General features: G+C 65.0%; 58 protein-coding genes (2 of these 58 running past the window's edge). 18 read left to right on the top strand and 40 right to left on the bottom strand.

What is annotated here, in order from left to right:
* Positions 1-163, bottom strand: partial view of a class I SAM-dependent methyltransferase gene (locus tag ACW2Q0_RS13750; RefSeq protein WP_457189912.1) — the beginning only. 473 nt of this gene lie to the left of the window's left edge; only the first 163 of its 636 coding nucleotides appear in the window; its start codon is at positions 161-163; its stop codon lies off the left edge, out of view.
* A 255-nt stretch (positions 164-418) separates the two neighbouring features.
* Between ACW2Q0_RS13750 and ACW2Q0_RS13745 the strand changes: the two genes are divergently transcribed.
* Positions 419-1102, top strand: coding sequence for a cytochrome P450 (locus ACW2Q0_RS13745; RefSeq protein ID WP_457189910.1), 684 nt, complete (start codon positions 419-421; stop codon positions 1100-1102).
* Here ACW2Q0_RS13745 and ACW2Q0_RS13740 read toward each other — a convergent pair.
* Both ACW2Q0_RS13740 and ACW2Q0_RS13735 read right to left on the bottom strand, forming a co-directional pair.
* Positions 1068-1580 (bottom strand): helix-turn-helix transcriptional regulator, encoded by a 513-nt coding sequence (locus ACW2Q0_RS13740; protein ID WP_457189908.1) that lies wholly within the window; start codon positions 1578-1580, stop codon positions 1068-1070. The two genes, ACW2Q0_RS13745 and ACW2Q0_RS13740, sit on opposite strands and share 35 nt — an antisense overlap.
* A gap of 123 nt (positions 1581-1703) precedes the next feature.
* A complete protein-coding gene (locus ACW2Q0_RS13735) occupies positions 1704-2216 on the bottom strand; it encodes a hypothetical protein (protein ID WP_457189906.1) in 513 nt (170 codons plus the stop codon).
* A 521-nt stretch (positions 2217-2737) separates the two neighbouring features.
* On the opposite strand from ACW2Q0_RS13735, the gene ACW2Q0_RS13730 reads away from it, so the two are divergent.
* Positions 2738-2932 carry a hypothetical protein gene (locus ACW2Q0_RS13730; RefSeq protein WP_457189904.1) on the top strand — a complete coding sequence of 65 codons (195 nt, stop codon included), beginning with the start codon at positions 2738-2740 and terminating at the stop codon, positions 2930-2932.
* Positions 2933-3199: 267 nt separating this feature from the next.
* Here the strand turns inward: ACW2Q0_RS13730 and ACW2Q0_RS13725 are convergent, their stop codons facing one another.
* The gene (locus ACW2Q0_RS13725) at positions 3200-3643 is read right to left on the bottom strand and encodes a DUF4254 domain-containing protein (RefSeq protein ID WP_457189902.1); all 444 of its coding nucleotides are present in this window, start codon (positions 3641-3643) and stop codon (positions 3200-3202) included.
* Between the two features lie 560 nt (positions 3644-4203).
* Here ACW2Q0_RS13725 and ACW2Q0_RS13720 point away from each other — a divergent pair.
* Entirely contained in the window at positions 4204-5067 is an 864-nt protein-coding gene (locus ACW2Q0_RS13720) for a helix-turn-helix domain-containing protein (RefSeq protein WP_457189900.1), read from the top strand.
* A gap of 153 nt (positions 5068-5220) precedes the next feature.
* On the opposite strand, the gene ACW2Q0_RS13715 is transcribed toward ACW2Q0_RS13720, so the two are convergent.
* Positions 5221-6045, bottom strand: a complete 825-nt coding sequence (locus ACW2Q0_RS13715; protein WP_457189898.1) for an ABC transporter permease — start codon at positions 6043-6045, stop codon at positions 5221-5223.
* Positions 6042-6941, bottom strand: coding sequence for an ABC transporter permease (locus tag ACW2Q0_RS13710; protein WP_457190073.1), 900 nt, complete (start codon positions 6939-6941; stop codon positions 6042-6044). Before ACW2Q0_RS13710 ends, ACW2Q0_RS13715 begins: the two co-directional genes overlap by 4 nt.
* Positions 6942-7324: 383 nt before the next feature.
* Here ACW2Q0_RS13710 and ACW2Q0_RS13705 point away from each other — a divergent pair, with 383 nt between their 5' ends.
* The gene (locus ACW2Q0_RS13705) at positions 7325-7783 is read left to right on the top strand and encodes a hypothetical protein (protein ID WP_457189896.1); all 459 of its coding nucleotides are present in this window, start codon (positions 7325-7327) and stop codon (positions 7781-7783) included.
* 216 nt (positions 7784-7999) lie between these two features.
* On the opposite strand, the gene ACW2Q0_RS13700 is transcribed toward ACW2Q0_RS13705, so the two are convergent.
* Positions 8000-8773 (bottom strand): SDR family oxidoreductase, encoded by a 774-nt coding sequence (locus tag ACW2Q0_RS13700; protein WP_457189894.1) that lies wholly within the window; start codon positions 8771-8773, stop codon positions 8000-8002.
* Between the two features lie 61 nt (positions 8774-8834).
* Between ACW2Q0_RS13700 and ACW2Q0_RS13695 the strand changes: the two genes are divergently transcribed.
* Positions 8835-9179 carry a winged helix-turn-helix transcriptional regulator gene (locus ACW2Q0_RS13695; protein WP_457189892.1) on the top strand — a complete coding sequence of 115 codons (345 nt, stop codon included), beginning with the start codon at positions 8835-8837 and terminating at the stop codon, positions 9177-9179.
* Positions 9180-9244: 65 nt separating this feature from the next.
* Here ACW2Q0_RS13695 and ACW2Q0_RS13690 read toward each other — a convergent pair whose 3' ends face one another.
* A complete protein-coding gene (locus ACW2Q0_RS13690; protein ID WP_457190071.1) occupies positions 9245-10567 on the bottom strand; it encodes a TIGR03118 family protein in 1323 nt (440 codons plus the stop codon).
* Positions 10568-10725: 158 nt separating this feature from the next.
* Between ACW2Q0_RS13690 and ACW2Q0_RS13685 the strand changes: the two genes are divergently transcribed.
* Complete coding sequence (locus tag ACW2Q0_RS13685; RefSeq protein WP_457190069.1) at positions 10726-11232, top strand: peroxynitrite isomerase; 507 nt, start codon at positions 10726-10728, stop codon at positions 11230-11232.
* A gap of 351 nt (positions 11233-11583) precedes the next feature.
* Here the strand turns inward: ACW2Q0_RS13685 and ACW2Q0_RS13680 are convergent, their stop codons facing one another.
* The 5 genes from ACW2Q0_RS13680 to dxr all read right to left on the bottom strand — a co-directional run bounded on the left by ACW2Q0_RS13680 (position 11584) and on the right by dxr (position 18391).
* Positions 11584-13371 carry a penicillin-binding transpeptidase domain-containing protein gene (locus ACW2Q0_RS13680; RefSeq protein WP_457189889.1) on the bottom strand — a complete coding sequence of 596 codons (1788 nt, stop codon included), beginning with the start codon at positions 13369-13371 and terminating at the stop codon, positions 11584-11586.
* A 64-nt stretch (positions 13372-13435) separates the two neighbouring features.
* Positions 13436-14299, bottom strand: coding sequence for a GNAT family N-acetyltransferase (locus ACW2Q0_RS13675; protein ID WP_457189887.1), 864 nt, complete (start codon positions 14297-14299; stop codon positions 13436-13438).
* Between the two features lie 55 nt (positions 14300-14354).
* A complete protein-coding gene (gene ispG / locus ACW2Q0_RS13670) occupies positions 14355-15512 on the bottom strand; it encodes a flavodoxin-dependent (E)-4-hydroxy-3-methylbut-2-enyl-diphosphate synthase (RefSeq protein WP_457189885.1) in 1158 nt (385 codons plus the stop codon).
* A 349-nt stretch (positions 15513-15861) separates the two neighbouring features.
* Complete coding sequence (locus tag ACW2Q0_RS13665) at positions 15862-17061, bottom strand: M50 family metallopeptidase (RefSeq protein WP_457189883.1); 1200 nt, start codon at positions 17059-17061, stop codon at positions 15862-15864.
* Positions 17062-17251: 190 nt separating this feature from the next.
* Positions 17252-18391, bottom strand: a complete 1140-nt coding sequence (gene dxr / locus ACW2Q0_RS13660; RefSeq protein WP_457189881.1) for a 1-deoxy-D-xylulose-5-phosphate reductoisomerase — start codon at positions 18389-18391, stop codon at positions 17252-17254.
* 164 nt (positions 18392-18555) lie between these two features.
* On the opposite strand from dxr, the gene ACW2Q0_RS13655 reads away from it, so the two are divergent.
* Positions 18556-18822, top strand: a complete 267-nt coding sequence (locus tag ACW2Q0_RS13655) for a DUF2631 domain-containing protein (protein WP_457189879.1) — start codon at positions 18556-18558, stop codon at positions 18820-18822.
* 41 nt (positions 18823-18863) lie between these two features.
* On the opposite strand, the gene ACW2Q0_RS13650 is transcribed toward ACW2Q0_RS13655, so the two are convergent.
* Positions 18864-19799 (bottom strand): LysR family transcriptional regulator, encoded by a 936-nt coding sequence (locus ACW2Q0_RS13650; RefSeq protein WP_457189877.1) that lies wholly within the window; start codon positions 19797-19799, stop codon positions 18864-18866.
* An 83-nt stretch (positions 19800-19882) separates the two neighbouring features.
* Between ACW2Q0_RS13650 and ACW2Q0_RS13645 the strand changes: the two genes are divergently transcribed.
* Both ACW2Q0_RS13645 and ACW2Q0_RS13640 read left to right on the top strand, forming a co-directional pair.
* Positions 19883-20296, top strand: a complete 414-nt coding sequence (locus ACW2Q0_RS13645) for a DUF5997 family protein (RefSeq protein WP_457189875.1) — start codon at positions 19883-19885, stop codon at positions 20294-20296.
* Between the two features lie 219 nt (positions 20297-20515).
* Positions 20516-21307, top strand: a complete 792-nt coding sequence (locus ACW2Q0_RS13640) for an SAM-dependent methyltransferase (RefSeq protein WP_457189873.1) — start codon at positions 20516-20518, stop codon at positions 21305-21307.
* On the opposite strand, the gene ACW2Q0_RS13635 is transcribed toward ACW2Q0_RS13640, so the two are convergent.
* On the bottom strand, positions 21304-22341 hold the full coding sequence (locus ACW2Q0_RS13635) for a hypothetical protein (RefSeq protein WP_457189871.1): 1038 nt from the start codon (positions 22339-22341) through the stop codon (positions 21304-21306). The two genes, ACW2Q0_RS13640 and ACW2Q0_RS13635, sit on opposite strands and share 4 nt — an antisense overlap.
* Before the next feature lie 120 nt (positions 22342-22461).
* Between ACW2Q0_RS13635 and ACW2Q0_RS13630 the strand changes: the two genes are divergently transcribed.
* From ACW2Q0_RS13630 to ACW2Q0_RS13620, 3 genes are all read left to right on the top strand, one after another.
* Entirely contained in the window at positions 22462-23490 is a 1029-nt protein-coding gene (locus tag ACW2Q0_RS13630) for an alpha/beta hydrolase (RefSeq protein ID WP_457189869.1), read from the top strand.
* A 220-nt stretch (positions 23491-23710) separates the two neighbouring features.
* Positions 23711-23911 (top strand): hypothetical protein, encoded by a 201-nt coding sequence (locus ACW2Q0_RS13625; protein ID WP_457189867.1) that lies wholly within the window; start codon positions 23711-23713, stop codon positions 23909-23911.
* Positions 23912-23996: 85 nt separating this feature from the next.
* A complete protein-coding gene (locus ACW2Q0_RS13620) occupies positions 23997-24950 on the top strand; it encodes a TIGR03557 family F420-dependent LLM class oxidoreductase (RefSeq protein WP_457189865.1) in 954 nt (317 codons plus the stop codon).
* 247 nt (positions 24951-25197) lie between these two features.
* On the opposite strand, the gene ACW2Q0_RS13615 is transcribed toward ACW2Q0_RS13620, so the two are convergent.
* The gene (locus ACW2Q0_RS13615; RefSeq protein WP_457189863.1) at positions 25198-26793 is read right to left on the bottom strand and encodes a plasmid pRiA4b ORF-3 family protein; all 1596 of its coding nucleotides are present in this window, start codon (positions 26791-26793) and stop codon (positions 25198-25200) included.
* Positions 26794-26905: 112 nt separating this feature from the next.
* The gene (locus ACW2Q0_RS13610; RefSeq protein WP_457190067.1) at positions 26906-27217 is read right to left on the bottom strand and encodes a type I restriction-modification enzyme R subunit C-terminal domain-containing protein; all 312 of its coding nucleotides are present in this window, start codon (positions 27215-27217) and stop codon (positions 26906-26908) included.
* Between the two features lie 344 nt (positions 27218-27561).
* On the opposite strand from ACW2Q0_RS13610, the gene ACW2Q0_RS13605 reads away from it, so the two are divergent.
* Positions 27562-28998: an ATP-binding protein gene (locus ACW2Q0_RS13605; RefSeq protein WP_457189861.1), complete on the top strand. Its 1437-nt coding sequence runs from the start codon at positions 27562-27564 to the stop codon at positions 28996-28998.
* 338 nt (positions 28999-29336) lie between these two features.
* On the opposite strand, the gene rlmN is transcribed toward ACW2Q0_RS13605, so the two are convergent.
* Complete coding sequence (gene rlmN / locus ACW2Q0_RS13600) at positions 29337-30446, bottom strand: 23S rRNA (adenine(2503)-C(2))-methyltransferase RlmN (RefSeq protein ID WP_457189859.1); 1110 nt, start codon at positions 30444-30446, stop codon at positions 29337-29339.
* A gap of 191 nt (positions 30447-30637) precedes the next feature.
* Here rlmN and ACW2Q0_RS13595 point away from each other — a divergent pair, with 191 nt between their 5' ends.
* Positions 30638-30979, top strand: coding sequence for a LapA family protein (locus ACW2Q0_RS13595; protein ID WP_457189857.1), 342 nt, complete (start codon positions 30638-30640; stop codon positions 30977-30979).
* A gap of 8 nt (positions 30980-30987) precedes the next feature.
* Here the strand turns inward: ACW2Q0_RS13595 and ACW2Q0_RS13590 are convergent, their stop codons facing one another.
* The 5 genes from ACW2Q0_RS13590 to rpsB all read right to left on the bottom strand — a co-directional run bounded on the left by ACW2Q0_RS13590 (position 30988) and on the right by rpsB (position 35669).
* On the bottom strand, positions 30988-31854 hold the full coding sequence (locus ACW2Q0_RS13590; RefSeq protein WP_457190065.1) for a phosphatidate cytidylyltransferase: 867 nt from the start codon (positions 31852-31854) through the stop codon (positions 30988-30990).
* Between the two features lie 401 nt (positions 31855-32255).
* Complete coding sequence (gene frr / locus ACW2Q0_RS13585) at positions 32256-32813, bottom strand: ribosome recycling factor (protein WP_040693344.1); 558 nt, start codon at positions 32811-32813, stop codon at positions 32256-32258.
* Between the two features lie 49 nt (positions 32814-32862).
* Positions 32863-33591, bottom strand: coding sequence for a UMP kinase (pyrH, locus tag ACW2Q0_RS13580; protein ID WP_364388970.1), 729 nt, complete (start codon positions 33589-33591; stop codon positions 32863-32865).
* A 250-nt stretch (positions 33592-33841) separates the two neighbouring features.
* Entirely contained in the window at positions 33842-34666 is an 825-nt protein-coding gene (gene tsf, locus ACW2Q0_RS13575) for a translation elongation factor Ts (RefSeq protein WP_457189854.1), read from the bottom strand.
* 169 nt (positions 34667-34835) lie between these two features.
* A complete protein-coding gene (gene rpsB, locus ACW2Q0_RS13570; protein WP_457189852.1) occupies positions 34836-35669 on the bottom strand; it encodes a 30S ribosomal protein S2 in 834 nt (277 codons plus the stop codon).
* A 365-nt stretch (positions 35670-36034) separates the two neighbouring features.
* On the opposite strand from rpsB, the gene ACW2Q0_RS13565 reads away from it, so the two are divergent.
* The 3 genes from ACW2Q0_RS13565 to ACW2Q0_RS13555 all read left to right on the top strand — a co-directional run bounded on the left by ACW2Q0_RS13565 (position 36035) and on the right by ACW2Q0_RS13555 (position 37786).
* Positions 36035-36649, top strand: coding sequence for a hypothetical protein (locus ACW2Q0_RS13565; RefSeq protein ID WP_457189850.1), 615 nt, complete (start codon positions 36035-36037; stop codon positions 36647-36649).
* A gap of 33 nt (positions 36650-36682) precedes the next feature.
* Positions 36683-37198: a M23 family metallopeptidase gene (locus tag ACW2Q0_RS13560; RefSeq protein WP_457189848.1), complete on the top strand. Its 516-nt coding sequence runs from the start codon at positions 36683-36685 to the stop codon at positions 37196-37198.
* A gap of 69 nt (positions 37199-37267) precedes the next feature.
* Positions 37268-37786: a DUF1990 family protein gene (locus ACW2Q0_RS13555; RefSeq protein WP_457189846.1), complete on the top strand. Its 519-nt coding sequence runs from the start codon at positions 37268-37270 to the stop codon at positions 37784-37786.
* Between the two features lie 373 nt (positions 37787-38159).
* On the opposite strand, the gene ACW2Q0_RS13550 is transcribed toward ACW2Q0_RS13555, so the two are convergent.
* The 17 genes from ACW2Q0_RS13550 to ACW2Q0_RS13470 form a co-directional block, all read right to left on the bottom strand.
* The gene (locus tag ACW2Q0_RS13550; RefSeq protein WP_457189844.1) at positions 38160-38525 is read right to left on the bottom strand and encodes a hypothetical protein; all 366 of its coding nucleotides are present in this window, start codon (positions 38523-38525) and stop codon (positions 38160-38162) included.
* 76 nt (positions 38526-38601) lie between these two features.
* Complete coding sequence (locus ACW2Q0_RS13545) at positions 38602-40500, bottom strand: alkyl/aryl-sulfatase (RefSeq protein ID WP_457189842.1); 1899 nt, start codon at positions 40498-40500, stop codon at positions 38602-38604.
* Positions 40501-40548: 48 nt separating this feature from the next.
* Complete coding sequence (locus ACW2Q0_RS13540) at positions 40549-40857, bottom strand: DUF202 domain-containing protein (protein ID WP_457189840.1); 309 nt, start codon at positions 40855-40857, stop codon at positions 40549-40551.
* Positions 40854-41219, bottom strand: coding sequence for a YidH family protein (locus tag ACW2Q0_RS13535; protein ID WP_457189838.1), 366 nt, complete (start codon positions 41217-41219; stop codon positions 40854-40856). The genes ACW2Q0_RS13540 and ACW2Q0_RS13535 overlap by 4 nt, the downstream gene beginning before the upstream one ends.
* A 158-nt stretch (positions 41220-41377) precedes the next feature.
* Entirely contained in the window at positions 41378-42106 is a 729-nt protein-coding gene (locus ACW2Q0_RS13530) for an acetoacetate decarboxylase family protein (protein ID WP_457189836.1), read from the bottom strand.
* 267 nt (positions 42107-42373) lie between these two features.
* Positions 42374-43294, bottom strand: coding sequence for a tyrosine recombinase XerC (locus ACW2Q0_RS13525; RefSeq protein ID WP_457189834.1), 921 nt, complete (start codon positions 43292-43294; stop codon positions 42374-42376).
* A 608-nt stretch (positions 43295-43902) separates the two neighbouring features.
* Positions 43903-45015, bottom strand: coding sequence for a DNA-processing protein DprA (gene dprA, locus ACW2Q0_RS13520; protein WP_457190063.1), 1113 nt, complete (start codon positions 45013-45015; stop codon positions 43903-43905).
* A gap of 272 nt (positions 45016-45287) precedes the next feature.
* Positions 45288-46796, bottom strand: a complete 1509-nt coding sequence (locus tag ACW2Q0_RS13515) for a YifB family Mg chelatase-like AAA ATPase (protein ID WP_457189832.1) — start codon at positions 46794-46796, stop codon at positions 45288-45290.
* Positions 46796-47152, bottom strand: coding sequence for a YraN family protein (locus tag ACW2Q0_RS13510; RefSeq protein ID WP_457189830.1), 357 nt, complete (start codon positions 47150-47152; stop codon positions 46796-46798). Before ACW2Q0_RS13510 ends, ACW2Q0_RS13515 begins: the two co-directional genes overlap by 1 nt.
* Before the next feature lie 184 nt (positions 47153-47336).
* On the bottom strand, positions 47337-47642 hold the full coding sequence (locus ACW2Q0_RS13505) for a DUF2469 domain-containing protein (protein WP_011210678.1): 306 nt from the start codon (positions 47640-47642) through the stop codon (positions 47337-47339).
* A 46-nt stretch (positions 47643-47688) separates the two neighbouring features.
* Positions 47689-48495 carry a ribonuclease HII gene (locus ACW2Q0_RS13500; RefSeq protein ID WP_457189828.1) on the bottom strand — a complete coding sequence of 269 codons (807 nt, stop codon included), beginning with the start codon at positions 48493-48495 and terminating at the stop codon, positions 47689-47691.
* A 25-nt stretch (positions 48496-48520) separates the two neighbouring features.
* Entirely contained in the window at positions 48521-49264 is a 744-nt protein-coding gene (gene lepB / locus ACW2Q0_RS13495) for a signal peptidase I (RefSeq protein WP_457189826.1), read from the bottom strand.
* Positions 49265-49372: 108 nt separating this feature from the next.
* Positions 49373-49714, bottom strand: a complete 342-nt coding sequence (rplS, locus tag ACW2Q0_RS13490) for a 50S ribosomal protein L19 (RefSeq protein WP_011210681.1) — start codon at positions 49712-49714, stop codon at positions 49373-49375.
* A gap of 325 nt (positions 49715-50039) precedes the next feature.
* Positions 50040-50936, bottom strand: a complete 897-nt coding sequence (locus ACW2Q0_RS13485) for a hypothetical protein (RefSeq protein WP_457189824.1) — start codon at positions 50934-50936, stop codon at positions 50040-50042.
* Between the two features lie 30 nt (positions 50937-50966).
* Complete coding sequence (locus ACW2Q0_RS13480; protein WP_457190061.1) at positions 50967-53378, bottom strand: Tex family protein; 2412 nt, start codon at positions 53376-53378, stop codon at positions 50967-50969.
* A 266-nt stretch (positions 53379-53644) separates the two neighbouring features.
* Positions 53645-55279 carry an AMP-binding protein gene (locus tag ACW2Q0_RS13475; protein WP_457189822.1) on the bottom strand — a complete coding sequence of 545 codons (1635 nt, stop codon included), beginning with the start codon at positions 55277-55279 and terminating at the stop codon, positions 53645-53647.
* Positions 55279-57051, bottom strand: coding sequence for an AMP-binding protein (locus ACW2Q0_RS13470; RefSeq protein ID WP_457189820.1), 1773 nt, complete (start codon positions 57049-57051; stop codon positions 55279-55281). Before ACW2Q0_RS13470 ends, ACW2Q0_RS13475 begins: the two co-directional genes overlap by 1 nt.
* 116 nt (positions 57052-57167) lie before the next feature.
* Between ACW2Q0_RS13470 and ACW2Q0_RS13465 the strand changes: the two genes are divergently transcribed.
* Positions 57168-57671: the 5' portion of a response regulator transcription factor gene (locus ACW2Q0_RS13465; protein WP_457189818.1), read on the top strand. The gene runs 351 nt beyond the window's last position; 504 of the gene's 855 nt are visible here — the first part of the coding sequence; the start codon lies at positions 57168-57170; its stop codon lies off the right edge, out of view.

Raw genomic sequence — 57671 nt, 5'->3', positions numbered from 1 at the left:
CGGACCGATCGATCGCATCGACCTGCTCGACGCGCCGTGCAATTTCCTCCGCGAAACCGCCCGCCCCACAGCCGACGTCCAACACCCGGGCACACGGAGTGGGCAGCTGCCGCATGAGAAACCGTTGGTAGTACGCGTTATGACTCCAATTGAGTTTGCTCATCCAGCACACCCTGCCACGCCTGCGCCGAAAGTGCTTCCGCACCAGAAATTATGTTCCGATCGCGGTGAAATTCCGTTGCGGAGCAGAGGATATCGATCCGGCACTCCACGGCGCCGCGGGTGATCGACAATGACCTGGCACAGACTCGGATGGTCCGGGGATGCCATCCGTCGATCACACCATTCGAGACAGTATGACCGAGTCGGTCATCCAGCTGCCGACCGCTGGAGAGACGGTTATTGGGCCACCACCCTCATGTCGCAGACCAGCACGGGTGAGCAGATGCAGGCCGCCATGACGGAGATGCTGGCGTTCCTCGCGGAATTCCTCGAGGCCAAACGGCGCGAACCGGGCGATGATCTCACCTCCGCCATACTGGCGGCCAACACCGACAACCTGACCACCGACGATATGGTCAACATGTTGTGGCTGGTGATCATGGCCGGCCATGAGACCACGGTGCACCTGCTGGCCAATGCGGTCATCGCACTGTGCGAGAACCCGGCGCAGCTGGACAAGGCCCGCGCCGAGGACCGCTGGGCGGACGTTATCGAGGAGGCACTGCGTTTCCGATCACCGGTGTACAGCGCCAACCTCCGTTATGCCCAGCAGAATGTCACGATCGCGGGCGTCGACCTGCCGGCGGGCGCGATCGTCATCTGGAACGGCAATGTCGGGCGAGACCCGGAGCGATACCCGAATGCCGATGTGTTCGACATCGACCACGATCACCGGGGTCAGTTGGCCTTCGGCAGAGGAGCGCACGTCTGCCTGGGCGCACCACTGGCCCGCCTGGAGGCGCGTCTCGCGCTGTCCACGCTGTTCAACCGCTTCCCGCGGCTGCGCCTGGCCCGGGATTCGGCGCTGCTTCCGGTCAGCCCGCAGTTCATGACCGCGGGTCCGCTTACTCTGCCGGTGCGGTTGCACCCGGTGGACTGACCACCGATGCCGGCTGGCCGGTCTCGGCCAGCCGGCGTTTGCGGAATTCCCTCGGGCTTTCGCCGTATCGGGCCTTGAATGCGGCGGAGTACCAGGTAACGGTAAATCCGCTGCGCGCGGCGATTTCGGCGATGGTCAGTGTCGTGTCCGGATTTTCGAGCATGGCGCGCGCCATCCGCAGTGATTCGTCCTGGCGCACTTCACGATACGTGGTTCCGGATTGCTCCAGCGCGGTGCGCAACTGCCGTGGCGACCAGCTCAATGCCCGAGCCACCGCGGCCAGACGGAGGTCGGCGACCCCGATATTGTCGCGCACATACCGGCGCACGGACTCGGCCGTCTCGGCGAGCTGGTTCCGCTGCGGGGTGCTGTCGCCGACGGCCATCATGCACAGCAGTTCGGTGGTCCGTTCGCAGACCGCGTTGAATTGACGGCCCGAGGTGTACGTCCGAATACGGCACGATGCGGCAAATATCATGCCCGACAATCGAACTCGTGCAATCTTGGCTGCTCGAAAACACAACTTGTCTGCCGCGGAACATAATTGACGAGGTTTCTGCGTGTGGGATAAGTTCGTCGATGAAATGCATCGGACGGCGGCTCACCGCGGCTGCGGCCGTGCGCAAGCCGCTGGGTACCGCCGTCCGGCAGGCCGCTGTCCGATAGGTTCCAGGCCGTGATCGCGTGCCGATGAATGCCGGATGGCGTAATCCTCGGCGAGCACGGCGAGCAATCCAGCGCCGGTCAACTCGTCTCCCGATGCCGCCGCGCCGATGCCTCGCGCGGCCAGTGCCGCGCACATGCTGCGGGGAGCCAACTGCACGGCGGCGACGGGAAACATCCGCTGTACCGCGGCACAATGCCGAATCCCCCCACGCCATTCCTGGATTTCAGCGGGTGCGATCACCCCCGCGCGCATGTGCATTCGCCCGACGGCGGCGATGCCCACCGCAGTGATCTCGTCGTCCCCCGCGACATCCAGGAGCAGATCCCGACAGCTCTGCCATACCCCGCGCGCCGGGATCTGGCGCCACGCGAGGGTGCGGCCGTCGATGCCGACGACCCGATCGGGAATGAATTCGGCGGGGCGCAACACCAATGCGAGCGCGGTCACGGCACCTCCCGGTTTCGAATACAGGGTTACCTGCGATGTCCGGTCGAGTGTCGGTGCCGTGGAGCCAGCTTCGGCTCGTCTCCGGGCACGCACTGCCGCCTAGCGTAAATTCTCCGCCCCGCAACGGAATTGTTGCTCACGTGTCCGGGTCACAGTGGCCGACACACATGACCACGAGCCAACGGTCGCACGCCGGTCAGGCGATCGCCGAGAACGTGAGTACCAAACCGACGATGCCGAGGGGCACCGCCCCACAGCGAGCCATGGCCCCTGCCGCCGATCAGTCGTTGGTGGGCGGCCTTGTCATCGGGGGTCGTGCGAATACCCAGGGTTGTTGCTGCTGAGGAGGATTCGGTACGTAGCCAGCGACAGACGGAGACCAAGGCGCGGCGGACATCGCGGTGCCGATCCCGCTGCGCCCATGGCGTTTGGGTGACATCCGGGGCGTGCAGTTCGCCCTTGCGCGAGGTGATCCTCGGGGCTGTCGACCGGGTTGTTTTGGCGCCGAGCGGCCGTAGATAGTGCTCACCATCACGGGTGCCTCATCCCGTAGCGGCGAGTTGGCCGGTCCGCTCGCCACAGTGATGCTGATCCAGCAGTGCGGAAATCGCTTCGGCTGGTCGGCGCCGTGGGTCGATCTGCTCGTCACGATGCGAACGGACGCGACGACCGATGTTCGCGTCGGGGCGGCAGCCGTCTGGATGGCAGCCGAATAGGTTCGGGCGCTGGCGAATTCGGAGTACCGGCGAATTCGGAGTACCGGCGAATTCGTAGCGGGCGTGCCGCGCCAGTCGACCACGCGGCACGCCGGGCGGGGCGCCCCGTTGCGCCCGCCGTCACAGTGCCGACGACGTCAGCGTCCGGATCGGGTCATTGGTCGGATGGCGCGGACCCGGGACGTCGCCAATTGAGCAGTAACGCCAATTGAGCGGGTGACGCTGTGCGGCAGTGTCACTATTGCGGACGAAGGTCGCTGCCGGTCTTCACTGTTCAGGCAAACGGCGGCGGCCACCGGCCACGTCGGTTACCAGATCAGTGTAGCCGTCCACCAGTTCGGCCAAGTGGTACCAGCGCTTATGGGTATTGTCGCTGCGCGCGCCATCGACACCGATGGCGGTGTTGGCATCCACCCAGCTGCGCGCCATTCGATCCACCACCGCACCTAGGCTCTCGGTATGTAGCGAGGCACCATTGCGATGCTGCGGGATCTCCTGCGCAATCCATTCATTGATGTCGTCGATGAGTTCGCCACGACGGCAATCGATTTCGGCAACGAGGTTCATGTCTTGAACCTCGGCACGGCGTGCGTGGAGTTCGGCGAGCGCATGTGCGGAACGCAGTAATTCACGATCTTGAAAACGTCGCCCCTGAAATGCGCACAATATCTGCGGAGCGGTCGGCAGCACCCCCACCGTCGGCGCGCTCATCGCCGTACTCCGAATTCACCCGACACCAACGCGCTTTGTACCAACATGATTGGCTCTCGATTCGGTTATCCCGGTCATCGGATCGGTTCTTCACAACTAGCGTAGCTGGATCATGCTCTTACAAATGCCGGAACGCAAGAGTGCGTTCTCATTGCTGCGGTAACGACCGGATCGCCGCGTCGCGACTCCACAGACAGCTAGTGACAACGACTTTCACGCTCGATACTCGACGGGAACTAGACCGGTGGCCAAAAGTTTGCCACATCCCCGCTCGGCCCGTGGGCGATATGCGATCGGCCGCCCATCGGGCTCGGCGTGCCGTGCCCCGCCGATCCCTGTCCCCGGGCGGCGCCACGGCAACAGCGACGGACATCCAACTCCGGCCATCGCCTCGCGGATCTGCGGTGACGAGGGCGTCGCACCGATAACTCCGAACTTCGTTGCCGCGAAAGGCGGTAGTCTCTGACCACACTGCGATTGCATATTTGCGGTGTGTGGCGGGCACTCACCAGAGCATGTACGCAAGAGTGCTTACCGGTGCGCAGGGCGAAAGGGTTGTCATGGCAGGCAAGCGCACAGTTCTCACCGCGGGTTTACGGCGACTCTCGGTGCTGCTCACCGAGATGCGCGAACACGCGGGGTTGAGCAAAGAAGATGTCAGCGGGAAGACAGGCATCAATATCACGACGCTGTATCGCATCGAGACGGCGCAGGCGCGGCCACAGCGGCGCACGCTGATGGCGATGCTGGATCTCTACGGCGTCACCGAACAGCAGCGCGCCGATGCGCTCGAGCTCCTGTCGGACGCACTCAAGCCCGGCATGTCCCGCCCGTACGAGGCGACGCTGACCGAGGTACACGCGGCCTACATCAACTTCGAATCCGAGGCGCTCTCGGCCCGGCACTACCAGACCTCCTACATCCCAGGACTATTGCAGACCTCGGAATACGCCGAGGCGGTCATCGACACCAATATGCCGAAGCTGGACGGCGCTACCGTGCAGCACAATGTGCGGGCGCGGATGGACCGGGCCATGCATCTCACCAAGACGGATCCGCTCGAGCTGTGGGTGGTCCTCGACGAGGCGGCGATCCGGCGCATGGTCGGCGGCCCCGATGTGATGAAGGCACAGCTCGAGCGACTGCTCGACGATTCGCAGATGAAAAACGTCATCCTGCAGATACTTCCGTTCAGCGCGGGAGTGCATCCCGGCATGGCCGGATCCTTCACGCTGCTGGACTTCAAGGATCCGGCCGATCCGGAACTGGTCTATGTCGAGGGCATCGCGGGCGATCAACTGATCGAGGGTCATCCCCAGATCCGCCGTTTCGGCATCATTTTCGACCAACTGCGCGCCATGGCGCTCAGCCCGCGCGACTCCATGGCGCTGATCGACGACGCCGCCGAGGAGATGAGCGTTTGACATCGTCGCGCGGCCGAAGCCGAGCCCGCTGATGGTACACCGGTAAACCACGCCAGCTATCGCGATGATGTTCGAACCGGGCTGGCTGGGTTGCGAGGCGACGCGCCGACCCCACGACCGAAACCGGGGGTCTGCGCGCCGAGGTTTCTCGGATCAGCTGCGGCTGGCCCGCCGATAGCCGACCGCCGCGGGAATCGCGAAGACGACGAATGCCCCGACACACCAGGCGGTGGTGGCCAACAGCGGATCACGCACCGAACCACCGAGGGATAGTCCCCTCATGGCATTGATGGCATAGGACATCGGCTGATGCTGCACGATCGGCTGAGCCCACCTCGGGTAGGCCGCCAGCGGTACGAACCCGGTACTGAAGAACATCAGCAGCGAAGAACCGAGCGAAACCGCCTCCACCAGTGCGGCTTTCGCGCTGAACACAGCAACCGCGGTGACCACGGTCGCGAAGGCGAGGCCGAATATCAACGGCACCCCGAACAGCGCGATACCGGCGAGCAGCCCTTGCTGGAATCGGAAGCCCATCGCCACACCCACCGCGAACATCACCACCGTGCACAGCAGAATCCGCATCCCCTCGGCGACGGTGCGCGCGGCCAGTCCGGACGCGCGGTGCACCGGTAGCACCCAAAAGCGGGCCAGCAAACCTTCGTCGCGCTCGCGCCCAAGAGTGATGGCACCGGCCACCGAACCGGACATCACACCGACCAGCGATGCCATCGGAACGAAACCATACAGCGCACTAGCCCGGGTGAACTCCGAAATCTGTTTCCCGAGAACTGTATTCAGCACGAACAACAGGAGCGCGGGAAAGACGAGCGACTGTACGACGGTCAGCGGGTCACGCCACCAGCGCATCAGCAGCCGCTTGGTTTGGATGAGCGTCTGCGGGATCAGCAGTCGCCAGGTTTCGGTCCTACCGAAGACCTTGGGTAGTTGCTCCGCGGGAGTCAGGACCTCGGTCATGCCGACCTCCGTATCGAAACATATACCGCACCCGCACCGAAGAGGATGGTCTGACCGAGCGTCCAGGCCAACGCGGGCCCGAAGATCGACCAGCCGATGACGCCGGCGTGGCCTGTCGAATCACCGGCCAGTGATCGCAGGCCGTATACGTAATGTGATATCGGTTGGTTGCGCGCGAAGCCCTGGATCCAGTGTGGGAATTGGTTGACAGGGGCGAATCCGGTGGAGACCATCCCGAGGATCAACTGCGGCAGGATGAGCGCCTGGGTGGTCGCCTCCGGACTCTTGGTCACGCTGCCGAGCAGATCTGCACCCAGGCACAGCGTCAGTGCGATCAGCAGCGCGAATCCGATGAAACCGATTGTGTCCCACCAGCTTCCATAGAACCGGAAGCCGATCACATAGCCGCACACCAGGGCCGCGGCCAAGGCGACTCCGGCCCGGTACATCCCGGCCGTGACCCGCGCCGCGAGCGGCACCGCCGAAAACATCGGCATCGATCCGAACCGGATATTGAGCCCGTCTCTGGCGTCGGTGGCGGCTCGGAATGCCGCGGTGATCGCGCAGAAGGCGATCGCCTGCATGACGATCATGGGCATGAGGAATTGCGCATAGCTGCTCAACCCGCCCCGCCGGGCGGGCTGCAGCGACATCACGAAGTTCAACGGCACGTAGAAACCGACGGTGAAGACCGTAGGCGCCAGCAGCGCGGTGATCAGCTCACCATTGCGCCAGGACGGCCGAACCAGGCGGCTGGTCAGCGCCCACCATTGCGCCACCGTCGCGGTGCGCGGCGGCGGTGCGTCCACCAGCCGTTCGCTGCTCAGTCGGCGCAGCTCACCGTCGTCCCGTTCCGACTGGACGGTGCTCGAACCCGCGTGGCTACCGCTGTTCATCTGCACGCTCCCATCCTGCGCGTCACCAATCCCGTTTGATGGCGAACTCGCTGGTCTCCGCATGTCGATATCGCATTGTCATTCTCGCTCGTTTTCGTCCCCTGCCGACCGAAATCGCCGGACGCCGCCGTCGGGCGGGCGATCGGGTCGTCGTCCAATCTCGCCGCTGCGACGATGTTTCGATACCGCCCCCGAGTGTCGGAACCGCGACTCCGAGGGGGTGATGAATCTCCACCAAGGTGTCCACCCGTGCTTGATCTATGCAGTGTCGCTATCAGTTTCGCCGGAATGTCCGATTCACGAGGTGACTACCGCGCACGGCTCGAGTAATGTGTGCCCCGATGACCAGCATGGAAGCTCGTTTCCGTGAAGCAGCACGGACCGTGTCCCTCCCCAGTCCTTGGAATCTATCCGCCTACCTCGCAAGTGTCGCCGCGCACCGTGGTCGTTCCATCTCACTACAGGCGATCCCCGGGGCCGCGCTCGCGGATATCGGGTGTCGCGGCAGCGGACTCTGGGTGACCCGCGGTCATGACGACATCATCGTCTACGACGCGTCCGCCACCGAGCGCAATGCGGATCACATCATCCTGCACGAAATCGGTCACATGCTGTTCGGACACGGCAAGGCGGGCGCGGAGGCGGGCGAGCCGATCACACCGTCGCTGGCCGCACTGCTGCCATCCATCTCGCCGTCCTCGATCAGGCACGTACTCGGCCGCGAACATTTCGGCACCGACCGCGAACGGAAAGCGGAGGTATTCGCCGATATGACCATGGTCTACGCGACCCTGCCGCGCCGCCCGGCGCGTTCATTCCGCCTGTTCGGGCGCGGGCGCTAGCCATCCGGTAGTCACGGGCGCCCTCGCGTACGTCGTCGACGAGATTCCGATAGCCATCCGCCAGCTCGTCGAGCTGCAACCACGCCTCGTTAAGACAGCCTCCGGCGCCTCGGACAGCGGCACGAAGGCCAGCGCGTCCATTGTTCGCGGCAAATCTTCAGTAACCAGAACTATGGTCCGACCGTCGACCGAGGGACACACGGCCGAACTGTTCGACTAGTAGGCGGGGATCCCCTCGGCCGCGGCGTCCGCGAGATAGTCCTGACCGCCGACATAGAACGTGTGGCCGGATTCGCTTGCGGCACTTGCGGCTTCACCGACAACTGCGGCGAACTCCGCGATGGTCGGTAGTGCGCCGTGATCACGCCGCTCCGAAACGGCCTCGGGATTACGGCGCTCCAGCAAGCGGACGATGATCGTGCCATCGATCATGTCACCGGACACCACATTCAACCCGATGCCACCCTCGGTCAGCTCCGGAACCATTGCGCGCAAGGCGTCTTCGCCCGCGCGCTTGCTCGCGGCAATCGGCTCATAGTCCGCCGGAACGGGTTTGCGGCCGTGGAAGTGGGCCTGATGGCTGGTTACGAAGACGATCCGGCCACCGAATGGCAGATGCGGCAACACCGCTCGCACCAAACGAACCTGCGCGTCACGATTCAATGCCATCGCATAGTCGGGCGCGGCACCGCGCTCGAGTCCACCGGATGCGTTGAGCACCAGCACATCCAGCCGACCGAACTCCGCCACCACATCGGCGATCAGGGCGGCGGTGGCGTCCGCATCCGCGATATCCGCACCCGCGATCGACGCACTGCCACCGGCCGCAACGATCTCATCGGCGATCGCCTCGGCGCGCCTGCGCTTGTCCCGGTAGTTGATGATCACGTGATCACCACCGGCCGCCAGTACTTTCGCCGTCTCGGCCCCGATCCCCCGCGACGCGCCAGTGATCAGCACAATCCGTCGTTCCGTCGAATCGCCCACCATCTGCCTCCCGCTCACAGCCCACAGCAATGCTTCTAATTTAGAATCACTATGGTAGTTCGAAATGAGAAGTGCAAATGGAGCCGAGCCGTCGCGCGGGCGAAACGACCCGGCCCACGCACCCATGCTGGCCACCATGGAGCTCATCGGCCAACGCTGGATCCTGCGCGTCCTCTGGGAACTGGAACCCGGCCGCCTCGGCTTCCTCGAACTGCGCCGCCGCATGGGCAACTGTTCGTCGAGCATGCTCTCGACCCGCCTGCAATACCTGCAGACCGCGGGCGTAATCGCCAAGAACGCGGACAAAACCTACGAACTGACACCTGCGGGCAACGATCTCACCGCGGCCCTACAACCACTATGGAGCTGGTCCGAACGCTGGACCCCGCAATCTCCCGCTGCCGAGTAGTAGTACCTACGACAAAAGGCGGTCCCCGGTGTACGACCGGGAACCGCCTTCGCCCGCCGCAGGGGCTACTTCACACGGAGCTTTCCGAAAAGGCCTTCCTTCTCGTCGTCCGGGCCCGCGGTGAAGTACAGCGAGTCGGCGTCGCCGAGGCTCTCGCCATTACCGAACATCAGTGCCCACAGACCCTCGATCTCGACCGGTTGGCCCTTCTCATCGCGCAGGTAGTCGACGAACTTGCCGGTGGCGTCGTCATAGGCGAGTACATGGCCGAGACCGCCGAAATTGCCGACCAGCAGCTTGCCGCTGAGCGGGCCGAAGTTGGCGGGCGCCACCGTGATACCCCACGGCGCATTGAGGCGAGCGCCGTCGTCGAGGATGCGCACCAGCTTGCCGTTGCCGTCGAACTCCGCGACCTTGCCCTTGCCGGGCTTGCCCTTGGCGTCCTTCTCCTGGTTCTTGTCCAGCGAATCCTCTTCGGCCTTGTCGAACTTGGACGCGTCCCGCTCATCCGGCTTGGTATCGGCGTAGGAGACGAATACGCGGTTTCCGATGGTGGTCACATTGAACGGCGCGGGATCGCCGGGCTTGGCCTTCTTGCCCTTATCCGGTGCCGCCGCGTCGATCTGGTCGCCGGTGGCGAAGGGGTTGGCGAAGCCGACGGTCGGGATCAGCTGCCAATCCTTGTCGAATGTGCGGATCTGCGGGTTCTCGCCGAAGTCGGCGGCGAGCAGCTTATCGCCGGACGGGGCGAGCGCGATGCCGAAGAACGCCATGCCCTGGGACTCACCGTCGAAGACCAGATTCGCGGGACCGTCATGCCGGATGATCGCGCCCTCGGGCCCCTGCTCGGTCCAAGCCGAAATCTTGCCGGAGTCGGTGGCGAAGATGAACCGCGACGAACCGGTCAGCAGCAGCGGCGCACCGTCGATATCCACCGGCTGGTCGCGCACGACGAACAGATCGGAGGTGATGGGAGCGCCGTTGAAGACGACACCGGTGGTCTTGCCGACGCTCTTGTCCGAGGTGTCGGCATCCGCGCCCGGAATCGTGACGATCTTCAGCGGATCCTGGAATAGTTTCTGCACCTCGGGATTCGCGGACGCGCTGACATCGCCGACGAATTGGAAGGACTTACCGCCCGCGCCGACCCAGAAATGCCCGCCCGCACCCTTGGGGCGATCGGCCAGCCCCCACGCGTTCACCATATCCGGAAAGGTGTACTGCGCTTTGTGTTCGGCATTGTTGGCGGCGAGGTTGGTCTGCGCATAGTGATTGCCGTCCAGGGCAGGCACTTCATCGTTCGACGACTTCGAATCCGAGCATGCCGCGGCCACAACCAGGGCAGCGCCGAGCACCGAGGCGCGTAGCAGACCATTGCGGGTTCGCATCCGCCGGGCACCGTTGCGGCGCGATTCACTAAGGCGTGCGTTCAACTTCTTTGTCCTTTCCAGCCACTCGCAACCCTCATTTGGCGATTAGGCGACGCTAACCTTAACTTGGAGGAATTTCGACGGTACGGGAACACCTCGCATCCGACAGGTTTAAGCTGTCGCGCGTGGTCGCCCCTCAACCCGCTGTCACCATCCACCCCGATATCGCTGCGCTCGCACCGCTGCTCGGCACGTGGCGCGGACTTGGGCACGGCGAATACCCGACCATCGAGTCATTCGACTATGTCGAAGAAATCAAGTTCGGCCACCTCGGCCGACCATTCCTCACCTACCGGCAGCGCACCCGCGCCGCCGAGGGGAGTCGCCCGATGCACGCCGAAACCGGTTATCTGCGCTGCCCGCGCCCGGATCACGTCGAATTGATCCTGGCCCACCCGACCGGCATCACCGAGATCTGCGAGGGCGGCCTCACCGTTGCCGATGGCGAACTGCAGATGGAGTTCGAATCGACCGGCATCGCCCGCAGCAGTACCGCGAAACTGGTGACCGCGCTCGGCCGTTCGATTGTATTGACCGGCGACACCATCGAATACACCCTGCGTATGGCCGCGGTCGGCGAACCGCTGACCCACCACCTGGCGGCAACGCTGCACCGCGCCTGACAAACCGCGTCGGGTTACGTCACCACACACGCTGTGTAGTGACGATTCGCGCAGACTGCTCGCGCCGGGTCCGGACGCCAGGGCACAGAGATCCGCCCTTCGGCCTCGGCGGCAGTTTCAGCTGAGTTGGTGCGCAATGAGATCGGCTCGAGCGCGAAGTCGCCCGAAGCCGTCGCGGCAGGTTCGGCGGGCGCTTGGGCGGCGGGCGGCATCACGCCGTATCAGCTCCACGCCGCGACCGGTAGACGGCTAGCGAGAACCAATCCAGGTCCAGGAAAGCATGGCTGCCGTGGGTGAGCGCCCCGCGGCGCATGGCATCACACCCCGCGGAGTCCACCGGTCACACCTGGTTCAGTAGCCCCCGGGCAGGGCGGCGAGCATATCCCGCGTCACCGCGACGGCATTGTCCGAACTGCCGCCCTTGACCAGCAGGGTCGCGAAAGCCAGATCCCCGCGATAGCCGACGAACCACGAATGCGAGCCACCGTCGACCTCGGCCTCGCCGGTTTTGCCGTATACCTCGCCCTGGTCGGCAATGCGTTCGGCGGTACCACCGGTGACCACCTTTCGCATCATCAGGCGCAGACCATCGATCACCTCCGCACCGATGACCGGACGGTCACCTTTGATTTCGGTGGTACGTCCGGCGATCAGATACGGCACGGGCGCCGACCCGTGCGCCACGGTCGCGGCGAGCACCGCCATCCCGAACGGACTCACCACCACCTTGCCCTGTCCGATACCGTCCTCGGTGCGCTGGATCATATCGTCGGCCGGCGGTACCGAACCCGATTCGGTCGGCAGGCCGACAACCGTGTAAGCCTGTCCCACACCGAGTTTCGCGGCCGTGTCGTGCAGTGCGTCACTCGGCAGCTCACTGGCCAGCTTCGCGAATGCGGTATTGCAGGATCGTTCGTAGGCGGTGGCCATCGGTACGTCACCGAGTTGGAAGAGGTTGTAGTTCGGAATTGTGCGCTCCCCGATGATAATTCGGCTCGGGCACGGCAAAATCGTTTCGGGAGTGGCCTTTCCGAGTGCCATTGCCGCGGCCGCAGTCACCGTCTTGAACACCGAACCCGGCGGATACTGGCCGATGGTGGCCACCGGACCGTCACGGTCGGCCGCCTTGTTCTGTGCGATGGCGAGAATCGCGCCGGTCGATGGCCGTAGCACCACCATCATGGTCTGCTCCGTGCGACCACCGACGGCGCGCTGTGCGGAATTCTGCACATTGCGATCGATGCTGAGCGAGAACGACGGAGCGGGCTGAGCGGGCACCTCGGTGAGGACATCGGTATCGGCGCCGTTGGCGTTCATGGTGACAACGCTCCAACCCGCCTTGCCATCCACCTCGGCGATCACGGTCTTGCGCACCTGCGCGAGCAGGTCGGGCGCGAAATCCCGGTCGGTGGGCACCATATCCCACTGCTGGGTCAGTTTTACCCCGGGCAGACCGATGAGATCGCCACTGACCTGGTCGAATTCGTGCTCACTCAACAGCGCGACGGCGTACTCACCCTTGGCGGCGTATGCCGCGCTCAGGATCGCCTCGGGGGTGAGATGGTCGTCGAAGCGGTTCAGCGCCGCCGCCAGCGATGTCGCCGTATAACTCGGATCCGGTGCGGAGGCCGCCGTGAACGCGACCCGAGATACCTTGCCCGGCACGAGCACATCGCTACCGGACTGCTCGTTCACCCTGGCACGCGGGGCCGGGTTGGCGCGCAGTGCCATGGTCTGGGTGGCGCCGAGTTTGGGGTGGATATCCGAGGACGTCCAGCGCACCATCCAGCGCCCGTCGCTGCGGCCCATCTGTAATTGTCCGGTGTATTTCCAGATCCGGTCCTTGGGCAGGCGCCATTCGTAGGTGTAGTCGACGGTCGCGGTATCACCGGTGACCCTGGCCGCGCCGGAATGCGCGGTCAACTTCTCGGCCTGCAACTGGTCCCATGCGGAACGCAGTGCAGTGGCCGCCTTCTCGGGCTGACTGGTGCGTTCGGCCGCGGCATCGATGTCGCGCTCGGCGAAGGCGGCGAGGTAGGCATCGGCCGCAGGCACCGGCCCCTGCGGGCTGGCCGAGCAACCGGATCCCGCCGCCGCGAACGCCGCGACGGCCAGCGTGATGAGCATGCGAGTCGACATCGGGACAGATCGTATAGCGATCAGCGAGCAAACGGCCGTGGCACACCGATGTTCGGCGCCGCGTTCAGTCGAGCAGGACGGTCGCGAAGGTGGCGATCTGTAGGAATCCGACCCGGCCGTAGGCCCGGCGGGCGATGTTGTTGTAGTCGTTGACGTACAGACTGGCGGTGCGACCGGATGCCACCACCGCATTCGCGACGGCGGCCGTACCGCGGGTGCCCAGGCCGTTGCCACGACGTTCGGGATGTACCCAAACGCCCTGGATCTGCCCGGTACGCCGGGAAAGCGAGCCCACCTCGGCCTTGAACACCACTTCGCCGTCCTCGAAGCGCGCCCAGGCGCGGCCGGATTCGATCAGGCTCTGGATCCGGCGCCGATAGCCGCGGCCGCCGTCACCCGCGCGCGGATCGACGCCCACCTCTTCGATGAACATGGCGATCGCCGCGGTGAGATAGCGCTCCAACTCACCCGGACGAACTCGGCGGACCTGCGCATCGGCGGTGGCCAGCGCGGGCTGGCCGAGGGCGAGCAGCGGCTGTGCCCCGCGTAGCTCGCGTTCCGGTCCCCAATGCGCGGACAACATCTCCCACAGCGGCAGCGTCAATTCCTGACGCCCGACCACCGACGAACACACCCGTGGCCAGCGGACCGCCCGAGCGGCGAAGGCGCGCAACGCGCCCTCGTTTCCGCGCAGTGGCACCAGATTCGCACCGGAGAAGCACAGCGATTCGGCAGGACCACCCCGGCTCCACAGTTCACCGCGCCCGACGCCGGTATCCAAGCCGAATTCCTGCAGCCGCGCCGCCACCATGCACGAGGCGATCGGATCACTATCCAGCACCCGTAACACCTGTGCCAGATCCCGATTCGCGAGCTGACGCGCGGGGGCATCCTTAGCCCGTCGCGCCGGCTCCAGCAGACTCCGCACATCGACAGCCTGCCACGAATCGCCCGACTGTGATACGGCTACTCCGGAACCCAGGTCAGCCGACCGTGACCACGGGTTCGCCGGTGTCAGCCGTTTCGCCCATCTCCTCGGCGATGCGCATGGCCTCTTCGATCAAGGTCTCCACGATCTGCGCCTCCGGCACGGTCTTGATGACCTGCCCCTTGACGAAGATCTGGCCCTTGCCATTGCCCGAGGCGACACCGAGGTCCGCCTCGCGCGCTTCACCCGGACCGTTCACCACGCAGCCCATCACGGCGACCCGCAGCGGCACCTCCATGCCCTCCAAACCGGCGCTCACCTCATTGGCCAAGGTGTACACATCGACCTGGGCGCGACCACAGGACGGACAAGAGACGATCTCGAGCTTGCGCGGGCGCAGGTTCAGCGACTGCAGGATCTGCCCGCCGACCTTGACCTCCTCGGCCGGCGGCGCGGACAGCGACACCCGAATCGTGTCGCCGATGCCCTCGGACAGCAGCGCACCGAACGCCACAGCGGATTTGATCGTGCCCTGGAACGCCGGACCGGCCTCGGTCACACCCAGGTGCAGCGGGTAATCGGACTGTGCGGCCAGCTGGCGGTAGGCCTCGACCATGACCACCGGATCGTTGTGCTTGACCGAGATCTTGATATCGCCGAAGCCGTGTTCCTCGAACAGGCTCGCCTCCCACAGCGCCGATTCCACCAGCGCCTCCGGGGTTGCCTTGCCGTACTTCTCCAACATCCGCTTATCCAACGAACCGGCATTCACGCCGATGCGAATCGGGATGCCCGCCGCGCCGGCGGCCTTGGCCACCTCGCCGACCCGGCCGTCGAATTCCTTGATATTGCCCGGATTCACGCGCACCGCGGCGCAACCCGCATCGATGGCGGCGAAGATATAGCGCGGCTGGAAGTGGATATCCGCGATCACCGGGATCTGGCTCTTGCGCGCGATGGTCGCCAGTGCGTCGGCGTCCTCCTGGCGCGGGCAGGCGACGCGCACGATATCGCACCCCGAGGCCGTCAATTCGGCGATCTGCTGCAGGGTGGCGTTGACGTCATGGGTCTTGGTGGTGGTCATGGACTGCACGGAAATCGGGTGATCGCTACCGACGCCCACATTGCCCACCATCAGTTGGCGGGTCTTGCGGCGAGGCGCGAGAACGGCCGCGGGTGCGGTCGGCATCCCCAATCCGATTGTGCTGGTCACTTTCGGCTGCCTACTTTCGTGCGTTACTGTTTCGGGCCGTTCGCCTATCGAGCTTAGCCGCGCGCTGCGACTGCTCACCCTGTGACGGCCATGACATGAGTCATGACACGCATATGCCCCGAAGTGCCAGTGGTCCGGATTTCGCGGTGGCTATCGAGGCACAATCGCGACCGGTCCGCGCGTCAGTGGAACAACTGGATCGGATTCACGATGTCGGCGACCAGCGTGAGCACCATATGCGCACCGCCGATCACCACTGCGACGTAGGTTACCGGTAGCAGTTTCGGATAGTCGACCGGACCGCCCGCGTCCGCTCTGTCTCGGTCGTCGGGGCTTCCCGCGAGCTCGATCAGAAAAGTCGGATCGGATTCACGATATCCGCGGCGATCGTCAACAGCATGTACGCACCACCTATCACCACAACGACATAGGTGACAGGTAACAGTTTCAGATAGTCAACCGGCGCGCCCGGCGCCAGTCCCTTCCAGCCGCGAATCGTGTTACGCACCTTCTCGTACAGCACCACCGCGATATGCCCACCGTCCAGCGGCAAAAGCGGCAGCAGGTTGAACGCGCCGAGGAAGAAATTCAGACTGGCCAGCACCAAAATGAAGACGTTCCACAAGCCGCGCTCCGCGGTCTCGCCGCCGATCTTGCTGGCGCCATACACGCTGACCGGCGTCTCCGGATCGCGCTCACCGCCGGTGACCGCGGTCCACAGCGCCGAGACCTTCTGCGGCAGCTGCGCCAGCGATACGACGGTACGGGTGAACACCTGCCCCGTATACGCACCGGCCGCCGGGATCGCGGCGAGCACGTTGTACTGCAGCGGCTCGTAGTACTCGGCGCCGACGCCGACCGCGCTGACCTCCCTACCCGGTCCATTCTTCTCCGGGTAGCGGGTGACACGCTGCGGGGTGACCTCGATGGTCTTGGTCTGGCCGTCGCGTTCGATCGTGTAGCTGAAGGTGCCGGTCTGCTTCTGGGTTTCGGCGGTGAACTGTTGCCAGGTGTCGACCTTCACGCCGTTCACCTTCTTGACCACATCACCGCGCTGCAGGCCGGCCCGCTGCGCCGGCCCGGTGCCGTCACAGTTCAGGATCGACTGGTCCGGATTCTGCTGCGGCACACAGCTCATCGCACCGATGGTGGTGGCGGGCGGCTGGTCCAAACGCGGCAGACCCCAGCCGACCGCGAGCACCACCAGCAGCAGGAACCCGAGCAGGAAATTCATCGCGATCCCGCCGAACATCACCACCAGGCGCTTCCAGGTGGCCTGGCGGTACATGGCGCGGTCGAGATCCTCGGGTGCCAGTTCGTCCAATGCCGTCATGCCCGCGATATCGCAGAAGCCGCCGAGCGGCAGCGCCTTGAGGCCGTATTCGGTTTCACCGCGCCGGAACGAGAAAATCTTGGGACCGAAGCCGATGAAATAGCGCCGCACCTTCATGCCGGTGGACTGGGCTGCCCACATATGCCCGCATTCGTGCAGCGCGATCGAAATCGTGATGCCGAGGGCGAACAGTACGAACCCCAACGCGAACACCATTTGCTGTACAGCCCTCCTGCGTTGCGCAGCTCGCCTCGAATGAAGTGCGGCCGTCCGCAGCGGCCGCGATTACCCGCACCGGCGCGTCCATCTACGCCGCGAGCACCCCGACCACAGTAACCGGACGCCGACCAACCCTCTCCGGTAAGTCTGCCAGGCCGCCGTCCTGCGGCGCGCCCCATACGTTCGATCAGCGGTTGACCAGCGCCCGTGCGTAGTCGCGGGCCCAGGTATCGGCGGCGAGTACGTCCCGCAGGGTCTCCGGTTCGGCACGCCACCGATCGGCCGCCTCGACCGCGCGCGCGACGGTGCCCACGATATCCGGGAAACGAATGATCCCGTCCAGGAAGGCTTGCACCGCAATCTCATTCGCCGCGTTATAGACCGCGGTGACACTGCCACCCGCGGTACCCGCCTGCCTGGCCAACTCGACCGCAGGGAATACCGCAGTGTCGACCGGCTCGAATTCCCAGGTCGACGCGGTGCTGAAGTCACACGCGGCGGCCGCGCCCGGCACCCGATCGGGCCAGCCGAGAGCCAGTGCGATCGGCAGCTTCATATCGGGCGGGCTGGCCTGGGCCAGCGTGGAGCCGTCGGTGAAGGTGACCATCGAGTGCACGATCGACTGCGGATGCACCGTGACATCTATGCGCTCGTACGGCACCCCGAACAGCAGATGCGTCTCGATCAGTTCGAGGCCCTTGTTCACCAGCGATGCCGAATTCAGCGTATTCATCAGTCCCATCGACCAGGTCGGATGCGCCTTCGCCTCGGACGGATTCACCGATTCCAGCATTTCGGTGGTCCAGCCGCGGAACGGGCCGCCCGATGCGGTCAGCACCAGCCGATCCACCTCCTCGGCCCGGCCGCCGCGCAGGCATTGGGCGAGGGCGGAATGTTCGGAATCAACCGGGACGATCTGGCCGGGTGCGGCAGCGCGGGTCACCAGGGAGCCGCCCGCGACGAGGGATTCCTTATTCGCCAACGCCAGGCGGGTGCCCGATTGCAGGGTCGCCAGGGTCGGCTCCAGGCCGAGCGAGCCGACCAATGCGTTGAGTACGACATCGGCCTCGGTTCGGCGCACCAACTCGGTGACCGCGCCGGGACCGCTCAGTGCGAGGTCGAGCTGGGTGCCCGCGGCCGGATCGGCGACCGCGACATTGCGGGTCCCGGTGGCCGCCATCTGTGCCGCGAGCAGCCCGGTATTGCCGCCGCGCGCGGCCAGGCCGACCACCTCGAACTTGTCGGGATTGGCGGCAATCACCTCGAGCGCCTGGGTACCGATGGAACCGGTGCTGCCGAGCAGAAGGACTCTCACGATGTCGGACACGAGCCCATTGTGGCAGCGGGGCCGGCAACGCGCCCGCAGGCGGTAGCCTGCCAACCACGTAGGCGCCGCCAGCTCCGCCTATCGAACACAGCCCTGCTGGCTACGACGAGCGGTCGTATGTCACGATATCGGCAGCAACGCCCACACCGAGCTAAGGAGCGATCGTGGCCGCCACGGAACTCGAACCCACCAGTGACCGCGCAATCGTCACCCACGTGGATACCGCCGAGGTTCCGTCCGCCGAATGGGGCTGGAGCGGGGAATCGCGCCGCACCTTCCGCACCGCGGGCTGGATCGTTTGCATCATCCTGCTGGCCATGATGATCGGCAACCACAAGGGCCACATCGAGGACCTGTTCCTGGTCGGCTTCGCCGCTGTTATCGCGGGCGTCTTGATCCGCGACTCGATCCTGCGCCGCAAGCCGCGGTAGTCGACGCCGAAAGGCATTGACTCGGTCAAGGATTGGCCCGCCTAACGCCCTCGTCGCTTGGCGGGCTTTTTCTTGGCTCCGGTGTTCTTGACGGCGCTCTTCGCGGAACCCAGCGTCGAGCGCTTCGCGGCGGTGGACTTCTTCGGCTCGGTCTCCCTGCGCCGCGCCTGGGTGCGCGAACTGCGTTCCGAGCGACCGCGCACGATGCCGACGAACTCCTCGATCAGCTCGGTGGTCTGGGCGGCGGGCCAGGCCAGGGCGATTTCGGTATCTGGGACGCCCATCATGGTTCGGTAGACGAGGTCGCGCCGGGCGTACAGGCGGGCGATGGAATGCGGGACGATGACGACCCCGACACCAGCCGCGACCAATTCGATGGTGCCCGCGATCGCATCGATATCGCTCGCGTCCTGGATCCGTTCCCCCTCCAGATCGCCCATGCCCACCTGTTCGAACAGCGACAGCGTGTGGTCCTTGGGCAGCACGACGACAGGCAGCTCGCGGTAGAGCGGAATCGCGCTCAGACCCGCACGATCGATGGGTAGGCGGACGAAGCAGGCATCGACGCGCCCCTCACGCAGCGCGGCGAGCTGTTCGACCATCGGGATCGGGATCACCTCCAGCGGGGTGTCGGGAAACCGCTCGCCCCAGATCCGTGTCCACTTGGAGACCGTGACGCCCGGGACGAAGCCGATTCGGAGCACGACCTCCGCCGCGGCCAAGGGCTCGGGCTCCTCGGCGCGTGCGATGATATCCCTGGCAGCGCGCAGCAATTCCTGTCCGGCCTCGGTCAGCTGGGTCGGCTGCACTCCGGGCACGAAGAGTTCGGTCCCGAGTTCGTGCTCCAAGTCGATCACGGTATGACTCAACTTCTGCCGCGATATGTGCAGCGATTTCGCCGCGCGGGCGAAATGCAGTTCCTCGGCAACCGCGACGAACCAGCGCAGGCGGGTCACGTCGATGGACTCGGGGTTCATTCGTATGAGGGTATTGCCACGGGGGCCGGGGACTTACGAGGCGGGTGGTCTGGAGCCGCCGTGGGGCCCGATAGTCTGTACCGGTGAGCCCGGATAAGAAACCGCAGACCATGAAGCCGCTGACCGCGGCGAATAAGCTCGGCATCTACCTTCCGGCGACGCCCGAGGAATTCCGCAACACCCCGATCTCCCGCGCCGAACTCGAAGAACTGCGCACCAATCCCCCGGCCTGGCTGACCGAACTTCGCAAGACCGGCCCATTCCCCCGCGATATCGTCGCCCGCAAACTCGGAGTTTCCAATACCGGCCTGGCCCGCGCCGAAGTCTCGGACGCGATGAACGTCGAGGAAATCGCCGCCCTGATCGCCGACCCGCCCGAATGGCTCATTCGCGAGCGCGAGAACTACGCCGCGATGCGGCAGGAGAACGAGCGCATCAAAGTCCAACAGGCCGAACGCCGCGCCGCCTCCAACCGCCCCGCCAAGAACCGTCCCTAGCAGCCGCGCCCATTCGGGGTTGTGGCTGCGTTTTGAGGACGATGGAAGTGGTTGTGTCGCACCGGTTTTCGCGGTGACCAGTTGGCACGTTCCGTCGGTGCCCGAGCGTCGCAATCGACTACAACAAAGGATTCACCGCTATCGAGCGGCGCAGTTCGATCCAACCGGACAAATGACCAGACGTTGTTACGATGTGTCGAAGAACATCTAGGAGGTGCGGTGGCTGAGGCCGATCGGGCACCGGCGGGCGTCGATCCATCCAAGCCGAACGCAGCTCGGGTGTACAACTACCTGCTCGACGGTAAAGACAACTACACGGTGGACCAGCGGATCGCCGAGCGCATGCTCGCGGTCGCGCCCGACACCAAGACGACGGCATGGTTCAGTCGCCAATTCCTACTTCGAGCCGTCCAAGACGCCGCCGAGGCCGGAATTCGGCAGTTCATCGACATCGGTGCCGGTATCCCCATCTCGCCCAATGTGCACGAGATAGCGCAGAAGATCGACCACACGGCCCGCGTGGTGATGATCGACTACGACCCGGTCGTGCACGTGCACACGCACGCATTGTTGTCCGGCGCGTCCGGTGTCACATCGATACTCGGTGATATTCGCCGAACGGACGAGATCATCGAGAAGGCGAAGATCCAGGGACACATCGACTTCGACCAGCCGGTCGCGATCCTGATCGTCGGCGTGCTGCACTTCGTCATGGACGATGAGCATCCGGCCGATATCGTCGCGCGCTTGCGCGATGAGATGGCACCGGGAAGCATCCTCGCCTTCACCCACGGATCCGTCGACACCCGACCGGAGTTCGTCGAGCGGTCGACCGCAGACACCGACGGCAGCTCGGCACAGGTGCAATTCCGGACCCCAGAAATGGTGGCTGCGTACCTGGAGGGTTTCGAGGTCGTCGGACCCGGTCTGGTGCCGGTACAGGAATGGCTCGACGACAACCTGCCGCGCACCACGTTGGTGATCCTGGGCGGCGTCGGTCGCAAGCCTTAGGTCGCGGCGAGCGTATCGGCACGGGCCGCGAGCGCATCGGCGGTCGGACGCGGACGGCGACCGAGGCCACATGCGCTCGCGACGCCGTCGACCGGTCTGCCCAGTGCGTTCTCGATCATCCGTAAGGTCTCGGCTTGCGCTGCCAAGGTAGGCGCGTCATGGACGAATCCCGCGTAGAAATTGGTGCCCTCGCCGAGTAATAGGTCGGCGAGGGGTGCGTAGAACACGGGGTTCGCCGACGGCGGGATGTCTCCGGCCGCGAGCGGACCATGCAGATAGGTCAGCGGGCGATCCGAGGGCCACTGCCGGACAACGGAATTGGCCAGCTCCACGAAGGGGTGCAGATCGCGCATCCGGACCCGGGATTTGTTGCGCATGCTGCCGACGCACAGGTGCACGCCGAACCTCGTTCCCACAGGAGCGGATTCGGCCAGCGCGGCGATCCCCGCGCCGAGGCGCAATGCCGCCTCCACTCGTTGGTGCACTGGCTGCGTCTTCGCCATGAGCACCATTTCCGCGGTGGCCTCCAATTGCACGACACCGTCGGTACCGACCATTTCGTGGATGGCCGCGATATCGCGCACGGTCGCGTCACGGAAGGCCTTGCGGTGCGAATGGACACCGGAAATGCCCATGGCGATGAATGCCAGGGTGAAATCGGTCGGCATGCCGATCTGGAGGGTCAGTCCGGGCAAATCGCGCGCCGCGCGCAAATCCCGGAAAATCGGGAGCGCCTCCTGGGACTCGGCGAGATAACCGAGATCCATCATGTCGCCTGTCAGCTCACGCCCCAGTGGGACGCGATGGATGGTCCGCTCCCGACTCGACCGCCACGTGCCCGACTTCTTTACTTCCAACGCGCCCTGCGCCACCAGATCCTCGATGATCGGTTGGACGTAGAACTCGTAGCGACGCGTCTCGCCCGTCGGGAGCGTACGGAGCCGCGACCCCGCGGCATCGAGCATCGCGCGCATCGCGTCGTCCGTACTCGTACCCGGATAGCTGCCGACGAAATGCACACCACGCGAACCCATGCCGTGCATCGTAGATCGTGTCTTCGGCACGCAACCCCATAGCTACGGATCTTCGTGTGCGGTATGGTGATTCGCCAGAAGATGGCGCGGCGCACGATATTCCCATTCGGAGGGAACGCGGTGACGAAAAAGCTCTACGCCCGAATGCTGGTGGCCGCTACCGCGGCTGCGACGATCTTCGGTGTGGTGCCGGGCGTGGCCGATGCCGATCCGGCTGCCTCGCCCGATCGGTGCCAGCAAATCACTTTCCCGGTACCGCAGGGGACCTTGGACGCTACCCTGTGCCTGCCGGACCGGCCGGCCGACACCGTCATGGTGTTGATGGCGGGCTCCAACTACAACCACACCTACTGGGATTTCCCTTACGCCCCAGAGACTTACAACTTCCGGCGCGCGATGAACGCCGCGGGCTACGCGACGCTGGTGGCCGACCGACTCGGTAACGGCGCGAGCACCCGCCCGCCGAGCACGTCACTGACCGCAACCGCCACCGCAGCAGCCTTGCACGACATCGTGCAGGCTCTGCGCCACGGGCTCGCGGGCACACAACCGTTCGGCAAAGTCGTCACCGGTGGTCATTCGCTCAGCTCCGGCACCTCGGTCATGGAAGCCACCACCTACCACGACGTCGACGGCGTGCTGCTCACCGGATACTCGCACACCCTGAGCGTGCCGGACGTCCTCGGTGTGATCGGCACCTACTACCAGGCCCTACAGGATCCCGTATTCGCCAGCCGCGGATACGATTCGGGCTATCTGGTGACTCGACCAGGCACCCGGGCCGGCGACTTCTTCGGACCGGACAATGTCGATCCGCAGGTGCTCGCACTCGATGAGGCGACCAAGGAAACCTTCTCGCTCACCGAATATCCCGACGGACTCACCTCTACCCTGCCCGGGATGTCGAGCCTCATCACCGCCCCGGTCATGCTGGTCAATGGCAGCTTGGACCGGTTGTCTTGCGGACCCGCCTATTCGATCTGCACCGATAGCGCAACCCTGCAGGCCGCGGAAGCTGCGTTCTTCGCTCCGGCCGCGCGGTTGCGCACCTTCGTGTTGCCCGGCAGCGGGCATTCGGTGAATCTCGCACGGAATACCGCGCAGTATCAGACTGCCGTCATCGACTGGATGAAGTCGATCACCGGATGAGCCCTCAGCTCAATCCGATTGCGGTGGTATAGATTCCGCGATGTCGGAATCGGCCACAGTCCCTGTTGGATCTACCCGCGAATGCCACTGGTAAACAGCACTTTTCAGGCCGCGCCGGGACGAAATCCACTCGATTAGCCGACCGAATCCGGGGTAGGTCGCCCATGTGGTCCGAACCGGGGGCCGCAGATAGTTCCAGCTACCGAAAAGGAGTGCCACTATGGCAGATCCGAAGAACCCCGGGCAGTTCGGCAATCGCAAGGACACCCAGGAGCAGGCCAGCAAGGGTGGAAGGGCCAGTACCGGCAGCTTCGGCCAGCCCAACGCCGCAGACCCGCACGAGGCAGGCCGCAAGGGCGCGCAGGCACAGCCGACCGCGGCCAAGCAGAAGGGCGGCCAACACAGCCACAGCGGCAGCTAGTTCTCTCGTCGAACAGGCCTCGGTTGACTCCGGGGCCCGTTCGCGGGCGTCGAATATCACGCGCGAACCTGGGTATGCGCCCGACATGGTCAACTTCGGATATTTCTTAGCCAGCGAACAGTTCGGGCCGAAAGAACTCGTCGAACAGGCCAAACGCGCCGAACAGGCGGGATTCGAGCGGCTGTGGATCTCCGATCATTTCCATCCGTGGAATGACGCCGAGGGCCAGAGTCCGTTCGTCTGGGGCACCATCGGCGCGCTCTCGGAGGCCACCCACCTACCAGTCAGCACGGCGGTGACCTGTCCCACCGTGCGCATCCACCCGGTGATCGTCGCGCAGGCTGCCGCGACCGCGGCCGTCCAACTCGACGGCAAGTTCATTCTCGGCGTCGGCAGCGGTGAGGCACTCAACGAACACATTCTCGGCGATCCGTGGCCATCGCCCGCGGTTAGGCTGGAAATGCTGGAGGAGGCGATCCAGCTGATTCGGCGGCTGCATCGCGGCGGCACGGTCAACCACCGCGGCCAGTACTACACCGTGCAGGACGCGAGAATCTACACCCTGCCCGATGCGCCGGTGCCGATCTATATCTCCGGATTCGGACCGCAGGCAACGCAATTGGCAGCCCGCATCGGCGACGGCTTCTGCACCGTACTACCCGATGCCGATGCGGTCGACACCTTCCGCACTTCGGGCGGCGGCGGTAAACCGGTGCAGGCGGGCGCCAAGGTCAGCTGGTCCAGCGACGAGGAGTCGGGTCTGGATGCCGCGCATCGCCTCTGGTCCAATGAACTCCTGCCCGGCCAACTTTCCCAAACGCTGCCGCGGCCGCGCGATTTCGAGGACGCGATGAGCCTGGTCGATCGCGAATCCACCCGCGACCACTTCGCCACCGGACCCGATCCGGAACGTCATATCCGTCACCTTCGGCAGTATCTCGATGCCGGTGTCGACGAACTGTACGTCCAGCAGATCGGGCCCGATCTGGATGGCTTCTTCGCAGCGTGGGAAAAGGAGATCCAGCCCGCCCTGAGCTGAATCTCAGGCCGGTACCGCGATCATCGGGCGACGCCAGACCCGATGCCGGGCAGGCGCATTCGCGAATGGCTCGACGAAGTCCTCGGCACCCTCACACCTGAGCCAGGCAGTGCGGACGAGCCTTCGGGGGCCGCAGTCAGTCCGTCGAGACCGCCCCCACCACACCGCCGGTGTCGGCATCGCCGTGTACGACGGCCACATCGGCCTGCACCCACAAGCACTGCCCAAAGATGCTGAGCGGCTCCCGCTACCTGCGCCGTCGTTTGGGTGTTTGCCGCAGTCCCGCCAGCGCGTCGTTGACGACACCGATGGCGAAATGTGCTGGATTGTAGTGGTCGGCCCGAGCGATTCCCAACCATTCGAGCCGGTCGGCATGCTCGTCGTCGTCAGGATCGGCGAGGATCTCGAGCAGTTGCGCATATCCCCAGATTCCGCCGCAGTCTTCCGGCGGAGCAGCGCGGCGTCCTCCGGTACAGCGCGGATAGTCCACCGACGACTCGCCTGGTCCGGAATGCTCGACGACGATCGAATGTACCCAGTCGTCGCCGAAATCGTAGATGTAGCTGAGCTTCGCACCAGTGCCGTGCACCACCTGCTCGAGGGTGGCGCTTTTGTCGGAGCGGCGCCCTGATTCCAGAGTGGGATGTCCGAATGCGCCGAAGTCGGTTTCGAAGACGTACAGGTGGCTATCTGTCCAGCCGAACGCCGACTGGAGCACCTGATGCAGCACATTCAACGGGATATCGCCGGGAACCTCCAACCGGCGCCAGATAGGCGGCTTCGCCCCACGCAGATCGATACGCAAACGCAGGATCGGCGCCGGACCATCCCTGGTCTTCCGTTTGGGTGGCAACTTCACGACCTTCGGTGCCCGGAACCGACCACCACGGGCAAGGGGCGCGATGTCCTCGATCAAGGACAGCAGAGCTTCTTGGTCTATATCAACAGGTTTCGGGTGCGGCGGCTTAGGTTTCGTCGACAACGGCAAGGCGCGCAGCCGCGCGCGCAGCAAGAGCGCGAGAGCCTCGTATGGCGGGCCGTCATCATCGCCTAATTCTTCGCCACCGAGGTCGAGGTCACCCAGGTCGAGGTCGTCACCCAACGGGATGTCGTCATAGAGGTCGTCGAGAAGCTCGGTGCCGTCGAGGTCGTGTTCGTCGCGGCGGTCCAGTGCGATTTCGGCCTGCCACCGGAACTCGGCCAGGGTCAGCGCCTTCTCCACAAATCGGAGTCCCTCGCGCCGAGCGTGCTGGTGCATATCGGCGAGCGCTTCGGGCAGCTCATCGGCATCCACCAATGCGATATCGATCGCCGCACCACACTCTTCGGGATCGATCATGATCAACATCGCGTGCGATCCCGACGGCCGGTCGAAATACGCGGCCAAGAGGAACACCTCGCCATCCGGATCGGCGAGCGCGACACAGCCGCGCACAGCGACCGGAGCCGCCAACTGCTCAACCCAGGCGGGAAGCGTGTTCGCCGATCCCCGCAGCCCATCCAGGCGGGCCGCGGCGGCCATCGCGATCCGCTCTTCGCCGAGCACACTGAATACCGTGAGCATTCCCACGGCCACCCGATCACCCAATGCCTCGAAGGCTGGCAGCAGCTCCTCGAGCATCAGCTCTTCGAGGTTTCCGCCGAGCAGGCTCGCGGATGCCAAGAACATCGCACCCAGCAGCTCCACATCGAGCGGATCGGTGATCTGGTCGAAGGATTCGACGATCGCCGCGGCCTCGAGCGCAGGATCGAATTGGCTGTCACAACCACAATTACATGGCGGTGCCGAACCCGATTGCGGTACCCGTTCGAGGTTTCGACGCGACGTTGGACGCTGGGTCACGCCGTCACTATAGCCATCAGAGCAGCGCGGGGCGGGCACTGCTACACGCACTCAGGTGGCAATGCGGTCGGGAACCGTCGCATCGGTCGGGACAGTGTGGTGCGCAGGGTCTTCAATATGGTGAGCATGGCTTGCACTTCGTCTGTGGCGAAAAGCGCGTCCGGACCGGTAGGGCCAATGATCGAAACGGCGGTTTCCACGGTGTACCAACGGCTACCAAACCGTTCTCGGCGATCACGTCGATGAGCAGGTCCAGGTAGTGCACCTGGCTGGCCGTGAGGTTCTTGTTGGCTTGGAAATGGTCGAATGCCGCTGCGGCGGCCTCGCGGTCCAGACCGGTCAGGGCGCGCAGGAACAGTCCCAGGTCGCCGTGCTCGGCCTTGGCCTGTTCGATGTCGGCTTCGGTGCCGAAACCGCTGTCCAGGAAGATCTGCTCCAGCTCCGCCAGGTCGGCGGTGGTGATCTACTTGTTGCGCAGGATCTTCTGCACTGACGGCTGGTCTTCATGGTGAGCTTCTTGGCCGCCTTGTAATACACGTTCGGGTCCACGACCAGCGCAGACCCTCAGGCGGGGCCATCAGCGCTCACCGTGTAAAACACTGAATCCATGACACTTCCCTCCCCGACCACACCTCCTGACGCACCAGCGTGGTTAGCCTTCGGCGGCCAATTTTCCGCAGATTCAGACATTACCTTCGCCGCCAGATAGTATCGTGTGTGATAGTATCGCACACGATACCATCGAACCGCGCCCCGTGGAGGCTCAGCTTGGTCGACTTCATCGGACGGCAGCGCGAACTGGACACACTTGCGGCCGCGCTGGCCGGAGTGCAGTCCGAAATCGGAACAGCAAGGCCGGGACGTTGCCTAATCCTGCGCGGGCGACGCAGGATCGGGAAGTCCGCATTGGTAGAGGAGTTCGTGGACCGAAACCGAGTACCGAACGTCTTTCACACCAGTGAGATCGGCTTCGGCACCGATCCGCTCACCGAGTTTGTCGACGCCGTGCGCAGTTCGTCGCTGCCCGACGCCGACATCTTCGCCGAGGCTCTCCCCGGCAACTGGACAGCGGCACTGCGCCAGCTCGCGGGAATCCTGCCGGAAGATCATCCGAGCGTAGTGGTGCTCGACGAACTGCCGTATCTCATGGATCCAGCCGGTGCGTTCGAGAGCATTCTGCAGCGAGCCTGGGATCGCGAGCTCTCGCGCAAACCAGTGCTGCTGATCCTCATTGGCTCCGATCTCGCCATGATGCAAGCACTCACCTCATACGGTCGTCCGTTCCACCAACGCGGCACCGAAATGCGCCTGGGACCACTCAATCCAGCCGATGTGGCGACGATGACCGGTCTGGAACCAGCAACCGCCTTCGACGCGGCACTGGTGACTGGCGGACTGCCCGTCATCGCAGTGCGCTGGCGGGCGGGCGAGGATGTCTGGGCATTCCTCGCCCGTGAACTGGCAGATCCGGTAAGCCCCTTGGTCGTTTCCGCACAACTGTCGCTTGCCGCCGAATTTCCGGACCAAACCCAAGCCCGACAAGTGTTGGCGGCAATCGGCAGCGGCGAGCGCACCTTCACCAACATCGCCAGAGCGGCTGGCGGCATCGCGCACTCGACGCTGACGCGGGCCACGGAACTGTTGACCACCAAGGGCATCGTCGCAGCGGAGTTACCGATCAGCCTCACACCGTCCAAGGAACGCCGCTACCGGATCACCGACCCATATCTGCGCTTCTGGTTAACCTTCCTCGGTCCTCATCTCACCGAATTGGACCGTATGCGTCCCGACCTCACCCTCGAACGAATTCACCGCAGATGGACGAGCTGGCGAGGCCGCGCCATAGAGCCAGTGGTCCGCGAATCACTCGCACGTCTGCTCCCCGCACACGGCATTCCGGCATGCCCCGCGATCGGCGGCTACTGGACCCGCAGCAACGACGTGGAAATCGATATCGTCGGCGCCGACCGCGAACCCGTCGCAAACGAACTGGCATTCCTCGGGTCCATCAAATGGCTGGAAAACTCACCCTTCGACAATCACGACCTGACCGCACTCCAGCACCACCGCCACCGCGTCACCGACAAACCCATCCCACTCGTCGCTATCACCCGATCCGGAGTCACCACCGAACACCTCGACGCCGTATTCACCCCGGTAGATCTCCTCGAGGCCTGGCAACTTGGCACTGACCAGCCGCGATGATCGACGGAGCGCCGTCAGGGCCGGCATGCATCTCCCGGGCGCTGCGTCATGCTGACATGAGAGGCTGTGCAGTCGCCGCCACGACAGGCGAGCCCGGCCAGCGACACCACCAGCCGGATGCTGCGCCTGCCCACCATCCGCAGCCGGTTCAAAGTACTCGCCGACATCACGTCCCACCAGCAGCGACCTACCGCTGGTCCTGGCCGAGTTGCTGAGGCCAAACGCGACGACGACCGGGTCGCAGTAACAGCGAGCTTCGCATTACGGGCGCCGGCGCCCACGTGATAAAACGTTGCGGGCGCCCCACTTTGACGCCAATCCCAACGTCGATCCAGATGTCACCCCTCAGCGGCGAGCTGGCCACACGCAGCAGCGATCTCCTGCCCCCGCGTATCGCGCACCGTGCACGGCACGCCCTGCGCGTTGACGCGCCGAACGAATTCGGCCTCAACAGGTTTCGGGCTGGCATCCCACTTGCTACCTGGAGTCGGGTTCAGCGGGATAACGTTCACGTGTGCGCGCGCGCCCAGGGCCTTGTGCAGTTTGGACCCGAGCAGATCCGCGCGCCACGGCTGGTCGTTGATATCGCGGATCAGCGCGTATTCGATGGATACCCGACGACCGCTCTTGTCGGCGTAGTAGCGGGCGGCGTCGAGGACCTCCGCGACCGGCCATCGGTTGTTCACCGGCACCAGAGTGTCACGCAGTTCGTCATCGGGGGTGTGCAGCGATACCGCGAGGGTGACCGAGAGGTCCTCGTCGGCCAGTTTGCGAATCGCGGGAGCCAAGCCGACGGTGGACACAACGACGTTGCGCTGGGAAATACCGAACCCATCGGGCGCCGGTGAGGTGATGCGACGAACCGCGGCCACCACCCGCTTGTAATTGGCTAGCGGCTCGCCCATACCCATGAAAACGATATTGGACAGGCGGCCCGGACCGCCCGTAACCTCACCATTTCGCATGGCGGCGGCCGCGGCACGCACCTGGTCGACGATTTCTGCCGTGGAGAGGTTGCGGTTGAGCCCGCCCTGACCAGTGGCACAGAACGGGCAGGCCATACCGCAGCCTGCCTGGCTGGAAATACAGAGGGTCGCGCGGTCCGGATACCGCATCAGCACGGACTCGAGCAAAGTGCCATCGCCGGCGCGCCACAGGGTCTTTCGCGTCTGTCCCTCGTCACAGGCGACGTGTTTGACCACCGACATAAGCGGCGGGAACAGCGCCGCGCCGATCTTGTCGCGCACAGCGGCGGGCAGATCGGTCATCTGTTCCGGATCGGCCTGCAGGCGGGCGTAGTACTGGCGCGCGATCTGGTCGGCGCGGAACTTCGGCAGACCGAGCTCCTCGACCACAGCCATGCGCCCGTCGGCATCAAGGTCGGCGAGGTGCCGTGGTGGCATACCACGACGCGGAGCGTCGAAGACGAGGGGCAGGGAGGCGGTCATAGTGCTTCCAGTGTCCCATCTTGCGCGGGCGGCTCGAACCGAAGGTGACCATCACGACCCCCGACGCGACGAAGGTCACCTTCGATCGGACCGGCAGCGGCAGTCACGAACAGCCCGCGACCGGGTTGACGATATGCCGCCCCTGCACCGAAACGCGTGCGCCGACCATAGCGATCAGCAATGATCGGTGCATGACCAGCCACGCCGAGTCGCCGGAGCCGGAGCGCACCGAGCAGGTCGCACCTCCGTCGTCTACCGGCCGCAAGACCGTCGAGCCGTCCGGCCGCAAGACGGTCACGAAGACCCGGATCAGCCAGACCTGGGTCGGACTGATTGTCGCGGCGCTGATCGCGATCGTGGTGCTGGTCTTCATCCTGCAGAACCTGGAACAGCAGCGAGTGGATCTGTTCTTCTGGAACTTCTCGCTGCCGGTCGGAATCCTGGTCCTGCTGTCGGCGATCGCGGGTGCATTGGTGATGGCGCTGGTGGGCGGGGTGCGCATCTTCCAGCTTCGCCGCGCCGTGAAACGCTAGTACCCGCATCAGAGCAGCGCGGACAGCACCAACCAGGACACGAAGGCCGAGGGCAGCATCGAGTCGAGCCGATCCATGATGCCGCCGTGGCCGGGCAGCAGGGTGCCCATATCTTTGATGCCCAATTCCCGCTTGACCTGGGATTCGATCAGATCGCCGACCGTCGCGACCAATACCAGCCCGACGCCGAGCACCACGCCGATCATCGAATTGGCGTCCAGCAGCAGGGTGACCGTCAGTAGGCCGCCGATCACACTGAACACCAGCGAACCGCAGAAGCCCTCCCAGGACTTCTTCGGGCTGATGGCGGGCACCATCGGATGCCGCCCGAACAGCACACCCGCGACGTAACCACCGACATCGGAACAGACCACCAGGATCATGAAGGTCAGCACCCGCAGATTGCCGCTGGGCTCGAGCAACAGCAGCGTCGCGAACGAGGCGAGCAACGGGATCCAGGCCAGAGTGAAGATGGCGATCGCGGTGTCGCGCAAGAAGTTTCGCGGTGCGGTGTGCAAGCCGTGATCGAAAAGACGCCACACCATGAAGATCAGCGAGGTCGCTGCGAAGGCACCCGCCACGCCGCTGGCACCCCACGGCCAGCCGAGCCAGAACACCGCCTGACCACCGACAATGAGCGGGATACGCGGGACGAGCACATCCGCCTCCCGCAGCCGCTTGGCAACCTCCCAGGTGGCGACGCCGACACTCGCCGCCGCAACACCGATGAATACCTTCGGCACGAAGAGCAGAATCGCGATGAGCGAGAGACCGAGGCCGAAGCCGACGGCCAAGGCGGCGGGCAGATTGCGGCCGGCGCGCGAGGCAGGGGCCGCAGGTTCCTCCGAGTTCTCCGGCTGGCTCGTGGCGTTCATCGGCTCCGCCGGATCGGGGGTCGCGGATTCGGCGTTCTCTGGGCCCGGCGTCACCGGTCCCCAGCTCGAGCGCCCACCGCTCACAGGTCCCGGTGTGGCGGATCCGGGCGGCACCGCCGCCGAATGCGTAACCATCGCCCTGCCAGGGGTCACGGGCGTGGCCCCGCGGCGCGCCGCCTCGGACATCGAGGAGTCGGAGTGCGCGGGTTCGGGAGGTGCGGCTTCGGGAATCGCGGCACCGACCGCACGCCCGTCCGTCGCATCAACTGTGCCGCTGGCCGGCCTCGGCTCCTCGGCCGCACCGGTCGCGGCGGCGTTCTCGGCCACGATTGTCCCGTCGCTCAACTCGTCGTTCCGTTCGTCCCCCGCCCGGGCGGGCCCGAAAGATCCGGCCTCGGACCTCAGACCTCGAGCAGTTCAGCTTCCTTGTGCTTGACCAGTTCGTCGACCTGGCCGACATATTTCGCGGTGGTCTTGTCGAGCTCCTTCTCGGCGCGCCCGACCTCATCCTCACCCGCCTCGCCATCCTTCTGGATCCGCGACAGTTCGTCCATGGCCTTACGGCGGACATTCCGAATCGAGACCTTGGCGTCCTCGCCCTTGCCCTTGGCCTGCTTGGCCAGTTCACGGCGCCGCTCCTCGGTGAGCTGCGGGACCGAGATCCGAATGATGTCACCGTTGTTGGTGGGGTTGACACCGAGATCCGAATTGCGGATCGCGGTTTCGATCGCGCCGAGCGTCGACTGCTCGTACGGCTTGATCACCACCATCCGCGGCTCCGGCACGGTAATGCTCGACACCTGGGTAATCGGGGTCGGCGAACCGTAGTAGTCGATGACAATCCGTTGGAACATCCCCGGATTCGCCCGACCGGTGCGGATGGACCCGAGATCGTCCTTCGCCACCGAGACGGCCTTCTCCATCTTCTCCTCGGCGTCGAAGAGCGCTTCTTCAATCACGACCATTTCCTCCACAGCGTCGTCATCGTCATGATCCGCGGGCGCGGGGTCAGGACCGAACCAATGTGCCGATCTTCTCACCGGCGACCGCACGGGCGATATTGCCCTTCGTCAACAAATTGAACACCAGCATGGGCATCTGGTTATCCATGCACAGGCTGAAGGCCGTCGCGTCCGCGACCTTCAGGTCACGCTCTATGACCTCTTTATGGGTGATTTCGGTATACATGGTCGCGCTCTCGTCGACCCGGGGATCCGCGGTGAAGACCCCGTCCACGGCCTTGGCCAGCAGCACCACGTCGGCGCCGATCTCCAGCGCGCGCTGGGCGGCGGTGGTGTCGGTGGAGAAGTAGGGCATCCCCATACCTGCACCGAAAATGACAACCCGCCCCTTCTCCAGATGCCGCTTGGCGCGCAGCGGCAGATACGGCTCGGCCACCTGCCCCATGGTAATCGCGGTCTGCACTCGGGTGTCGATGCCCTGCTGTTGCAAAAAGTCTTGCAGCGCAAGGCTGTTCATCACGGTGCCGAGCATGCCCATATAGTCCGAGCGGGCGCGTTCCATACCGCGCTCCTCGAGTTCGGCGCCGCGGAAGAAGTTGCCGCCGCCGATCACCACGGCCACCTGAACTCCGCTGGAGACCACCTCGGCGATCTGCTCGGCGACCATCTGCACCACATCGGGGTCGAGCCCGACCTTGCCGCCGCCGAACATCTCCCCGCCCAATTTGAGGAGCACCCGGCGATATCCTGGGCGGTCGGTCCCGGGGTACGTCATGGGTGTTCGTCTCCTTCGGCGATAGATTTCGTTCTGTCGACACAGCACGTGGGCCGGATGGCAACGCGGAGGCTCAATACGGGAGCGCCTTTATCCTGCCCTACTCGAATTCGATGTGGATAGAAGACCCCCTCGGACGCAACGAACTCGCCCGGTCGAACTCGGGAATTGCGAATGAACGGGCAGCGTCCGGACAGCCGAAACCCCTCGTACGCCGGGATCCGGAGCACGAGGGGTTTCGCGGGCCTGATCAGGCCTGACCGACCTCGAAGCGGGCGAAGCGGGTCACGGTGACACCAGCCTCGTCCAGCAGCGCCTTGACGGTCTTCTTCGAATCGGTGACCGACGCCTGCTCCAGCAGGACGACATCCTTGAAGAAGCCGTTGACGCGGCCCTCGGTGATCTTCGGCAGGGCGGCCTCGGGCTTGCCCTCTTCCTTGGCGGTCTGCTCGGCGATGCGGCGCTCGTTCTCCACCACATCGGCCGGCACCTCCTCGCGGGTGAGGTACTTGGCCTTGAGCGCGGCGACCTGCATGCCGACCGCACGCGCGGCCTCGGCGGCGGTGTCACCCTCGCCCTGGTACTCGACCAGCACGCCGACGGCGGGCGGCAGATCGGTGGCACGCTTGTGCAGGTAAATGGCGACCGGGCCGTCGAAGGCGACAACGCGACGCAACTCGAGCTTTTCGCCGATCTTGGCGGCCAGCGCCTGCAGTGCCTCCTCGACGGTCTGACCGTCCAGCTTCAGCGCCTTCAGCGTGTCCAGGTCGGCGGGCTTGGCGGCCGCCGCGGCGGTCACAATCTTATCGGCGAGGCTTTGGAACTCGTCGTTCTTGGCGACGAAGTCGGTCTCGGAGTTGATCTCGATCAGCACGCCGTCCTTGGCGACGACCAGGCCCTCGGCCGTCGCGCGCTCGGCACGCTTACCGACATCCTTGGCGCCCTTGATACGCAGCACCTCGACGGCCTTGTCGAAATCACCATCGGTCTCGACCAGTGCGTTCTTGCAGTCCATCATCCCGGAGCCGGTCAGCTCCCGCAGCCGCTTCACGTCAGCGGCGGTGTATGTCGCCATGGGTGGCGATCCTCCTGTGTGTTGTTTCGGGTGGTAACACCACCTTGCCGACCGCTCCTGTTCAGGAGAGGTCGGCAAGGTGAACAAACGCCCGCGGTGGCAGCGACGGGCCGGAGGCGGTAGCTCGCGTAGCACGTCGGCACCCGCAGCCACCGCCATCGGATACCGGTCAGGCGTCGGCCGGGGTGGCGGGGGCCTCGGCAGCAGCCTCGGCATCGGTCGCGGCGGGCGCGGCCTGCGCGAGCAGCTCCTGCTCCCACTCGGCGAGCGGCTCGCCCGCACCGGCTTCCGGCTTCTCGTCACCGGTGGCGATACCGGCCCGCGCCTGCACACCCTCGGCCACCGCGGAGGCGACGACCTTGGTCAGCAGAGCGGCGGAACGGATCGCGTCGTCGTTACCCGGGATCGGGTAGTCGACCAGGTCGGGATCGCAGTTGGTGTCCAGGATCGCGATGACCGGGATGTTCAGCTTGCGGGCCTCGCCGACGGCGATGTGCTCCTTGTTGGTGTCGACGACCCAGATCGCCGAGGGCACCTTGGCCATATCGCGGATACCGCCGAGAGTGCGCTCCAGCTTGTTCATCTCACGCGTGAGCATGAGGATTTCCTTCTTGGTGCGCCCCTCGAAGCCACCGGTCTGCTCCATCGCCTCGAGCTCCTTGAGGCGCTGCAGGCGCTTGTGCACGGTGGAGAAGTTGGTGAGCATGCCACCCAGCCAACGCTGGTTGACGTAGGGCATCCCGACGCGAGTCGCCTCGGCCGCGATCGACTCCTGGGCCTGCTTCTTGGTGCCGACGAAGAGCACGGTGCCACCGTGGGCGACGGTCTCCTTGACGAACTCGTAGGCCTTGTCGATGTAGGTCAGCGTCTGCTGCAGGTCGATGATGTAGATGCCGTTGCGGTCGGTGAAGATGAACCGCTTCATCTTCGGGTTCCAGCGCCGGGTCTGGTGTCCGAAGTGTGCGCCGCTGTCGAGCAGCTGCTTCATGGTTACGACAGCCATGGTGGGCGTATCTCTCTCTCGTTGCCGGTTGCCGCGGCGAATCGGTGATCCGCCGCCCTGGCGCCTCCGAATCATCGGACCCGATCGCGAGGATCAGGACCAGCCGATGATTCCCTGCTTCGCATGCACTGCCGATTCACGAAGTCGAACTTCGTTCGAACAGCGCCGTTGCAAACAAGCACGGGATGGCGCGCGAAGTCGGTCCATGCAGGCACAGACCGCTCGACCAGTCTACGGGCTGAGGGTGTGAGTTTCTAAATCGCCCTGTCACGGGTCGAAACGGACCATTTCCACAACTGCTCGAGTTGTCCACACTCGCCGAAGCGCGGGTCCCGCGGTAGCCATGCGCGGGCGACGCTTGAAGCATGAACCGCATAGCTATCTCGATAACCATGCTCATCCCACCGCTGTTCCTACTGTCACTGGCTCTGGCACAGCCGGTTTCGGCCGCGCCACCGGACAGCGCGGCGCCGCCATGGGGGCATATGGCGATCCTTGGATCGGAAGTCGTCTTCGCGGAGTGCACGGGTTCGGCATGTTCGGCGCCCCACGCGGGAGATCGAGCGGCGCACATGCCGGATCCGCTTCGCGCCGCGTCGTTCGCGGTCGCGCCCGGTGTGCTGAGTGTGAACATCGCGCCCGAGGGTCTCCGGATGAACCTCGCGCCGGACGCGGCCCGCGTGACATCCGGGGCGCTGAGCGTGAACGTCGCGCCGGATGCACCACCGGTCGATGTCGCGCCCGATGCACCGCACGCGGAGTTCGCACCCGACATGTTCCGGGTGGACGGTGCGGTCGATATACGTTCGACCGATAGCGGGCGGATACCGATATTCGAGGAGGGAACGGTACCGCTCACCACCAGCATCATGCGTGGGGACGGCGCTGGGTCGGCAAGTTCGTTGCCGCGAGTTGTCGGCGATCTGTTGTCGCGGTTGCTGGATCTGGTTCGGCGTGTGCCGCTACCGCTGCCTCGCTGATCTCGGATGAACCGCCCCGGCGGGGTTGGCGGGATGTATCGGCGGCGACTGATTTCGATCGGTGTCGGAATTATCGCGTTGCCGGGACTCGTTGCGGGGCAGTCGGTTTCGGCTGCCCCATATGGAGATTTCAGCTGGCCGTTGCAGCCACGGCCCGCGGTCGAGCGACGATTCGACAAACCGGCACGGGATTGGCTACCTGGGCATCGCGGGGTCGATCTGACGGGTGCGCCCGGGCAGGCGGTCCTCGCGGCCGGAGACGGAATCGTGGTGTTCGCGGGAACGGTGGCAGGGAAGCCGGTCGTGTCGATCGATCATTCTGGCGGCCTCCGAACCACGTACGAACCAGTGCAGGGGGAGGTTTCGGCGGGCGTGAGAGTCGGCCGCGGAATGCGAATCGGCACGTTGGCGGCGGGACACGAAGGCTGCGCGGTGGCGTGCCTGCATTGGGGTGCGAGACGAGAAGCGAGCGGACACAGCCGACCCGAGTACATCGATCCACTCGGACTGCTGCACCCGACTCCCCTGCGACTGAAGCCGGTGTCATGAATCCGGGTCCGAGCAGCACTTTCGGAGGACATCCTTCCGTCGCGACGGTTCCGGGGTGAGGATCGGGTTATGGGATATACGCTCGGAGATCCGCCGTTCACCTATACCGAGGTCGGCGCGACGAAGGAGGTGCTGCCCGCGGGCTATCACCGGTTCCGGCTGCGCCGACGCATTGGATCCGGGCGGCCACTGTTCGAGCGCGCGGGCGCGGACATCCTGTCGTATCGAATGCAGAAGGGCACCGGGATCTTCCGGGAAGCCGATACACCGACCGCGAAACCGGGGACGCGACTGACCATGCGATTGCGCGTCGGTCCGATCGGCATCACCGCACCGTGCCGGGTCGTGTACATCCTCGACGAACCCGACCGGCGCGGCTTCGCTTACGGCACGCTGCCCGGACATCCGGAAATCGGCGAGGAACTGTTCGCCGTCGAGTACGACCCGACCGATGACTCCGTCTACGGCCTGGTCACGGCTTTCTCCCGCCCAGGGGCCTGGTACGTCCAGCTGGGCGGACCGGTGGTTCGAGCCATCCAGCACATCATCGCCGGGAAATACATCGACACGCTGCCGACGTCCGCCTAGGACACAGTCGGCAGCACACCAGGCGCGGGACTGCGGGTCCGACTGCAGCACAGCTGAATTCGACGGCGATTGCTCGAAAACGACAAATCGCCCGAACAAACCGGCGGCAGTGGTGCTCGCCGGAACGTTCAGACGTCGCGGTCCAGCCATCTCGGCTCATGCAAGAGCACATGCGGCCAGGTACCCAAAAGCTTGTGCCGCACGCGCGGCAGCTTTCAGACTTGCACTCCCGCCCACAACCCGATCAGGTCGCGTAATCGCACACACGGTCGGACACTTGAACCTCGAGCGCGGCACCCTCGGCGGCAATCAGAGACCATGACGCCCGTGCGATTCCAGCTCAGCTCGCGCTAGAGCACACGGGGCCGGATATCTAGAGTAGCGCCGCCAATGCCGCGGCTTCGGCGCGCAGCAGATCGCTGTGATCGGCGCGGCCGAGGGTGTCGTATTCGGCCGCGGCCTGGTGCCGGTCGGCGATTTCGGCGGCCACGATCTGCTCGATATCGGCTTCGGTGAGATCGCGGCGGCGAGCTTCGGCGACGCCGAGTCCGACCGCACTGCTCTCGATGGCACCGGCCTTGATATCCACGGTGTCGATGGCTTCGGCGTTATCGATGGCACCGAGGGCCGAGCGCAGTCCGGAGATGGCGCTGCGGTCACGGGTTTTCATCGCGGCGGACAGCGCGGTGCGAAGGCGCTCACGCAGGGGTAGGGATTTGTCGATGGCTTCGATGGACATGGTCGCCGACCGTACGCGTCGGCGCCGCACGGGTCGAGCGATTTAGCCGGACGACCCGCCAGGTCTCGGCAACCCCTCATGGTGTGACGATGGCGAAGTCCGGATCCGGCGCGTCGATCACGCCGACTACTGCGGCCAGCCCGCTGGGATCACCGGCGACGGCGATATCGCCCGCGGCTACCAGTGCTCCGAGATCCTCGCCCGCCAATAGGACTCGGATCAGGATCGACCTGGTCAGGGCGAAGGAGGCGATTGGATCGGGTAGATCGGCGCCGTCGGGCTTGTCGTAGTGGACCAGCAGACCGTTGCGTAGTTCTAGGCGGTAGATGCGTTTCTCGTCGGTGATATGCCAGTCGGTCACCACGCGCAGATTCCATGCCTTCGGCCCGTCGATGCGCAGCGCAATCGCGTCGAAAATCTGCTCGATGGTCAGTGCGGCGAGCATGGTCGGCGCATTCGCCGTCGTCGGCGTGCCGAATGAGCCGTTGCGCAGCTCATAAGCTCCGCTGAGGTAGAAGTTGCGCCAGGTAGCGTTCTCCGCGCCGAAGCCGAGTTGTTCGAAGGTATTGGCCTGCAACGCTTTCGCTGTCTCGTTGGCCGGATCCGCGAAGATGACGTAGTTGACCACTTGGGCGACCCACCGGTAATCCCCAGCGTCATAAGCGTTTTGCGCCTTGCGCAACACCTCGTCGGCGCCGCCCATGAATTCCACATGGCGCCTTGCGGATTCGACCGGCGGATGCTCCCACAGATGCGCCGGATTACCGTCGAACCACCCCAGATACCGCTGGTAGATGGCCTTGACATTGTGGCTGACCGAGCCGTAATACCCGCGCGTATGCCAGGCATCGGCGATCGCCGGGGGCAGCTCCAGCATCTCGGCGATCTCGCCACCCACATAGCCCTGATTGAGCCTGCGCACCGTCTGATCGTGCAGGTATCCATACAGATCCCGTTGCAGCGAGAGGTATTCCACCAGCCGGTCGGTGCCCCAGGTCGGCCAGTGATGCGAGGCGAAGACCACATCGGAATTGCGGGCGAACAGATTGATCGACTCGGTCAAATACTTGGCCCACACATGCGGGTCGCGCACCAGCGCACCACGCAGCGTCAACAGATTGTGCAGTGTGTGCGTCGCATTTTCGGCCATGCACAGTGCACGCATATCCGGGAAGTAGAAATTCATTTCGGCGGGAGCCTCGGTGCCCGGAGTCAGTTGGAAGACGATTCGGATTCCGTCGACTATTTCTTCCTGACCGGTGGTGGTGATATCCACCGTCGGCGGAATCAAGGTGATGGCGCCTAGCGATGTCGTCTGTCCGAGCCCGGCCCCGACCTGGCCTTTCGGCCCCCTCGGCAGCGCGGCGCCATACATATAGGCAGACCGACGCCCCATCGCTGTTCCCACATAGATGTTTTCGGCGACCGCGTGTTCGAGGAATCCGGCCGGTGCGAGTATCGGGCAGCGGCCCGCCGCGACATCGTCGACCGTCGTCACGCCCATCGCACCGCCGAAATGGTCGGCGTGCGAATGGGTGTAGATCAACCCGGTCACCGGTCGATGGCCTCGGTGCGCGCGATACAACGCCAAGCCCGCCGCGGCGGTTTCCGCCGAAATCAGTGGATCTATCACGAGCACACCGGCGACGCCCTCGATCAGCGTCATATTCGACAGATCGAGCCCACGGATCTGATAGATACCCGTCGCGACCTCATACAGCCCCTGTTTGACGACCAACCCGGACTGCCGCCACAGGCTCGGATTGACCGATACCGGGCAAGTTCCCTGCAGGAAAGCGTAGGATTCGTTGTCCCATACCACCTTTCCGTCGGGCGAGCGCACCTCCCCGGGCTCGATTGCCGCGATGAAACCGCGGTCCGCATCCGCGAAATCGGTCGTGTCAGCGGGTAGTGCGGCCGCTGCTCGTTGCTGCTCGGCGATGATGAATTCGCTCGGCTCGGTCGCTGTGCTCATCTCCATCCTCCTGTGGTTGTCAGCCGAATATGTCCGGCCCGCCACGCATTAGGGCCGTGAAACCGTAAAACCGACTGCGACCGCGACACAGGCAACGGCCAGCACCGCCAGCACCGTCGCGGCAATGACACCGCCACCGTGGCCGAAGCGCCCGTTATGCAGCGCGCGATTACGCGAAATACACAGGGCCGCAACGGCTGCCATGGTGATCGCCGCACCGATCGATGCGATGGCGACGGCGCGCCACCCGCTGGTCGCGGCATGATTGACGAAAAGCGCGGCGACGACCATAGCGGCAATGGCCGTGCGCCGCCACGCCAATGCGGTGCGCTCGGCGGCCAGAGTCTTCGGGCTCATCGGAACAACACCACGATGCACGCGAATATCGACACGACGGCGATACCCACCGACAGAATCGGCACCATGATCGTATCGGGCAACGGTTCACCATTTCGCATGGCCCGACCGACGCGCCGCCAATGCCCGTAAGCGCCGACCGCGATGATCACGGCGAGCACGATGCAGCTCATGGCGAGCACGCGACGCAACCCCGACATCCGCAGCGGCTGCACCAGCGTATGCACCGCGACACCGCCGGCGAGCAGACCGAGCGAGGTACGCATCCAGGCCAGGAAGGTGCGTTCGTTGGCGAGGGTGAAGCGGTAATCGATCTCCTCTTCCCCCTCCTCGGATTCCTCGGCGGGGTTGGGGAGGGTCACGCCGCCTCGGCTCGGGTTTCGGATTTCACGGGCACCTCTCCATGGCTGGTCGGTTCCTGCCGCATGCGAACGCTCCGCTATGTCAGGTTAACGACCGGCGTTGTGGTCGTCTACGAAGATCACCACCGCAGGTGCGGCAGACCCGGTAAATCCACCGGTCAAACGGGTGTGGCGTCCTGGAAGGTCATCGCGAGCCGATCGACGGTCGAGGCCATGAGTGCACGCTTGGGTAATCCGAGGGAACGCATTTCGTCGGCCCAGGCGTGCTCGCCCAGGACCAGTTCGGCGCCGCCGGGGCGAGCGCGCATACCAGATGGTTGCATCTGCCACTGCGTGCAGCGGGTAACCCCGTCGATGTGAGAGTAGGCGTCGAACGACGAACTGCCACGGCGTCGCGGGACCGCGAGGCCGGGGCGTACCGCGAGATCGACGACCAATTGCCCGTTCTGGCGCAGTACGCCACGTCGTGTACCGCCGTCGTGCTGTGCGTCGAAATCGGCGATTTCTTTGGGGAATCCCCAGATGCCGCGACCTGCGGCGAGGGTGAATTCACCGTCGACGGGGAGGCGATGAATGAAGATGCCCGCGCCGCCGGTGGACAGCGCACGCAGGTCGGCGAGCGTGCTGCTCGGTCCGGCTGTGTGGTGGCGAACCATGACGGACACACCGAACTCGTTGTACGGCCCGAGGTCGCCATCTATGTAATCGACGAAAACGAGTGTGCACATGGCGTGACCACCCGGCAGCCGAAGGATCTCCAATCCGGAGTAGTCGACGAGGCGCTGCGCGGCGGCGGCCGGTACCGAGTAGGTCGCCATGAAGGCGTGTGCAAGCCGAATCCGCACCGGCATCTGCACTTGCTTACCCAGCACGGTATGCGTACCCATCGACTTCACCTCGAGAAGGCATGCGGTATGCGCCGACCACCGACCGGTCGACATATCGCGCGGCGTTTACAAATCCTTCAAATTAGAACTCGTGTCAGAATAGTCGCCGTTTCCCTTTAAGCGAAGCGCTTTCATCAACAAGAACAGATTTCAGCTTTAGTTGTCCGACTGCGAGCAGTCAAGCAGGCCCAACCGATGGTTCCGGCCCGGACAGTGGGCCTCGCCCCAATTGGGCCGGGTGATCCTCGTCCGCCGATCCGTGGACTGTCAGGCGCGGGGGTGAGCTTGGTCGTGGACCTTTTTCAGGCGCTCGATGGAAACGTGGGTGTAGAGCTGGGTAGTCGCCATGCTGGCGTGGCCGAGGAGTTCTTGTACTACGCGCAGGTCCGCGCCGCCCTCGAGTAGATGGGTCGCAGCCGAATGCCGCAGGCCGTGCGGACCCATATCGGGTGCGCCCGGGATTGCCGAAACGACCTCGTGGACAACCGTTCTGGCTTGACGTTGGTCGAGCCGTCTGCCGCGACGGCCCAGCAGCAGCGCGCGGCCGGAGTCGGGTGTCGCGAATGTGGGGCGTCCGTACCGCAGCCAATTCGCGATCGCCTCATCGGCCGGAACACCGAACGGCACCGAGCGCTCCTTATTGCCCTTACCGATAACACGGACCAGCCGCCGCTCCCGATCGATATCGTCGAGATCCAGGCCGCACAGCTCGCTCACCCGAATGCCGGTCGAATACAGCAGCTCCACGATCAGCCGGTCCCGCAATGCCATCGGATCACGTTGCACCGCACCGGATTCCGCCGCATCCATAGCGGCGACCGCCTGCTGTGTGCCGAGCACCGCCGGCAATACCCGATGCGCCTTGGGCGAACCGAGCCGCAGCCCCGGGTCGATCGACAGCCGCCCGGTACTGGTCAGCCACGCGGTGAACGTCCGCGCCGAGGACGCCCGCCGCGCAATGGTCGTCCGCGCCGCCCCGCCGGCCGACTGCGCCGCCAACCACGACCGCAACAACGCCAAATCCATTTCCCGCACCGCCGAATCCGCCGACCGCGCAACCAAATGCCCCAACAACGAACGCGCATCCCCCACATAGGCCCGGGCCGTATGCACCGACCGATTGCGCCCGAGCCGCAGATGCCGCTCGTACTCGGCCAGCAACGCCTCGAGATCCTCCGGCAACTCCATACCGCTACCTGAAATGTGAGTGTTTGTATAGCGACTCATGTTTCGGGCGACCACTCCTTGCGGAGTGGCAGTCCCCGTCTGATCGACCTTGGACAACGCTGTGCGGGGTAGACGCTTCGACGCCTCCTACCTGCCCCATCATCGCGGTGGGGCAGGTCTCGCGGCTGGCTCCGCGTCCGCCTCCGGCCGAGAGGTGCGCGGCCGGGCCACTTCCGGTACCGGTCCTCGTTTCCACACCGTTCGTGGGCTCGCCGAGGCGGACAAGGTTGATCACCGCGCTGAGGCCGCGATCAACGGCGAGACCACAGCCGCAGCATCGCGCCAACATCACGTCATGGATTCAAACACATATTCGCCGATAAGCACTCACATCCAGCCGCGTTTCGGCGAGGTGCGCATAACCCCACCGTCACCGCGTAAGACAGCATAGTGCGACAACAGCGGTTTCGAATGCCTTGGACACGATGCTTCTGTATCATCGCGCCCCGACCTGAACGAGCCACAGAATGTTCCAGTCTGCACTGGCCGGCTCGGTTCAGACGGCGAGGATATCGACTGGAGTACGCGTCTCATTGTCCCGCGCGCTCCCATTGTTCTGGCGCAACCACTCAATGTCTCGAACTCTTCGCAGTTCGGTACCAACCGTTTTCGTCCATGCCGACCAGGCCCGCGAGTTCTAGCGCGGGGAGAATGGCACGGACGGTAGGTAGTTCTACACCGGAGTTTTCGGCGATGGCGCGGGGTTGGCGGGAGCCGATTTTCGGGAGCGCGGCGTAGACCGATGCTTCCTCGCCTTGTAATCGAGAGTCGGACAGCTGGGTGGATGGTACTGAAAGGCGTAGTGGGCCTGCTTCATCGATGACCTCTTCGGCGCGGGTGACCAGGAGGGCCTCCCCTTCACGGATCATGCGATGGCAGCCCGCCGAGGCAGCGGCGGTGACCGGGCCCGGGATGGCGAGGGCGGGACGGCCGAGGCGGCGCGCCCATTTCACGGTATTGCGGGCGCCGCTGCGCAGCCCGGCTTCTACGACCAGGACGCCGTCGGCTAGTGCGGCGATCAGACGATTGCGGGCCAAGAACTGATGCTTGTGGGCCATCGTGCCCGGCGGATATTCGCTGATTACCAAACCGGTTTCGCCGATCTCGGCCAACAGACGCGCATGTTGGGCCGGGTACGGGCGATCGACGCCACAGGCAAGAACGGCGATGGTCGGAGCACCGACGGCTAGGGCTGCGCGATGTGCCATACCGTCTATACCGAATGCGGCACCGGAGACAATCGTCCAGCCCTGGGCGGCCAGATCACCGACGATCTCGCCGGTGACGTGCTCCCCGTATCCGCTGCTGCATCGCGCTCCGACCACCGCGATCGCTCGTTCGCTCGATTCCAGCAACGACCGCGGCCCACGCACCCACAGCACCAACGGCACCGTCCCGTCCCGATCGCGTCCGGGCTCGAGTTGGCAGAGCCCGAGCATCCGCCAGGCCGGCCACTCCGGATCGTCCGGAGTCACCAACCGCCCACCCAGCCGCTCCATAACATCGAGATCCCGCGCCGCACTATCGATCTCCCGCCGTTTGCCCGTCGGCCCGAGCAATGACTCCGGCAACTCACACTCCCGCACCGCCCGCGCTGCCTCCAGCACCCCCACCGATTCGATCAATGACGACAACGCCGCACACGGTCCCTGCACAACACGCGACAAATACGCCCAAGCCAACCGCCGCTCATCGACATCCCCACCGGAAACCACCGACTCCGGGGATTCCGAAGCCCAACCATCAAGATCCACAAGCCCATGCCCCGACGGGCCGGTACCGCCTGCCTCGGCACCGGCATACCGCGCCGCTTCCGCACTCCTGACCACCAATGCGACCGGGTACGTATCGCTCCGCATCGACGGGCCCGCAGTTCCCGGTTCCGGACTTCCACTCGCCGACCCCGCGGCGGAGAGACCACCATCGAATGGGCGCTCGTCTCCCATTGCCGCGCTCAATGTGCACCCCGTTGCCGGAAGTTCAAGGCGGCCAATACGTCTTGGGCACTGGGTTGGTCGGCGTTGCGCAGGTCGCAGATCGTCCACGCGACGCGGATCGCACGGTCGGCGCCGCGGGCGGAGAGGCGGCCCAGGCGGAGGGCGGCTTCGATGGGGGCGGTTGCCTCACGCGGGAGTCGGAAGTGTTGGCGCAGGATGTGGCCGGGCACTTCGGCATTTGTTGCCCAGCCGTAGTCCCGCCAACGTTGTACCGCGGCCTGCCGCGCGGCCGCTACTCGACTGCGGACCACCTCACTGCTCTCGGCCTCCTCGGCGGCGAACGAGGCGCCGGAGTGGCCATGCATCTGGACCCAGATGTCTATGCGATCCATCAACGGTCCGGACAGCTTGCCCAGGTATCGGCGACGCGCGAGCGGGGCGCAGATGCAGTCGACATCGCGGGCGGGCGCACATGGGCAGGGGTTCGCGGCCAAGACGAGTTGGAAACGGGCCGGGTAGCGGGCCACCCCGTCGCGGCGAGCAATGCGAACTTCGCCCTCTTCCAAGGGAGTTCGCATCGCTTCCAGGACCTTGGTCCCGATCTCCGCACATTCATCGAGAAAAAGAACCCCGCGATGGGCACGGCTGACGGCGCCCGGACGCGCCGTACCCGATCCCCCGCCCACCATGGCGCTGGCCGAGGTCGAGTGATGCGGAGCGACAAAGGGTGGCATGGTGATCAACGGGTGGTCATCGGAGAGCGCGCCCGCGACCGAATGTATGGCTGTGACCTCGAGCGCTTCGGCTTCGGTCAGCGGCGGCAACAGGCCCGGAAGCCGTTGCGCCAACATTGTTTTGCCGATTCCGGGCGGTCCGGTGAGCAACAGATGGTGTCCACCCGCCGCGGCCACCTCGAGCGCCCACCGAGCCTCTTCTTGACCGACCACCTCGCTCAGATCCCCACCACAACGCACGGTGTCGGGCAGCATGCCATCGGGCTCGACCAGACCGCCCTCACCGCGTAGCCAGGTGACAACGGTCCGCAGACTCGTGGCGCCGAAGACCTCGATGCCATCTACCAGACCGGCTTCAGCGAGAGCGGATTCCGGCACGATCACCCGCGTCCAGCCCCCATTGCGTGCCGCGAGTACCGCGGGCAGGATGCCGCGCACCCGGCGCACCCGCCCGTCCAGCGCCAATTCCCCCAGCAACACGGTCTTTCCGAGCCGATCGGAGGGAACCGCGCCCGCCGCGTCCAACACGGCGATCGCGAGCGCCAGATCGTAAACGCTGCCAATCTTGGGCAGCGTCGCCGGAGACAGCGCCAGGATCACACGCCCGTCCGGCCACTTCTCCCCGATATTCGCCACCGCGGCACGCACCCGGTCGCGGGATTCCTGTAGTGCGGTATCGGGCAGTCCGACCAGATGCACCGAGGGGAGCCCTTGCCCGATATCCGCCTCGATCTCGATCAGTTGGCCGTCCACCCCGTTGACCGCGACCGAATAAGCCACCCCCAGCGCCATCAGAACACCGCTTTCAGGTGATCGATGACCGGTCGGTGGCCGCGGTGCAGCAACACCGAAATCACATCGAAGCGGATATCGCGCCACGGACCGTTCTGTTCGGCCAGCCACACCAGTGCCAACCGCCTGATCCGCTGCTGCTTATCGAAGGTGACTGCCTCCGCGGGCGTGCCGAATTTCGCGCCGGTTCGCGTTTTGACCTCGATGAAGGCGGTGACACCGCCATCCCTGGCGATCAGATCGAGTTCGCCGTACTTGCACCGCCAGTTCCTGGTGATGATCTCCATCCCGGCGGCCTGCAGGAATAGGGCCGCCAGTTCTTCCCCTTGTGCGCCAAGCGCCTGGTTGTCTGCCACCGGCTCAGCGTGCCCGGACCGCACCCGCAGCCGAGGACCGCGACCTGCGCGAACAGAAGACCTGTGGATACCCGCTCAGCTGTGGACAACCCGGGCGTCCAACCCCCGTTCTCCACCTACTTGTCGGTGCCCCATGCTATGCGGCCAGCACCAATGGCAATCCGCGCTGGCCAGCACACTCGCCCTACTCGGGCAACCGCAGATCCGGCTTCTCCAACTCCTCGATATTCACGTCCTTGAACGTGATCACTCGAACATGCTTCACGAAACGCGCGGGCCGGTACATATCCCAAACCCACGCATCACTCATGCGCACCTCGAAGTACACCTCGCCGTCGGCGTTCTGCGGCCGCAATTCGACGGAGTTGGCCAGGTAGAAGCGGCGCTCGGTCTCCACCACGTACGAGAACTGACCGACGATGTCCTTGTACTCCCGATACAACGAGAGCTCCATCTCGGTTTCGTATTTCTCCAGGTCCTCGGCACTCATCGGGTGGGACGTCCTCCTTCTCGCCGCATTGCGTCTGCTGACATCATCATCGCGCATGCGCCGGGTCGGTAGCCACTCGGCTGTCCGGTTCGACGCCTTCCAGCACAACCTCATCGGCCAGTTCCGCGTCGGCGTACTCCGCCGCGGTTACCGGCCGCAACCCCGCCGCCTCCCGCACATTGCGCCAGGATCGGCGGTGCTCAGTGCTCGGTCCGAGCCGTTCCAAGGCCGCAGTGTGCTCGGGCGTGTTGTAGCCCTTGTGTGCGGCGAAGCCGTAGCCCGGAAACCGCTCGTCCAGCTGGACCATCATCCGATCCCTGGTCACCTTGGCCAGGATGCTCGCCGCCGCGATACAGGCCGCGGCCGCGTCACCACCGATGACCGGCAGCGACGGCACCGGAATTCCGGGCACCCGGAATCCGTCGGTCAGCACATATCCCGGCGTCTGCCCGAGCCCGGCGACCGCGCGGCGCATGCCCTCGATATTCGCGACGTGGATGCCGATCGAGTCGATCTCCCAGGCCGGTATGACGACAACCTTCCAGGCCAGCGCCAACCGGGTGATGACCGGGTACAGCTGCTCGCGCACGGATTCGGTGAGCTTCTTGGAATCGTCGAGTCCGGCCAGCCGGTCGTAGGCCTTGGGGGCGAGCAGGCAGGCGGCGACCACCAAGGGCCCAGCGCAGGGGCCACGCCCTGCCTCGTCGACCCCGGCGACCGGGCCTAGTCCGCTACGGATCAGCGCCGCCTCGAGCGTGCGCAACCCCCCGGCTCGACGCATCACGACACGCGGCGGCCACCCGTTGCCCGGAGTCGCGCCATTAGCCCTGACCACTCGACCCTGCCCCACCATCCAATTATCCTGCGGCTCGTACCGATCAGTTCGTCTGGGGATCCTGTGCTTTTACCGGACCGATGCGGCTGGGCGGCCAGATCTTGAAGACGGTCCTACCGCGCACGTTGTCGATCGGGACGGTGCCCTGCAGGTTATCGCTGACGTGGGCGCGTGAGTCGGCGGACTGGTTGCGGTTGTCGCCCATCACCCACAGGTTACCGTCGGGTACCTTGACCGGGCCGAATACCCGGCCCGCCGGATACGTCGCGTTCTGCTGACCCGGGTACCACGGATAGTCGTTCAGGACGTACGGCTCGTCCAACGGCTTACCATCCACCATGACCCGCCCCTGCGCGTCACAGCACTGTACGGTTTGGCCGCCGACGGCGATCACCCGCTTCACCAGGTCGTTCTCATCCGGTGGCACGAGCCCGAAAAAGGAGAAGAAGTTTTGCACACCGCGCACGACGACATTGCCGGACCGGATCGACTGGTAACGGGTATTCCAGGACGGCGGGCCCACGAACACCACGACGTCGCCGGGCTGCGGCTCGCCCCAGTAGTAGCTCGGCTTCTCCACGTAGATCCGGTCGCCGATGAGCAGCGTGTCTTCCATCGATTGCGATGGAATGACGTACGGGCGCCCAACAAAACTGACCATGAGTGCCGCGATGACCGCGGCGATGACAATGAGGACCGGCAGTTCCTGCCAGAAGGGGCGCTGCTTGCGCTTCGAGCGTCGTGAGCGGCGGCTCACGTCCTCGTCGTCCGAATCGGATACCGTCATCGACCCACTTTCGTCTGCCACGCGGAACAGATTAGCCCGGCACCGCGACTGACGTCCGATGCCGGGCTGGCTGAAGAACTTTCGTGCCGAGCGGGTGGCGCTACTCGGTCAGCGCTTTTCCTTGATCTTGGCGGCCTTGCCGCGCAGATCGCGCAGGTAGTAGAGCTTGGCGCGGCGGACATCACCGCGGGTCACGACATCGATGTGATCGATGTTCGGGCTGTGCACCGGGAAGGTGCGCTCCACGCCGACACCGAACGACACCTTGCGGACGGTGAAGGTCTCGCGAATGCCACCGCCCTGACGCCGAATCACGACGCCCTTGAAGACCTGGATGCGCTCCTTCGAGCCTTCGATGACCTTCACGTGCACATTGAGCGTGTCGCCCGGACGGAAGTCGGGGACGTCGCTGCGCAGCGACTTTTCGTCGACGAAGTCAAGGGTGTTCATTTCATCCTTCTGATGTTTGCGCGAGCAGAGGACCCTGGCGGCACTCGCGTGCTCGACCGGTTCATGCTCCGAATAAGGGGTGCTCCGTGGGCCGAATGCACCCAGGGCAACCTGTGCATTGTGCCAGATCCGCGACTCGGGGGAAAATCGGACCCGACTCACCAGGCCGACCCGCGATACATCGCAGCCGCCAGAGTATCGCTCTCCGGTGCGTTGAACCCGCCATAGGCCGACCCACTCGGAAACTGTGCGGGCGCCGAACGGCGACCGTCGGTTCCGTCGCAGCAGCGCCGGGCCGATGCCTGTGGCGCCCGCGGCGCAACGATCAATCGTGATGAGAGTGGTCGGAGACCGAGGCGTGATGAGAGTGGTCGGAGACCGAGGGCAGGTGCCAATGGGCGGGTGCGGGTGGGGCGGGGACGACGGTGCGGGCCAATTCGGCCTCCGCGGCCTCACGGACATGGACGACGTCGGGCTTTCCGGCGATCAGGTCTTGTATAAAGATTTTGGCTCGGATCACCGGGCGTCGATAGCGGCGTTCGCGAACTATCGCCCGGTACATCAGGCGTCGCTTGCCTGGATAACGCCACCGAGCCCATGGTGCACCCGGTCGGCTCAAACGGAATGCGCCGACCACGAGTAGGGGCAGGAAGAACATGCCGAACAGGCCGGTCCAGATCTTGCCCTTGGCGATCACGATTGCCGCCAACCCGAGATTCACCACGGCGAAGAGGACGACGAAGATCCGGACTTCAGTGCTGGGGTCGCGGCGGAAGTCGTTGATATCCAATAACCACAGCGGGTGGAATCCGAGCAGCAGCAGTCCGGTCACCGCGAGCGCGACGAAGACCGCATCGACCGAGGTGCGGCCCTGCTCCTCCCAGTACACATCGCGCAGATAGAAGATCAGCGCGAATTCGTCGAGGGTCAGGGCCGCGCCGACACCGAACGCCGCGGCGAGCAGGCTCGCGGTGAGCGTATCGGCGTTCGCGTAGGTGGTGACCAACCCGATGCCGGACAGCAGCACCAGGATGACCCCGAACACCATGTGGTGGATGTGCACACCACCGGACCGCAGATTGCCGGGCCACCAGCGGACCTGCTTGCGGATCAATCGGACGCTGAGCCGGATCAGCAAGAAGCCGACGATGAACCCGAGGAGGAAGCACAGCAGCGGCAGGCGGCCGTGCGCGATCACATCGTCTTCGAGCCACCGTCGCATGGCCGCTTAGAAACCTCCGCTCGTATCGCCCTACTGCCCGAAACCGGCCCGCCGCAGCGCATCCGCCATCGAACCGCTCGGTGCGGGAGCGTTGCGCCGCTGGTTGCCCTGGTTGCGGCCCGGATTCTGCTGTCGAGCCTGACCTTGCTGCCTACCCTGACCATTCTGCCGCTGTCCGCCGCGATCCGAACCACCTCGGCTACCTTGGCCACGGCCGCGACCACCGTCGCCCTTGGCCGGGGCGCCCGGCTCGTCGTCCAGCCGCAGGGACAGTCCGATGCGCTGACGTGCGACATCGACCTCGAGCACCTTCACCTTGACGACATCGCCGGACTTCACCACCTCGCGCGGATCCTTGACGAAGTTGTGCGACATTGCCGAGACGTGCACGAGGCCGTCCTGGTGCACACCGATATCAACGAATGCACCGAATGCGGCCACATTGGTGACCACACCCTCGAGCACCATGCCCGGCTGCAGATCCGCGACCTTCTCCACGCCCGCCGCGAATTCGGCGGTCTTGAATTCCGGACGCGGGTCGCGACCGGGCTTCTCGAGTTCGGAGATGATGTCGGTGACAGTGGGGATACCGAATTTCTCGTCGGTGAAATCGACCGGCCGCAGCGCACGCAGGGCGGTGGTGTTGCCGATCAGTTCCGCCATGCCGCGTCCGGTCGATTCCAGGATGCGCCGCACCACCGGATAGGCCTCGGGGTGCACAGCGGAGGTGTCGAGCGGATCGTCGCCGCCGCGGATGCGCAGGAAGCCCGCGCACTGTTCGAAGGCCTTGGGGCCCAGGCGTGGGACCTCCAGCAGCGCGGTGCGGCTGCGGAACGGGCCGTGCTGATCCCGATGCGCCACAATACTTTCGGCGATCGAATTGGCGATACCGGAAACCCGCGAGAGCAGCGGCACCGATGCGGTATTCACGTCGACGCCGACCGCGTTCACCGCATCCTCGACCACCGCGCCCAGCGAGCGGGCCAGCAGTGTTTCGGAGACATCGTGTTGGTACTGGCCGACACCGATGGACTTCGGGTCGATCTTCACCAATTCGGCCAGCGGGTCCTGCAGACGGCGCGCGATGGATACCGCGCCGCGCAGCGAGACATCCATATCCGGCAGTTCCTGCGAGGCATACGCCGATGCGGAGTACACCGACGCGCCCGCTTCGGAGACCACGATCTTGGTCGGCTTGCGCTCCGGAATCCGCGAAATCAGTTCGGCGGCAAGGGCATCGGTCTCGCGCGAAGCGGTACCGTTGCCGATGGCGATGAGCTCGACGCCGAAGCGGGCGACCAGCGCGCCCAGCACGGCCAGGGATTTCTCGGTCTGGCCTTGCGGCTTGTGCGGGTAGATGACCTCGGTCGCGACGACCTTGCCGGTGGCATCGACGACGGCGACCTTCACACCGGTGCGGTAGCCCGGATCCAGGCCCATGGTGGTACGGGTGCCCGCGGGCGCGGCCAGCAGCAGGTCACGCAGATTCGCGGCAAAGATGTCGACGGCGTCCTTCTCGGCGGCCTGACGCAGCCGCATGCGGGTGTCGATGCCAAGGCTCACTTGCAGTTTCGTGCGCCACGCCCAGCGCACCGTATCCAGCAGCCAGGTGTCGGCGGCCCGGCCGCGATCGGCGATATCGAACTTCACCGCGATGCGGCCCTCGTAAACGGTCCGCTCGCCCGGCTCGAGTTCTTCGGTATCGGGTTCGAGCTGCAGCTGCAGGATCTCTTCCTTCTCACCGCGCAGCAGCGCCAGGATTCGGTGTGAGGGCAGCTTGCCGAACGGCTCACTGAATTCGAAGTAGTCGGCGAACTTCGCGCCCGCCTCCTCCTTGCCCGGACGCACGCTCGAGCTGACCTGACCGCGGTTCCACATCAGCTCGCGCAGCTCGCCGACCAGGTCGGCATCCTCGGCGAAACGCTCGACCAGAATGGCGCGGGCGCCGTCGAGCTGTTCGGCGGTGTACTGCGCGGGATCGGTGGTCGGATCGCCGATCAGCGCATCGGCGACGGGTTCGTGACCGGCCTCGCGGGCGATCTGCGCCTTGGTGCGCCGCTTCGGCTTGTACGGCAGGTAGATGTCCTCGAGGCGGGCCTTGGTCTCGGCCGTCATCAGCTGCCCGAGCAGCGCGTCATCGAGTTTGCCCTGGCCCTTGATGGATTCGATGATCGAACCGCGGCGCTCGTCTAGTTCGCGCAGGTAGGTCAGGCGCTCGTCGAGCTGGCGGAGCTGGGCGTCATCGAGGCCACCGGTGACCTCTTTTCGGTACCGCGCGATGAAGGGCACCGTCGAACCCGCATCCAACAGCTCCACGGCGGCCCGGACCTGGGTCTCGCGCACGCCGAGCTCATCGGCGATGCGCCGCCCCACGCTGGCTAGAGCTGTGGTCGCGGCCGGTACCGCGGCGGTCGTGTCGGTGTTCGTCGCTGAACTGGCGATCTCGGGCGCTGTCGTCACGCCCGAGACACTACCGTTGTCACCTGACAAACGGTCCGCGCCCAGGTAAACCGGGCTGCCGATGCCCGAATCGCACGGTGTCAGCACTGGTCCGGACGGTCGACCAAGGCCTTGGACAGCTCACGCTCCCCCACCTGCCGGACCTTTTGCCGGCCGTCAGGCGGCCGCAGACTTTCACTGCGGGCCGACCGTCGAGCTCGCGGCGGAGTTTTCTACGTCCCCGACGAATTACCCATGTGCTCACCCAATCACTCCTCACGGTGCGAAGACGCGAGCAGTTCCGCGGCCAGCTCACGCATTTCAGCCTTACGAATTTTTCCCGTGACAGTCATCGGGAACTCGTCGACGATGTGCACGTAGCGCGGGATCTTGAAGTGGGCGAGCTTGCCGGTGCAGAAAGCGCGGATCGCGGCGACGTCCAATGGCGTTGTGCCGTCTTTCATTCGGAGCCAGACCATCAGTTCCTCGCCGTATTTCGGGTCGGGGACGCCGACTACCTGGGCGTCGAGGATATCCGGGTGGGTGTAGAGGAACTCCTCGATCTCACGCGGGTAGATATTCTCGCCACCGCGGACCACCATATCTTTGATCCGGCCGGTGATCGCGAGGTATCCGTCGTCGTCCATTACGCCGATATCGCCGGTGTGCATCCAGCGGGCGGCATCGATGGCCTCGGCGGTCTTCTCGGGTTCGGACCAGTATCCGAGCATGACCGAGTAGCCGCGGGTGCACAGTTCGCCGGGTTCGCCGCGCGGCACCGTCAAACCCGTTGCGGGGTCGACGATTTTTACCTCGAGATGCGGGCCGACCCGGCCGACGGTTGCGGTGCGCCGGTCGATGCCGTCGTCGCGGCGGGTCTGGGTCGATACCGGAGAGGTTTCGGTCATGCCGTAGCAGATGCACACCTCGCTCATCCCCATCCGATCGATTACCCGCTTCATCACCTCGACCGGACAGGGTGATCCGGCCATGATGCCGGTGCGCAGGCTGGACAGCTCGACGTCCGTACCCGAATCCAATTCCGCGAGTATGGCGATGAACATCGTTGGTACGCCGTAAAGCGACGTGCACCGCTGTGCCGCAACCGCATTCAGGGTTACGACCGGATCGAAGGCCGGTGCCGGAATCACCACGGCCGCACCATGACTGGTGCTTGCCAGGTTGCCCATGACCATGCCGAAGCAATGATAGAAGGGCACTGGCACGCAGATCCGGTCCTGTTCGGTATAGCCGCAGAGTTCGCCGACGAAGTAGCCGTTGTTGAGGATGTTGTGGTGGCTCAACGTCGCCCCCTTGGGAAAACCCGTTGTGCCGGAGGTGTATTGAATATTGATCGGGTCGTCCATGGACAGCGTCGCAGCGATCGCCGCGAGTCGCTCGGCATCGATATCGTTCTGCGCCACCGCATCCCATTCGGGAGTGCCGAGGATCAGCACCTGCTCCAGACCGGGGCTATTCGGCCGGGCCTGCTCGATCATGGCGACGTAGTTCGAGGTCTTGAATTCCGCGGCGGCGATCAGCATGCGCACACCGGCTTGGCGCAGCACATATTCCAGTTCGGTGGTGCGGTAAGCCGGGTTGATATTGACCAGGATCGCGCCGAGTTTCGCGGTCGCGTACTGGGTGAGGAACCATTCCGCGCAGTTCGGGGCCCAGATGCCGACCCGGTCGCCCTTGGTGATGCCGCGTGCGGCCAATCCGGTGGCCAGCGCATCGATCGCGGCCGCGAGTTGGCGGTAGGTCCAGCGGCGACCGGTTGGACAGTCCACCAGGGCTTCTCGGTCCGCATGGGCGGCGGCGATGCGGTCGAAATTATGGCCGATGGTATCGCCGAGCAGTGGGGAGTCCGCCGTGCCGGATGCGTAACTCGCAAGTGCGGACATCACCGAACCCCCTGCTGCCGCAGGATGAACCGCTGCACCTTGCCGCTGGGCGTCTTGGGCAGTGCGTCCACGAAATGCACCTTGCGTGGATACGCGTGCGCGGCGAATTTGCGTTTCACCAGGGTCTGCAATTCGGCCTCGAGTTCGGCATTCCCTTCGAAACCATGGCGTAGCACCACAAATGCCTCCAGCACCTCACCGCGTAATTCGTCGGGCATGCCGACGACCGCGGCCTCGGCCACCCGCTCATCCAGTACCAGCACGCTTTCCACCTCGAACGGGCCGATGCGGTATCCGGCCATGATGATGACATCGTCGTCGCGGGCGGAAAAGTGGAAGAAACCGTCCGCATCCTGGAATCCGGCATCCCCGGTCAGATACCAGCGGCCGTCGGCGGTATAGCGCTGCGCGGTACGTCCCGGGGCGTCGAGGTAGCCGAGGAACCACAGCAGCGGGCTGCTTTGGGTATCGATGGCGACCCGGCCCAGTTCGCCGACCGGCGCTTCGACGTCGGCGTCGTCCGCGAGCACTGCGCAACGCCAACCCGGCATTGTCCGGCCCATCGAGCCCGCGGGCGCGTCGACTCGCAGCGCGTCGTGCCAGGAATTGCAGATGAGCATGCCGTGCTCGGTCTGCCCGTAGTGGTCGCGCACGGCGACGCCGAGCGCTTCGACCGACCATGTCACGACATCCGGGGTCAGCGGTTCGCCCGCCGAGGACGCCCGCCGCAACCGGAGATCCGTTGGGGCAACCGTACTATCGGCGCGCAACGCGCGGTAGACCGTCGGCGCGGCGGTGAAGTTGGTGACGCCGAAACGTTCGAGCATATGCCAGGTCAGTGGCGCGGAGAAGGCGGCATGCAGTAGCAGGCTTCGGATACCGGAGGCCAGTGGGCTCAGAATCGCCCAGTACAGTCCGTAGGCCCAACCTGGATCCGCCGCATTCCAATAGACGTCGTCCGGGCGCACATCGAGCGAAAACTCCTGGTACGCATGGAATGCCGCGAGCGCTCGCACCGGGATCGGGACGCCTTTCGGGGTGCCCGTTGTGCCGCTGGTGAACAATTGCACCAGCAGGCCATCCCCGCCGACATGCGCGGCAACCGCGCGCGGATCGTCGGAGGTATGCGTGGCGAGCAGATCGGCGAACCGCAGCGGGGTTGTCGGCGGGTCCTGTACTCCGGGCCCGTCCGCGGCGGCGATCGCCGAATCGTCCGTTCGCTGCCCATCGGCAGGTGTACGCGGTGCACCGTGCGCGCCCGCGGCCGCCGTCAGATCGGCGCAGACACGCACGCCAGCGGAGCCCGAGCCGTCCCCGGCAATGATGACGCGCCACGGCGGAGCAGCCGGGATGTCATCACTCGGTATCAGCTTCGCCGCCTGTTCGATGTCGGCGATCACGATCGTCGCGCCGCTCGCGGCCAGTCGGAAGGCGATCGCGGGCGGCGCGAAAGCGGTGAACAGCGGGACGTGGACCGCACCGCGACGCCAGATGCCGAGCAGCGCCACCACCAAATCGGCGGACTTCGACATGAGCGTGGCGACGCGATCCCCCGGTTCGATGCCGAGTTCGGCGAGGGTGACGGCGCAGCGCTCGGAGCGCTCGCGCAACTCACCGTAGGTGAGGTCGGTCGAGGTCAGATCGGGGTCGACAATGGTGAACGCGACCCGGTCGGCGGGGTGCCGGTCGCATAGCAGATCCGCCACGCTGACGTCGGGTCCGTCGTAGGTCTCCAGTAACTCGCGCACGCGCGCGCGCAGATCCGCAATCATGTCGCCTCTCCTCATCGATGATCCAGGCCACCTCGATCTCCAACAGTCCACCTCGATCTCCAATATGATGTGGCTCACATCGCGTCCGGCGCTACCCCCGAAAAGGGGTGAGTCTTTTGACCCACACCACCGCGCTGCTGCGACCGCGCGACCGCGACGCGCTGCGCGCCGAGATCCGCTGGGTGGCGAACAAGGCCGGTGTGCCAGTGGTGTTCGGCGGCGAGGTGCACAACGACGCGCTGCTGCTCACCGAATTCGTCGGCACCGTTACCAATGCCCTGCACGGTCTGGCCGTGCTGCGCGCCTCCGGACTGGGCGGCCGGGTCATGGATATGCGTCGCCCCGCTTCGGTCGCCGACTACCGCAGCGCCTCCGATATCACCCATCACTACGACGGTCCGGTCTCCGGCGAACGCATCCGCTCGGTAGTCGCGGTGCCCGTGGTCGTCGACGATCGCTCCCGTGCGGTGCTCTATGCCGCCACCCGTGGCGGCACACCGCTCGGCGACCGCACGACCGATCTGATCGTCGCGGCCAGCCGACGCCTGGCCACCGAGATCACGATCCGCGACGAGGTGGACCGACGTCTTCACCTACTGGAAATGACCGCGCCCGCACCC

The organism is Nocardia citri (assembly GCF_054065835.1).
Note: the sequence above shows the minus strand (reverse complement) of the source record. Positions and strands in the feature narration are given on the sequence as shown.

Coding starts and splice junctions, on each gene's coding strand:
- ACW2Q0_RS13745 (WP_457189910.1), top strand. CDS start 419: ATGTCGCAGACCAGCACGGGTGAGCAGATGCAGGCCGCCATGACGGAG.
- ACW2Q0_RS13740 (WP_457189908.1), bottom strand. CDS start 1,580: ATGATATTTGCCGCATCGTGCCGTATTCGGACGTACACCTCGGGCCGT.
- ACW2Q0_RS13725 (WP_457189902.1), bottom strand. CDS start 3,643: ATGAGCGCGCCGACGGTGGGGGTGCTGCCGACCGCTCCGCAGATATTG.
- ACW2Q0_RS13720 (WP_457189900.1), top strand. CDS start 4,204: ATGGCAGGCAAGCGCACAGTTCTCACCGCGGGTTTACGGCGACTCTCG.
- ACW2Q0_RS13715 (WP_457189898.1), bottom strand. CDS start 6,045: ATGACCGAGGTCCTGACTCCCGCGGAGCAACTACCCAAGGTCTTCGGT.
- ACW2Q0_RS13710 (WP_457190073.1), bottom strand. CDS start 6,941: ATGAACAGCGGTAGCCACGCGGGTTCGAGCACCGTCCAGTCGGAACGG.
- ACW2Q0_RS13700 (WP_457189894.1), bottom strand. CDS start 8,773: ATGGTGGGCGATTCGACGGAACGACGGATTGTGCTGATCACTGGCGCG.
- ACW2Q0_RS13695 (WP_457189892.1), top strand. CDS start 8,835: ATGAGAAGTGCAAATGGAGCCGAGCCGTCGCGCGGGCGAAACGACCCG.
- ACW2Q0_RS13690 (WP_457190071.1), bottom strand. CDS start 10,567: ATGCGAACCCGCAATGGTCTGCTACGCGCCTCGGTGCTCGGCGCTGCC.
- ACW2Q0_RS13680 (WP_457189889.1), bottom strand. CDS start 13,371: ATGTCGACTCGCATGCTCATCACGCTGGCCGTCGCGGCGTTCGCGGCG.
- ACW2Q0_RS13665 (WP_457189883.1), bottom strand. CDS start 17,061: ATGGTGTTCGCGTTGGGGTTCGTACTGTTCGCCCTCGGCATCACGATT.
- ACW2Q0_RS13650 (WP_457189877.1), bottom strand. CDS start 19,799: ATGAACCCCGAGTCCATCGACGTGACCCGCCTGCGCTGGTTCGTCGCG.
- ACW2Q0_RS13635 (WP_457189871.1), bottom strand. CDS start 22,341: ATGGGTTCGCGTGGTGTGCATTTCGTCGGCAGCTATCCGGGTACGAGT.
- ACW2Q0_RS13625 (WP_457189867.1), top strand. CDS start 23,711: ATGGCAGATCCGAAGAACCCCGGGCAGTTCGGCAATCGCAAGGACACC.
- ACW2Q0_RS13620 (WP_457189865.1), top strand. CDS start 23,997: ATGGTCAACTTCGGATATTTCTTAGCCAGCGAACAGTTCGGGCCGAAA.
- rlmN (WP_457189859.1), bottom strand. CDS start 30,446: ATGACCGCCTCCCTGCCCCTCGTCTTCGACGCTCCGCGTCGTGGTATG.
- ACW2Q0_RS13595 (WP_457189857.1), top strand. CDS start 30,638: ATGACCAGCCACGCCGAGTCGCCGGAGCCGGAGCGCACCGAGCAGGTC.
- ACW2Q0_RS13590 (WP_457190065.1), bottom strand. CDS start 31,854: ATGAACGCCACGAGCCAGCCGGAGAACTCGGAGGAACCTGCGGCCCCT.
- pyrH (WP_364388970.1), bottom strand. CDS start 33,591: ATGACGTACCCCGGGACCGACCGCCCAGGATATCGCCGGGTGCTCCTC.
- tsf (WP_457189854.1), bottom strand. CDS start 34,666: ATGGCGACATACACCGCCGCTGACGTGAAGCGGCTGCGGGAGCTGACC.
- rpsB (WP_457189852.1), bottom strand. CDS start 35,669: ATGGCTGTCGTAACCATGAAGCAGCTGCTCGACAGCGGCGCACACTTC.
- ACW2Q0_RS13565 (WP_457189850.1), top strand. CDS start 36,035: ATGAACCGCATAGCTATCTCGATAACCATGCTCATCCCACCGCTGTTC.
- ACW2Q0_RS13560 (WP_457189848.1), top strand. CDS start 36,683: ATGTATCGGCGGCGACTGATTTCGATCGGTGTCGGAATTATCGCGTTG.
- ACW2Q0_RS13555 (WP_457189846.1), top strand. CDS start 37,268: ATGGGATATACGCTCGGAGATCCGCCGTTCACCTATACCGAGGTCGGC.
- ACW2Q0_RS13550 (WP_457189844.1), bottom strand. CDS start 38,525: ATGTCCATCGAAGCCATCGACAAATCCCTACCCCTGCGTGAGCGCCTT.
- ACW2Q0_RS13545 (WP_457189842.1), bottom strand. CDS start 40,500: ATGAGCACAGCGACCGAGCCGAGCGAATTCATCATCGCCGAGCAGCAA.
- ACW2Q0_RS13540 (WP_457189840.1), bottom strand. CDS start 40,857: ATGAGCCCGAAGACTCTGGCCGCCGAGCGCACCGCATTGGCGTGGCGG.
- ACW2Q0_RS13530 (WP_457189836.1), bottom strand. CDS start 42,106: ATGGGTACGCATACCGTGCTGGGTAAGCAAGTGCAGATGCCGGTGCGG.
- ACW2Q0_RS13525 (WP_457189834.1), bottom strand. CDS start 43,294: ATGGAGTTGCCGGAGGATCTCGAGGCGTTGCTGGCCGAGTACGAGCGG.
- ACW2Q0_RS13515 (WP_457189832.1), bottom strand. CDS start 46,796: ATGGCGCTGGGGGTGGCTTATTCGGTCGCGGTCAACGGGGTGGACGGC.
- ACW2Q0_RS13505 (WP_011210678.1), bottom strand. CDS start 47,642: ATGAGTGCCGAGGACCTGGAGAAATACGAAACCGAGATGGAGCTCTCG.
- ACW2Q0_RS13500 (WP_457189828.1), bottom strand. CDS start 48,495: ATGGTGGGGCAGGGTCGAGTGGTCAGGGCTAATGGCGCGACTCCGGGC.
- lepB (WP_457189826.1), bottom strand. CDS start 49,264: ATGACGGTATCCGATTCGGACGACGAGGACGTGAGCCGCCGCTCACGA.
- rplS (WP_011210681.1), bottom strand. CDS start 49,714: ATGAACACCCTTGACTTCGTCGACGAAAAGTCGCTGCGCAGCGACGTC.
- ACW2Q0_RS13485 (WP_457189824.1), bottom strand. CDS start 50,936: ATGCGACGGTGGCTCGAAGACGATGTGATCGCGCACGGCCGCCTGCCG.
- ACW2Q0_RS13475 (WP_457189822.1), bottom strand. CDS start 55,279: ATGTCCGCACTTGCGAGTTACGCATCCGGCACGGCGGACTCCCCACTG.
- ACW2Q0_RS13470 (WP_457189820.1), bottom strand. CDS start 57,051: ATGATTGCGGATCTGCGCGCGCGCGTGCGCGAGTTACTGGAGACCTAC.